This window comes from Lysinibacillus cavernae, from assembly GCF_009724685.1.
GTDB classification, from domain to species: domain Bacteria; phylum Bacillota; class Bacilli; order Bacillales_A; family Planococcaceae; genus Lysinibacillus; species Lysinibacillus cavernae.
The window spans coordinates 519,045-573,908 of sequence record NZ_WMEF01000003.1 but is presented as its reverse complement, the minus strand read 5'-3'; the positions used below and the strand labels follow the sequence as shown (position 1 = coordinate 573,908).

General features: G+C 35.3%; 80 protein-coding genes and 1 tRNA gene (2 of these 81 running past the window's edge). 66 read left to right on the top strand and 15 right to left on the bottom strand.

The window, feature by feature from the left end; translation table 11 throughout:
• The 11 genes from sdhB to GJU32_RS10530 all read left to right on the top strand — a co-directional run.
• On the top strand, nt 1–168 hold the 3' end of the coding sequence (gene sdhB / locus GJU32_RS10580; protein WP_155591900.1) for a succinate dehydrogenase iron-sulfur subunit. Its footprint begins 612 nt before the window's first position; 168 of the gene's 780 nt are visible here — the last part of the coding sequence; its start codon lies beyond the left edge, outside the window; its stop codon occupies nt 166–168.
• Nucleotides 169–688: 520 nt separating this feature from the next.
• Complete coding sequence (locus GJU32_RS10575; RefSeq protein WP_155591899.1) at nt 689–1,144, top strand: acyl-CoA thioesterase; 456 nt, start codon at nt 689–691, stop codon at nt 1,142–1,144.
• Between the two features lie 273 nt (nt 1,145–1,417).
• On the top strand, nt 1,418–1,639 hold the full coding sequence (locus GJU32_RS10570) for a helix-turn-helix domain-containing protein (RefSeq protein ID WP_004226437.1): 222 nt from the start codon (nt 1,418–1,420) through the stop codon (nt 1,637–1,639).
• Between the two features lie 74 nt (nt 1,640–1,713).
• Complete coding sequence (locus tag GJU32_RS10565) at nt 1,714–2,166, top strand: MarR family winged helix-turn-helix transcriptional regulator (RefSeq protein WP_155591898.1); 453 nt, start codon at nt 1,714–1,716, stop codon at nt 2,164–2,166.
• A 10-nt stretch (nt 2,167–2,176) separates the two neighbouring features.
• Nucleotides 2,177–2,974 carry a glutamate racemase gene (gene racE / locus GJU32_RS10560; protein WP_155591897.1) on the top strand — a complete coding sequence of 266 codons (798 nt, stop codon included), beginning with the start codon at nt 2,177–2,179 and terminating at the stop codon, nt 2,972–2,974.
• A gap of 132 nt (nt 2,975–3,106) precedes the next feature.
• Entirely contained in the window at nt 3,107–3,856 is a 750-nt protein-coding gene (rph, locus tag GJU32_RS10555) for a ribonuclease PH (protein WP_155591896.1), read from the top strand.
• 1 nt (nt 3,857) lies between these two features.
• Nucleotides 3,858–4,451, top strand: coding sequence for an XTP/dITP diphosphatase (locus GJU32_RS10550; protein WP_155591895.1), 594 nt, complete (start codon nt 3,858–3,860; stop codon nt 4,449–4,451).
• A gap of 12 nt (nt 4,452–4,463) precedes the next feature.
• Nucleotides 4,464–4,967: a metallophosphoesterase gene (locus tag GJU32_RS10545; protein WP_155591894.1), complete on the top strand. Its 504-nt coding sequence runs from the start codon at nt 4,464–4,466 to the stop codon at nt 4,965–4,967.
• A 133-nt stretch (nt 4,968–5,100) separates the two neighbouring features.
• On the top strand, nt 5,101–6,561 hold the full coding sequence (locus GJU32_RS10540) for a protein adenylyltransferase SelO (protein ID WP_155591893.1): 1,461 nt from the start codon (nt 5,101–5,103) through the stop codon (nt 6,559–6,561).
• A gap of 203 nt (nt 6,562–6,764) precedes the next feature.
• Complete coding sequence (locus GJU32_RS10535; RefSeq protein WP_196426650.1) at nt 6,765–6,938, top strand: DUF2639 domain-containing protein; 174 nt, start codon at nt 6,765–6,767, stop codon at nt 6,936–6,938.
• Nucleotides 6,939–7,007: 69 nt separating this feature from the next.
• Nucleotides 7,008–7,682: a YqjF family protein gene (locus tag GJU32_RS10530; protein ID WP_230875010.1), complete on the top strand. Its 675-nt coding sequence runs from the start codon at nt 7,008–7,010 to the stop codon at nt 7,680–7,682.
• Between the two features lie 19 nt (nt 7,683–7,701).
• Here GJU32_RS10530 and GJU32_RS10525 read toward each other — a convergent pair whose 3' ends face one another.
• A complete protein-coding gene (locus tag GJU32_RS10525; RefSeq protein WP_155591890.1) occupies nt 7,702–8,352 on the bottom strand; it encodes a hypothetical protein in 651 nt (216 codons plus the stop codon).
• Nucleotides 8,353–8,448: 96 nt separating this feature from the next.
• Nucleotides 8,449–9,195 (bottom strand): SDR family NAD(P)-dependent oxidoreductase, encoded by a 747-nt coding sequence (locus GJU32_RS10520; protein WP_155591889.1) that lies wholly within the window; start codon nt 9,193–9,195, stop codon nt 8,449–8,451.
• A gap of 219 nt (nt 9,196–9,414) precedes the next feature.
• Here GJU32_RS10520 and GJU32_RS10515 point away from each other — a divergent pair.
• Nucleotides 9,415–9,488: transfer RNA gene (locus tag GJU32_RS10515), tRNA-Arg, on the top strand.
• 138 nt (nt 9,489–9,626) lie between these two features.
• Here GJU32_RS10515 and GJU32_RS10510 read toward each other — a convergent pair.
• From GJU32_RS10510 to GJU32_RS10485, 6 genes are all read right to left on the bottom strand, one after another.
• Nucleotides 9,627–10,805, bottom strand: a complete 1,179-nt coding sequence (locus tag GJU32_RS10510; protein WP_155591888.1) for a tyrosine-type recombinase/integrase — start codon at nt 10,803–10,805, stop codon at nt 9,627–9,629.
• A gap of 32 nt (nt 10,806–10,837) precedes the next feature.
• The gene (locus GJU32_RS10505; RefSeq protein WP_155591887.1) at nt 10,838–11,323 is read right to left on the bottom strand and encodes an ImmA/IrrE family metallo-endopeptidase; all 486 of its coding nucleotides are present in this window, start codon (nt 11,321–11,323) and stop codon (nt 10,838–10,840) included.
• Between the two features lie 80 nt (nt 11,324–11,403).
• Entirely contained in the window at nt 11,404–12,099 is a 696-nt protein-coding gene (locus tag GJU32_RS10500) for an acetylglutamate semialdehyde dehydrogenase (protein WP_155591886.1), read from the bottom strand.
• Nucleotides 12,096–12,383, bottom strand: a complete 288-nt coding sequence (locus GJU32_RS10495) for a hypothetical protein (protein ID WP_155591885.1) — start codon at nt 12,381–12,383, stop codon at nt 12,096–12,098. Before GJU32_RS10495 ends, GJU32_RS10500 begins: the two co-directional genes overlap by 4 nt.
• The gene (locus GJU32_RS10490; protein WP_155591884.1) at nt 12,352–13,524 is read right to left on the bottom strand and encodes a hypothetical protein; all 1,173 of its coding nucleotides are present in this window, start codon (nt 13,522–13,524) and stop codon (nt 12,352–12,354) included. Before GJU32_RS10490 ends, GJU32_RS10495 begins: the two co-directional genes overlap by 32 nt.
• 356 nt (nt 13,525–13,880) lie before the next feature.
• Nucleotides 13,881–14,291, bottom strand: coding sequence for a helix-turn-helix domain-containing protein (locus GJU32_RS10485; RefSeq protein ID WP_230875009.1), 411 nt, complete (start codon nt 14,289–14,291; stop codon nt 13,881–13,883).
• Nucleotides 14,292–14,428: 137 nt separating this feature from the next.
• Between GJU32_RS10485 and GJU32_RS10480 the strand changes: the two genes are divergently transcribed.
• The 6 genes from GJU32_RS10480 (at nt 14,429) to GJU32_RS10455 (ending at nt 17,520) form a co-directional block, all read left to right on the top strand.
• Nucleotides 14,429–14,617, top strand: a complete 189-nt coding sequence (locus tag GJU32_RS10480) for a helix-turn-helix domain-containing protein (RefSeq protein WP_155591882.1) — start codon at nt 14,429–14,431, stop codon at nt 14,615–14,617.
• Nucleotides 14,618–14,766: 149 nt separating this feature from the next.
• Nucleotides 14,767–15,090, top strand: coding sequence for a DUF771 domain-containing protein (locus GJU32_RS10475; protein WP_155591881.1), 324 nt, complete (start codon nt 14,767–14,769; stop codon nt 15,088–15,090).
• A 160-nt stretch (nt 15,091–15,250) separates the two neighbouring features.
• Nucleotides 15,251–15,532 carry a helix-turn-helix domain-containing protein gene (locus GJU32_RS10470; RefSeq protein ID WP_155591880.1) on the top strand — a complete coding sequence of 94 codons (282 nt, stop codon included), beginning with the start codon at nt 15,251–15,253 and terminating at the stop codon, nt 15,530–15,532.
• A 16-nt stretch (nt 15,533–15,548) separates the two neighbouring features.
• Entirely contained in the window at nt 15,549–15,686 is a 138-nt protein-coding gene (locus tag GJU32_RS10465) for a hypothetical protein (protein ID WP_155591879.1), read from the top strand.
• A gap of 71 nt (nt 15,687–15,757) precedes the next feature.
• Nucleotides 15,758–16,396, top strand: coding sequence for an ORF6N domain-containing protein (locus tag GJU32_RS10460; RefSeq protein WP_196426649.1), 639 nt, complete (start codon nt 15,758–15,760; stop codon nt 16,394–16,396).
• An 11-nt stretch (nt 16,397–16,407) separates the two neighbouring features.
• Nucleotides 16,408–17,520, top strand: coding sequence for a hypothetical protein (locus GJU32_RS10455; protein ID WP_155591877.1), 1,113 nt, complete (start codon nt 16,408–16,410; stop codon nt 17,518–17,520).
• Between the two features lie 55 nt (nt 17,521–17,575).
• Here GJU32_RS10455 and GJU32_RS10450 read toward each other — a convergent pair whose 3' ends face one another.
• Nucleotides 17,576–18,307, bottom strand: a complete 732-nt coding sequence (locus tag GJU32_RS10450) for a hypothetical protein (RefSeq protein WP_155591876.1) — start codon at nt 18,305–18,307, stop codon at nt 17,576–17,578.
• A 105-nt stretch (nt 18,308–18,412) separates the two neighbouring features.
• On the opposite strand from GJU32_RS10450, the gene GJU32_RS10445 reads away from it, so the two are divergent.
• From GJU32_RS10445 to GJU32_RS10255, 39 genes are all read left to right on the top strand, one after another.
• Nucleotides 18,413–18,640, top strand: a complete 228-nt coding sequence (locus GJU32_RS10445; protein WP_155591875.1) for a hypothetical protein — start codon at nt 18,413–18,415, stop codon at nt 18,638–18,640.
• A 16-nt stretch (nt 18,641–18,656) separates the two neighbouring features.
• On the top strand, nt 18,657–19,064 hold the full coding sequence (locus GJU32_RS10440) for a hypothetical protein (RefSeq protein WP_155591874.1): 408 nt from the start codon (nt 18,657–18,659) through the stop codon (nt 19,062–19,064).
• Nucleotides 19,052–19,303 carry a hypothetical protein gene (locus GJU32_RS10435; RefSeq protein ID WP_196426648.1) on the top strand — a complete coding sequence of 84 codons (252 nt, stop codon included), beginning with the start codon at nt 19,052–19,054 and terminating at the stop codon, nt 19,301–19,303. The genes GJU32_RS10440 and GJU32_RS10435 overlap by 13 nt, the downstream gene beginning before the upstream one ends.
• Nucleotides 19,304–19,382: 79 nt before the next feature.
• On the top strand, nt 19,383–19,562 hold the full coding sequence (locus GJU32_RS10430) for a hypothetical protein (protein ID WP_155591872.1): 180 nt from the start codon (nt 19,383–19,385) through the stop codon (nt 19,560–19,562).
• Between the two features lie 157 nt (nt 19,563–19,719).
• The gene (locus GJU32_RS10425; protein ID WP_155591871.1) at nt 19,720–20,568 is read left to right on the top strand and encodes an HNH endonuclease; all 849 of its coding nucleotides are present in this window, start codon (nt 19,720–19,722) and stop codon (nt 20,566–20,568) included.
• A gap of 330 nt (nt 20,569–20,898) precedes the next feature.
• Nucleotides 20,899–21,345 carry an ArpU family phage packaging/lysis transcriptional regulator gene (locus tag GJU32_RS10420; protein WP_230875008.1) on the top strand — a complete coding sequence of 149 codons (447 nt, stop codon included), beginning with the start codon at nt 20,899–20,901 and terminating at the stop codon, nt 21,343–21,345.
• 9 nt (nt 21,346–21,354) lie between these two features.
• On the top strand, nt 21,355–21,888 hold the full coding sequence (locus GJU32_RS10415) for a tyrosine-type recombinase/integrase (RefSeq protein WP_155591936.1): 534 nt from the start codon (nt 21,355–21,357) through the stop codon (nt 21,886–21,888).
• 304 nt (nt 21,889–22,192) lie between these two features.
• Nucleotides 22,193–22,426, top strand: a complete 234-nt coding sequence (locus GJU32_RS10410) for a colicin E3/pyocin S6 family cytotoxin (protein WP_155591869.1) — start codon at nt 22,193–22,195, stop codon at nt 22,424–22,426.
• Entirely contained in the window at nt 22,419–22,742 is a 324-nt protein-coding gene (locus GJU32_RS10405) for a hypothetical protein (RefSeq protein WP_155591868.1), read from the top strand. Before GJU32_RS10410 ends, GJU32_RS10405 begins: the two co-directional genes overlap by 8 nt.
• A 12-nt stretch (nt 22,743–22,754) precedes the next feature.
• Nucleotides 22,755–24,044, top strand: coding sequence for an ImmA/IrrE family metallo-endopeptidase (locus GJU32_RS10400; RefSeq protein ID WP_155591867.1), 1,290 nt, complete (start codon nt 22,755–22,757; stop codon nt 24,042–24,044).
• A gap of 295 nt (nt 24,045–24,339) precedes the next feature.
• Nucleotides 24,340–24,576 carry an HNH endonuclease gene (locus tag GJU32_RS10395; RefSeq protein ID WP_230875007.1) on the top strand — a complete coding sequence of 79 codons (237 nt, stop codon included), beginning with the start codon at nt 24,340–24,342 and terminating at the stop codon, nt 24,574–24,576.
• A gap of 99 nt (nt 24,577–24,675) precedes the next feature.
• On the top strand, nt 24,676–25,086 hold the full coding sequence (locus GJU32_RS10390; protein ID WP_155591866.1) for a hypothetical protein: 411 nt from the start codon (nt 24,676–24,678) through the stop codon (nt 25,084–25,086).
• A 2-nt stretch (nt 25,087–25,088) separates the two neighbouring features.
• Nucleotides 25,089–26,768: a terminase large subunit gene (locus tag GJU32_RS10385; RefSeq protein ID WP_155591865.1), complete on the top strand. Its 1,680-nt coding sequence runs from the start codon at nt 25,089–25,091 to the stop codon at nt 26,766–26,768.
• Between the two features lie 18 nt (nt 26,769–26,786).
• Complete coding sequence (locus tag GJU32_RS10380) at nt 26,787–27,986, top strand: phage portal protein (RefSeq protein WP_155591864.1); 1,200 nt, start codon at nt 26,787–26,789, stop codon at nt 27,984–27,986.
• Entirely contained in the window at nt 27,973–28,551 is a 579-nt protein-coding gene (locus tag GJU32_RS10375) for an HK97 family phage prohead protease (RefSeq protein WP_155591863.1), read from the top strand. The genes GJU32_RS10380 and GJU32_RS10375 overlap by 14 nt, the downstream gene beginning before the upstream one ends.
• A gap of 27 nt (nt 28,552–28,578) precedes the next feature.
• Nucleotides 28,579–29,742 (top strand): phage major capsid protein, encoded by a 1,164-nt coding sequence (locus GJU32_RS10370; RefSeq protein WP_155591862.1) that lies wholly within the window; start codon nt 28,579–28,581, stop codon nt 29,740–29,742.
• 45 nt (nt 29,743–29,787) lie between these two features.
• The gene (locus tag GJU32_RS10365) at nt 29,788–30,081 is read left to right on the top strand and encodes a hypothetical protein (protein ID WP_155591861.1); all 294 of its coding nucleotides are present in this window, start codon (nt 29,788–29,790) and stop codon (nt 30,079–30,081) included.
• Nucleotides 30,071–30,370, top strand: coding sequence for a head-tail connector protein (locus GJU32_RS10360; protein WP_155591860.1), 300 nt, complete (start codon nt 30,071–30,073; stop codon nt 30,368–30,370). Before GJU32_RS10365 ends, GJU32_RS10360 begins: the two co-directional genes overlap by 11 nt.
• The gene (locus tag GJU32_RS10355) at nt 30,360–30,686 is read left to right on the top strand and encodes a phage head closure protein (RefSeq protein WP_155591859.1); all 327 of its coding nucleotides are present in this window, start codon (nt 30,360–30,362) and stop codon (nt 30,684–30,686) included. The genes GJU32_RS10360 and GJU32_RS10355 overlap by 11 nt, the downstream gene beginning before the upstream one ends.
• Nucleotides 30,683–31,111 (top strand): HK97 gp10 family phage protein, encoded by a 429-nt coding sequence (locus tag GJU32_RS10350; RefSeq protein ID WP_155591858.1) that lies wholly within the window; start codon nt 30,683–30,685, stop codon nt 31,109–31,111. The genes GJU32_RS10355 and GJU32_RS10350 overlap by 4 nt, the downstream gene beginning before the upstream one ends.
• The gene (locus tag GJU32_RS10345) at nt 31,108–31,599 is read left to right on the top strand and encodes a phage tail terminator family protein (protein WP_155591857.1); all 492 of its coding nucleotides are present in this window, start codon (nt 31,108–31,110) and stop codon (nt 31,597–31,599) included. Before GJU32_RS10350 ends, GJU32_RS10345 begins: the two co-directional genes overlap by 4 nt.
• A gap of 3 nt (nt 31,600–31,602) precedes the next feature.
• Nucleotides 31,603–32,661, top strand: a complete 1,059-nt coding sequence (locus tag GJU32_RS10340; RefSeq protein WP_155591856.1) for a phage tail sheath C-terminal domain-containing protein — start codon at nt 31,603–31,605, stop codon at nt 32,659–32,661.
• 13 nt (nt 32,662–32,674) lie between these two features.
• Entirely contained in the window at nt 32,675–33,109 is a 435-nt protein-coding gene (locus GJU32_RS10335) for a phage tail tube protein (protein ID WP_025114164.1), read from the top strand.
• Between the two features lie 27 nt (nt 33,110–33,136).
• The gene (locus GJU32_RS10330; protein ID WP_196426647.1) at nt 33,137–33,529 is read left to right on the top strand and encodes a phage tail assembly chaperone; all 393 of its coding nucleotides are present in this window, start codon (nt 33,137–33,139) and stop codon (nt 33,527–33,529) included.
• Nucleotides 33,530–33,737: 208 nt separating this feature from the next.
• The gene (locus GJU32_RS10325; protein ID WP_155591855.1) at nt 33,738–35,765 is read left to right on the top strand and encodes a phage tail tape measure protein; all 2,028 of its coding nucleotides are present in this window, start codon (nt 33,738–33,740) and stop codon (nt 35,763–35,765) included.
• Between the two features lie 12 nt (nt 35,766–35,777).
• Nucleotides 35,778–36,200, top strand: a complete 423-nt coding sequence (locus tag GJU32_RS10320) for a hypothetical protein (RefSeq protein WP_155591854.1) — start codon at nt 35,778–35,780, stop codon at nt 36,198–36,200.
• Complete coding sequence (locus tag GJU32_RS10315) at nt 36,200–37,177, top strand: XkdQ/YqbQ family protein (protein WP_155591853.1); 978 nt, start codon at nt 36,200–36,202, stop codon at nt 37,175–37,177. The genes GJU32_RS10320 and GJU32_RS10315 overlap by 1 nt, the downstream gene beginning before the upstream one ends.
• Nucleotides 37,178–37,537 (top strand): DUF2577 domain-containing protein, encoded by a 360-nt coding sequence (locus GJU32_RS10310; protein WP_155591852.1) that lies wholly within the window; start codon nt 37,178–37,180, stop codon nt 37,535–37,537. It abuts the gene before it with no gap.
• The gene (locus GJU32_RS10305) at nt 37,537–37,983 is read left to right on the top strand and encodes a DUF2634 domain-containing protein (RefSeq protein WP_155591851.1); all 447 of its coding nucleotides are present in this window, start codon (nt 37,537–37,539) and stop codon (nt 37,981–37,983) included. Before GJU32_RS10310 ends, GJU32_RS10305 begins: the two co-directional genes overlap by 1 nt.
• Nucleotides 37,984–39,024, top strand: a complete 1,041-nt coding sequence (locus tag GJU32_RS10300) for a baseplate J/gp47 family protein (protein WP_155591850.1) — start codon at nt 37,984–37,986, stop codon at nt 39,022–39,024.
• Nucleotides 39,021–39,368, top strand: coding sequence for a phage tail fiber protein (locus tag GJU32_RS10295; protein WP_155591849.1), 348 nt, complete (start codon nt 39,021–39,023; stop codon nt 39,366–39,368). Before GJU32_RS10300 ends, GJU32_RS10295 begins: the two co-directional genes overlap by 4 nt.
• Nucleotides 39,369–39,378: 10 nt before the next feature.
• Nucleotides 39,379–40,194: a putative phage tail protein gene (locus GJU32_RS10290; RefSeq protein WP_155591848.1), complete on the top strand. Its 816-nt coding sequence runs from the start codon at nt 39,379–39,381 to the stop codon at nt 40,192–40,194.
• The gene (locus tag GJU32_RS10285; RefSeq protein WP_155591847.1) at nt 40,194–40,532 is read left to right on the top strand and encodes a hypothetical protein; all 339 of its coding nucleotides are present in this window, start codon (nt 40,194–40,196) and stop codon (nt 40,530–40,532) included. The genes GJU32_RS10290 and GJU32_RS10285 overlap by 1 nt, the downstream gene beginning before the upstream one ends.
• Nucleotides 40,533–41,369, top strand: coding sequence for a glycine-rich domain-containing protein (locus tag GJU32_RS10280; protein ID WP_155591846.1), 837 nt, complete (start codon nt 40,533–40,535; stop codon nt 41,367–41,369).
• A gap of 13 nt (nt 41,370–41,382) precedes the next feature.
• Complete coding sequence (locus tag GJU32_RS10275) at nt 41,383–41,673, top strand: hypothetical protein (RefSeq protein WP_155591845.1); 291 nt, start codon at nt 41,383–41,385, stop codon at nt 41,671–41,673.
• Nucleotides 41,673–41,834: a hypothetical protein gene (locus GJU32_RS10270; protein WP_155591844.1), complete on the top strand. Its 162-nt coding sequence runs from the start codon at nt 41,673–41,675 to the stop codon at nt 41,832–41,834. Before GJU32_RS10275 ends, GJU32_RS10270 begins: the two co-directional genes overlap by 1 nt.
• 86 nt (nt 41,835–41,920) lie before the next feature.
• Entirely contained in the window at nt 41,921–42,250 is a 330-nt protein-coding gene (locus GJU32_RS10265) for a hypothetical protein (protein WP_155591843.1), read from the top strand.
• A 159-nt stretch (nt 42,251–42,409) separates the two neighbouring features.
• Nucleotides 42,410–42,814 carry a phage holin family protein gene (locus GJU32_RS10260; protein ID WP_155591842.1) on the top strand — a complete coding sequence of 135 codons (405 nt, stop codon included), beginning with the start codon at nt 42,410–42,412 and terminating at the stop codon, nt 42,812–42,814.
• Complete coding sequence (locus GJU32_RS10255; RefSeq protein WP_155591841.1) at nt 42,811–43,518, top strand: peptidoglycan recognition protein family protein; 708 nt, start codon at nt 42,811–42,813, stop codon at nt 43,516–43,518. The genes GJU32_RS10260 and GJU32_RS10255 overlap by 4 nt, the downstream gene beginning before the upstream one ends.
• A 68-nt stretch (nt 43,519–43,586) precedes the next feature.
• Here the strand turns inward: GJU32_RS10255 and GJU32_RS10250 are convergent, their stop codons facing one another.
• From GJU32_RS10250 to GJU32_RS10240, 3 genes are all read right to left on the bottom strand, one after another.
• Nucleotides 43,587–44,141 (bottom strand): hypothetical protein, encoded by a 555-nt coding sequence (locus GJU32_RS10250; protein ID WP_155591840.1) that lies wholly within the window; start codon nt 44,139–44,141, stop codon nt 43,587–43,589.
• Nucleotides 44,142–44,197: 56 nt separating this feature from the next.
• Nucleotides 44,198–44,665 (bottom strand): PH domain-containing protein, encoded by a 468-nt coding sequence (locus GJU32_RS10245; protein ID WP_196426646.1) that lies wholly within the window; start codon nt 44,663–44,665, stop codon nt 44,198–44,200.
• 159 nt (nt 44,666–44,824) lie between these two features.
• Complete coding sequence (locus tag GJU32_RS10240) at nt 44,825–45,337, bottom strand: hypothetical protein (RefSeq protein WP_155591838.1); 513 nt, start codon at nt 45,335–45,337, stop codon at nt 44,825–44,827.
• Between the two features lie 887 nt (nt 45,338–46,224).
• On the opposite strand from GJU32_RS10240, the gene GJU32_RS10230 reads away from it, so the two are divergent.
• The 4 genes from GJU32_RS10230 (at nt 46,225) to GJU32_RS10215 (ending at nt 48,644) form a co-directional block, all read left to right on the top strand.
• Complete coding sequence (locus GJU32_RS10230; protein ID WP_155591837.1) at nt 46,225–46,437, top strand: hypothetical protein; 213 nt, start codon at nt 46,225–46,227, stop codon at nt 46,435–46,437.
• Nucleotides 46,438–46,820: 383 nt separating this feature from the next.
• Nucleotides 46,821–47,513, top strand: coding sequence for a hypothetical protein (locus GJU32_RS10225; protein WP_155591836.1), 693 nt, complete (start codon nt 46,821–46,823; stop codon nt 47,511–47,513).
• Between the two features lie 46 nt (nt 47,514–47,559).
• On the top strand, nt 47,560–48,453 hold the full coding sequence (locus GJU32_RS10220; RefSeq protein WP_155591835.1) for a S8 family peptidase: 894 nt from the start codon (nt 47,560–47,562) through the stop codon (nt 48,451–48,453).
• Nucleotides 48,454–48,467: 14 nt separating this feature from the next.
• On the top strand, nt 48,468–48,644 hold the full coding sequence (locus GJU32_RS10215) for a hypothetical protein (RefSeq protein ID WP_155591834.1): 177 nt from the start codon (nt 48,468–48,470) through the stop codon (nt 48,642–48,644).
• A gap of 348 nt (nt 48,645–48,992) precedes the next feature.
• Here the strand turns inward: GJU32_RS10215 and GJU32_RS10210 are convergent, their stop codons facing one another.
• Nucleotides 48,993–49,484 (bottom strand): hypothetical protein, encoded by a 492-nt coding sequence (locus tag GJU32_RS10210; protein ID WP_230875006.1) that lies wholly within the window; start codon nt 49,482–49,484, stop codon nt 48,993–48,995.
• Nucleotides 49,485–49,584: 100 nt separating this feature from the next.
• Between GJU32_RS10210 and GJU32_RS10205 the strand changes: the two genes are divergently transcribed.
• On the top strand, nt 49,585–49,677 hold the full coding sequence (locus GJU32_RS10205) for an IS3 family transposase (RefSeq protein ID WP_420798379.1): 93 nt from the start codon (nt 49,585–49,587) through the stop codon (nt 49,675–49,677).
• A gap of 215 nt (nt 49,678–49,892) precedes the next feature.
• Here GJU32_RS10205 and GJU32_RS10200 read toward each other — a convergent pair whose 3' ends face one another.
• Entirely contained in the window at nt 49,893–50,075 is a 183-nt protein-coding gene (locus GJU32_RS10200; protein ID WP_155591832.1) for a hypothetical protein, read from the bottom strand.
• Nucleotides 50,076–50,743: 668 nt separating this feature from the next.
• Nucleotides 50,744–50,839: a putative holin-like toxin gene (locus tag GJU32_RS23370; RefSeq protein WP_230875005.1), complete on the bottom strand. Its 96-nt coding sequence runs from the start codon at nt 50,837–50,839 to the stop codon at nt 50,744–50,746.
• 717 nt (nt 50,840–51,556) lie between these two features.
• On the opposite strand from GJU32_RS23370, the gene GJU32_RS10195 reads away from it, so the two are divergent.
• From GJU32_RS10195 to GJU32_RS10180, 4 genes are all read left to right on the top strand, one after another.
• On the top strand, nt 51,557–52,531 hold the full coding sequence (locus tag GJU32_RS10195; protein WP_155591831.1) for a tRNA dihydrouridine synthase: 975 nt from the start codon (nt 51,557–51,559) through the stop codon (nt 52,529–52,531).
• A 126-nt stretch (nt 52,532–52,657) separates the two neighbouring features.
• Nucleotides 52,658–53,005 (top strand): VOC family protein, encoded by a 348-nt coding sequence (locus GJU32_RS10190; protein WP_155591933.1) that lies wholly within the window; start codon nt 52,658–52,660, stop codon nt 53,003–53,005.
• 506 nt (nt 53,006–53,511) lie between these two features.
• Nucleotides 53,512–53,988, top strand: a complete 477-nt coding sequence (locus GJU32_RS10185) for a sigma-70 family RNA polymerase sigma factor (protein ID WP_155591830.1) — start codon at nt 53,512–53,514, stop codon at nt 53,986–53,988.
• Nucleotides 53,989–53,990: 2 nt separating this feature from the next.
• On the top strand, nt 53,991–54,864 hold the 5' portion of the coding sequence (locus tag GJU32_RS10180) for an anti-sigma factor (RefSeq protein WP_155591829.1). 107 nt of this gene lie beyond the right edge of the window; the window shows 874 of its 981 coding nt (coding positions 1–874); it begins with the start codon at nt 53,991–53,993; its stop codon lies beyond the right edge, outside the window.

The following is a 54,864-nucleotide window of genomic DNA, read 5'->3' as shown; positions in this document are numbered from 1 at the left end:
AATGCTATTATGGGTGATGGTGGCCTTGCGAACTGTGGTAACTCTCAAAACTGTGTAGCTGCATGTCCAAAAGGAATTCCTTTAACAACATCAATTGCTTCACTAAACCGTGCAACTACAGTGCAAATGTTCCGTAACTTCTTCGGTTCTGACCACTTCGTAGACTAATATACGGACAAGTTGAACGCCAAAACTCTCTTACACTTTGTGTAAGAGGGTTTTTTTATTAAGGGTCAGCAAATGATTTTTGTACTGAAAGCAAGACGCTCAATGAGATAGCGGAACACCGCGTAAAAGCCCTACGTCCAGTAGCAATGGCGGTGTGTCCAACATAAAGCCCAAAGCCTCCGACAGCTGTCACAGATTTTATAGAGGTCTGCACGACGTAGGTCAGTTAACCGTTGTCACATTCTATTCGTCAGCTGAAATAAATTTGAATGCCATTACGACATGGTGTAATTAATTATTATAGAAGCGATCTGTCAATAGCATGTCATTCAAAGTTGTATACAAATTAAAGGGAAGAAATAATTGCGTTAAAAGGTGGGAATCGTTGTTTTTTCTATGATAATATAGCATTTTCTTTTATAATGAATATGTATTCATTTCGTTTGCCGTCATCAAAACGAGTGATAATAACTCGATTTATGATAGGACTGGCAAATATACTACTAGGGATGGTGTTGACATGAAGGCTAATTATATCGAGAATTTTCAAGAGTGGGAGAAGGATTTTTCCTTTTATAGTGAGGTACGCGTACGATTTTCAGAGACAGACATGTACGGTCATATGAATAATACAGTTAGCTTTACATATTTTGAGCAAGCAAGAATTGATTATTTCCGGCATTTAGGTATTTTAATGCCTTCAGCGGGAGATGAAAATATGAAGTCTATACCGATAGTAGCAGATTTACAATGTGATTATGTGAAACAGGTTTTCTTTGATGATGTATTACGAATTTACACAAAGATAGCGAGAGTTGGAAATTCATCGATAGACATTCATTATTTAACGAAAAATCAAAAAGATGAAATTTGCTTCACTGGGCGCGGTACAATTGTGCAAATGGATCCTCTAACAGGCAAGAGTGTACCGATTTCTGATGAGGAGAGAGCTCGATTAGTTAGTTTAGTTATTTAGCTCGCATTAAGGGATTGTTTTTTATCTAAATTAATTCTTTGTCAGATTTACAATTGTGCTTTGTACAATTGTCGCCCACAAAAAGGCTATATGAGCATTCATCTCCCCACCTATAGAGGTGAGTGTATTGATGAAGGTAGATAAAATGGGGAATGTGTCTAAGCAATTTCTGAAATTTTTAAGGAAACATGGAATAATCATGCAAATAGCCGTCACCGCTTCAAGTCCCTTAACATAAGTTACAATACGTGCGGGGGAGGAGGGTGTAACTGAATGAATGGCTCTCATCATCGTTCTCTTTTAACAAACCGAGAACGTGAAATATTTGCGCTTTTATTAGCTGAAAAAACAACGAGAGATATTGCAGAGCAGCTTGGTATTAGTGAAAAAACAGTGCGAAATCACATATCCAATACAATTCAAAAGCTAGGTGTAACGAATCGATCTCAGGCGTTAATTGAGCTGTTACGCTTGGAAGAATTTAAATTAGACTAATGGACACTTGCTATTTCGTGAAAAAAACGACAAAATAGAACTATTCAACGTATTTTTAGGAGTGAAATAGTTATATGTCGGACGAAGTAACAAAGCACTCACCTGAAACCGTTGCAACGGTTGAAAAGGAATTACGCTATATAGCGGCCATCGTAAAGCAAAAGGGAAGAGAAATTGTTTCCGACTATGCGATTACGCCGCCACAATTTGTTGCATTACAGTGGTTAGAAGAGCTTGGTGATATTACAATTGGCGAATTATCAAACCGTTTATATTTAGCTTTTAGCACGACAACAGATTTAGTTGACCGAATGGAGAAAAATGAATTAGTCAAGCGTGTGCGTGATGAAAATGATCGCCGTGTCGTTGTTGTTCATCTTCTCGAAAAGGGCGAACGTATTATTCAAAAGGTTATAGAAAAAAGACAGCAATATTTGCAGGAGATGCTTGTTGGTTTTAATCAACAAGAAGTCGCTCAATTATCAAGCTATTTAGAAAAACTACATGTACACATGAAACAGGATTGAGGCGGAAAGTATGAATGCCCCGATAGGCGTTATTGACTCAGGAGTAGGCGGTTTAACCGTAGCAAAAGAAATTATGAAGCGATTGCCAAACGAAACGATCTATTATATTGGCGATACAGCAAGATGTCCGTATGGACCAAGAAGTCGTCAGGAAGTACGGAATTTCACTTGGCAAATGGCAAAATCACTCGAAAAAATGAATATTAAGATGCTCGTTATTGCTTGTAATACAGCGACTGCAGTAGCACTCGAAAGTTTACAAAGAAATATGCCTTTTCCGGTACTAGGCGTTATTAATGCTGGCGCACGTGCAGCTGTAAAGAAAACGAAGCGACATGAAGTCGTTGTGCTTGCAACAGAAGGAACAATTAAAAGTGGGGCGTATGAAGAAGCCTTATTGTCACTCAATACGTCAACGCATATTATTCCACTAGCTTGTCCAACATTCGTACCACTTGTAGAAAGTGGCGAATACAAAGGTGACTTTGCAAATAAGTTAATAACAGAAGGCTTAAAGCCGTTGAAAAACCGACAATTTGATACGGTTATTTTAGGGTGTACACATTATCCTATTTTACAAAAACAAATTGAAGCTGTTGTTGGAGAAGAAGTGAATGTTTTATCTTCTGCGGAGGAAACAGCAAAGGATGTTCAAGAAATGTTAGCGTATAACGGCACTTTAGCAAATCCAAATGCGGTGCCTGCTCATAAATTTTTTGCAACTGGTTCTGTTCCAATTTTCCGTTCGATTGCTGAGAATTGGCTAGAACAAGGTACTCTCGACATAAAACGTATAACATTAAAATAAAAAATCAGCTTAGCAACAGGCTAGGCTGATTTTTGCCGTTTTTAGCATTATACATAAGCGACTGAGTACTTTTTTGAAGGAACAAATTATGATAAGATGAGGGCGCGAAAGTTTTTAGGAGGAACGAAATATATGACAAGATTTGATGGAAGAAATGTAGACGAGTTACGACCTGTAATTATGGATAGTGAGTATTTATTACACCCAGAAGGCTCCGTATTAATTCAAGTAGGGAATACAAAAGTAATTTGCACAGCAACAATTGAAGATAAGGTACCTGGCTTTTTACGTGGGCAAGGGAAAGGGTGGATCACAGCCGAATATTCGATGCTTCCTCGTGCAACTGCTCAACGCACACCACGTGAATCCTCACGAGGGAAAGTCAATGGGCGTACGATGGAAATTCAACGTTTAATTGGGCGCGCATTACGTGCTGTAGTCGATTTAGAAGCACTTGGAGAACGCACTGTATGGATTGACTGCGATGTCATTCAAGCAGACGGTGGAACTCGTACAGCATCTATTACAGGGGCATTTGTTGCTATGACACAAGCAATTGCTAAATTTGCAGAAGAAAAGCCATTCGAAAAATTCCCAGTAACAGATTTTTTAGCAGCAACAAGTGTTGGTATCGTAGAAGAACAAGGTGCTATTCTAGATTTAAATTATGTAGAAGATGTGGCTGCTGCTGTTGATATGAATATTGTGATGACAGGTACTGGACGATTCGTTGAATTACAGGGTACTGGCGAGGAAGCTACCTTTTCTCGTGAAGAACTGAATGAATTGTTAGCATTAGGTGAAAAAGGTATTCAGCAATTAGTTGAGCTCCAAAAATCAACACTTAGTGAACTGGCAAACAAGGTCGGAGGGAATCAATAATATGAAACAAGTAGTAATCGCAACAAAAAATAAAGGAAAAGCAAAAGATTTTGAAGCATTATTTGGCCCACTCGGTTATGAAGTAGTGACAATGTTTGAAGTGGCACCAGAAATGGAAATAGAAGAGACAGGTACAACATTTGAAGAAAATGCGATCATAAAGGCAGAAGCGTTAGCGAAGGAGCTTGGCACAATTGTGATTGCCGATGATAGTGGTTTAGCAGTAGATGCATTAAATGGTGAGCCAGGCGTGTATTCTGCTCGCTATGCTGGTGATCATGATGATGAAGCAAATATGGTAAAGCTGTTAGAAAATTTACATGGTGTGGAAGATGACAAACGAACAGCCCGTTTTTGCTGCTGTATTGCAATAGCAGGCCCAGATTTTGCAACGACAACGGTATTTGGCACATGTGAAGGCGTGATTGCCCATGAAAAACGTGGAACGAATGGATTTGGCTATGATCCAATCTTTTTCGTACCAAGCTTAAATCGTATGATGGCTGAGCTTTTACCAGAGGAAAAAGGGTCTATTTCTCACCGCGGCAATGCTATTCGCAAGTTAAAGGAACAATTACCAAATCTTATAAAATAAGAGGTGATATCCATGAAAATACTTGTAATGAGCGATACACATGGTGATAGCCATGTAATTGATAAGGTTAGGGAATTTTACCCTGAAATAGACGTTCTGATACATTGTGGAGATAGTGAACTTTCTTTCTCACATGAGGCGTTAGAAGGCATAAAAAAAGTACGTGGGAACTGTGATCGTGAAAAAGCTTTTCCAGAAGAAGAATTTTTCACTGTCAATAATGTAAATATTTTTGTAACACATGGTCATTTATTTAATGTGAAAAGCTCCATCTTGTCATTATCCTATCGTGCAAAAGAATTAGGTGCACAAATAGTTTGTTTCGGTCATTCTCATATTCTTGGTGCTGAAGTGATTGATGACATTTTATTTTTAAATCCTGGAAGCTTATTAAAACCACGTGGACGTAAGGAGAAAAGCTTTGCTGTTGTAGAACTAAATACGACCTTTTTTAAAGTTGAGTTCTTGACAGATGATAACCAAAGTATTGCTACGCATACATTCCACCGAAGTTAATATAACAAAAAAATCCGCACTACTTCCAATGGTTGCGGATTTTTATGTTGACTACGGATAATGGTAAAATTGCCTATGAATGATTAATGCTGAAATAGTAAAAATAATTGGAAAAGGCACTAAAGGAGAAAACATGGAAAAGACAATTGGCTGGCATTTTGATAATAGTTATGTTCGACTACCAAGTATTTATTATTCCGAACTTTCGTTACATCCTGTTCACTTACCAAAGCTAGTGCTGCTAAATGAAGACGTTGCAACGTCACTCGGATTAGACATTCAAGCTTTACAAGGGGAAGAAGCGGTAGCAGTATTTGCAGGTAATAAAGTTCCAAAAGGTGGTGAACCGATTGCACAAGCCTATGCAGGGCACCAATTTGGTCATTTCAATATGCTAGGTGATGGTAGGGCTCTGTTATATGGGGAACAAATAACACCTCTCAATGAACGATATGATATCGCCTTAAAAGGATCAGGAAGAACGCCTTATTCTCGTGGTGGAGATGGTAGAGCGGCATTGGGACCCATGCTAAGGGAGTACATTATTAGTGAAGCAATGTTTGCGCTAGGAATTCCCACTTCAAGAAGTTTAGCGGTAGTGACGACTGGTGAATCGATTTACCGTGAAACCGAACAACCAGGTGCTATTGTTACACGAGTTGCAAGCAGTCATTTACGAGTGGGTACTTTTCAATATGCAGCACACTGGGGAACAGATGAGGAGCTACAACGCTTAGCTGATTATGCATTAGAACGTCATTTCCCAAATGATTATGGGGAGCAAAATCGTTATCTTCATTTGCTACAAGAAGTAATCAAGCAACAAGCTTCACTCATAGCGAAGTGGCAGTTAGTTGGCTTTATTCATGGTGTTATGAACACAGATAATATGACCATTAGTGGTGAAACTATTGATTATGGCCCTTGCGCATTCATGGACACTTATGATCCAGCAACTGTGTTCAGTTCTATTGATCGTCAAGGCCGTTATGCATACGGCAATCAACCAAATATCGGGGGCTGGAATTTAACACGCTTGGCTGAAGCATTACTCCCTTTAATTCACGAAGATCAAGAAACAGCCATTCAACTGGCGCAAGACGTACTACAACAATATCCTCAGCTGTATGTTCAAAACTGGTTGAGGGGGATGCGTGCAAAGCTTGGCATTTTTAATGAGGAGCAAGAAGACAAGGACCTTATTGAAGAGCTTCTCCAGCTCATGCAACAATACAAAGCAGATTATACCAATACATTTATCGCCTTAACTTTTGGGCAATTTGATGAATCCTCGTTATTTAATTCATCGGCGTTTAAAGACTGGTATCAAAAATGGCTTGCACGATTAGCAAGACAGCAGCAAACGAAAGACATGTCACAGCAATTAATGCGTCAATATAATCCTGCTGTTATCCCACGCAATCACAGGGTAGAAGAAGCATTGGAGGCAGCTGTTGAACAAGGGGATTATAATGTTATAAACAAATTATTAAAAGTCCTTGCTCAGCCATACGCCCACACGAAAGAGCAACAGGAATATGCTTCATTACCTGAACCATGCAGTCAACCATATCGTACTTTTTGTGGCACATAAGTAAAACGAGGGGCATGGATCCTCTCGTTTTTTTATCTTGTTCCAGGGGATGTTCAAACGCCCGCTGAAATAAGGGAATACCATTAATAACGCCACGTTCTGTGGCGATGACAGTGTGACCCAAAGCCTAGGCGTATTTGATATGTAAAGGCACCTTACAGAATCCTTACGCATACTCTATGTATGAATAAAGGAAAAGGAGAATGGGTTCGGTGCATAAATATTCAAAAGGTTGGTTTCTGAAAAAGTTACGAGCACATGGGATACTCGTACATCCTCAATTTAAAAGTCATTTAGGGTTGTTGAAAGAATCTGAATTACGTAATTTATATTATCGATATGTCGAAGTAGAAACAGTCGAATCAGATCAAAAATAGCCTATTTTGTTTGAATAACTCCTTTCTAGGAAAACATGATAGTTAGAAAGGAGTTTTACTATGTGGATGATGACACAAACATGGCAAGATGTACTTTTTTTACATTGGCCAGTATCACCCCAAGAATTAGAAAAGCATATACCTAAAGAACTGAAGCTCGATCTCTATCAATCTGATGCTTGGCTTAGTGCCGTCCTTTTTAAAGTAAATGGACAGCGATTACGGCTACTACCGCCATTCCCAGGGATGCGTTCCTATTTACAATTGAATGTCCGAACTTATGTTGAATATAATGGCATGAAAGGAATCTATTTTTTTCATTTGGATGTGACGAATTATCCTTTTTCAAAATTAACGGCAATCGGTAGTTTACCCTATCGTTATTCAAAAATAGTAGGTAAACAAAGAGCTAATCATTTTTCATACACCAGCTATTACAAAGCATTTGATGAGAGATTGAGGGTTTCTTATATAGTAGGAGATAGCACTAATACTAACTTTGACCAATGGTTAGTAGAACGGTATCATTCTTGGGCAAAATGGAAAGACACCCTATTTCGTATTGATATCCATCATTCACCATGGGAGTTGCATCAGGCCAGAGTAACGATCCCAAGCAATACACTAGCCGCTTTTATGAAAGGATCCTTTCAAGAAACGCAGCCAATTGCACATTATGCAAAGAACAAAGTGGCGAGAGTTTTTCCGCCAGTAATTGAACGTAAAAAACAAAACTTATCATAAATACATGGGGATTATCACATTAAAAGAGGTAACAAAATTGCATAACTATTGCGCTGGCAATCATATCTGACATTGCAAGTGCTTCTGCTACAATTTCATCAAATACATCTACATCTGCTTGATAATCATTTTGTATCATGGTCACGGCTTCGTTTTTGGTCAATGCTAAATGGGTGTAAAACATTTTTTGTATCGCTTCTCTATTTATACAAGGATTGATCGTATGCAAAAATAGAACAATATCATCCGCATTACGATACCATTCCTTCTCTTTTGCTTCTGCTGTTGTAGCATCTCCTTTAGCAGCTGCAGTCACTAATTGAGCTGCAAGAACCAAATGTTCTTTAATTAAGGCTGCATAACGATCTGCTATAGAATCGCCGTAGAAGGGGCGTAGACAATTTCCTAAATCAGTTGCATTTCGTAACAAACGCTGCTGCACAAAAGGTAAATCTGGCAAATTAAACACAATGCTACTAATCGTCATCCGTGTCCAATTCACATGCTCCATCCAAAGTAAGCGATTCATGGCCATAAAATCTGCTTCCGCTTTACTGATACAGCGACGGTAATCATTTGACTGTAAAAAGTGGCGAATCGGTGCCGTATATAGAGCATAGGGACCCTGATACAGCTGGCTTAAAGAATAACTATTCGAATAAGGGTACAAGACTTCACTCCTTCTTGTTCTTTCTCTTAAAGTAGCATACTCCATGGCACATCTGAGTATGAAAGAACAACTTAAGAAATGGGGGTGACAAAAAAATTACTCTTCATACATCATTTTCTTTGTCATACCACCATCAACCGTAAGATTAATCCCTGTTACAAAATTATTTAGCGGATTTGTTAAATAGAGACACGCCTGTGCTATATCTTCAGGTACACCAACTCTCCCTGACAAATGCTGTGCATGATCAATTGGTCGAAGTGACTCAAAATTGCCTGTTTCAATCCATCCAGGTGAAATACAATTCACAGTTATTTGATCACTGCCAAATGAACGCGCTAAAGCATGTGTTAATGCCACAATGCCACCTTTTGTAGCCGCATAAGCTTCTGAGTTAGGCTCAGACATTTCAGCCCGTGTAGAAGCTAGCGAAACAATCGAACCTCCTTTAGCATTGTACCTCATCACTTTTGCAGCCTCTCTTGCACAGAAAAAGGCACTCGTTAAATTCGTTTGAAGTAAATCATTCCATTCCTCAAACGTAACATCGTAAGGAGATGTATGCTGAAACTTCCCAGCATTATTAATTAAAATATGAATAGTCCCATATTGTTCGACGGTTCGTTGCATTAAATGAACAATATCCTGCTCCTTTGTCACATCCGTTTGAACAAACAATACAGAGTAATCTTGAGCAAGCATTTCCTGTTCTAATTGTTGACCTAAACCTTTATTCAAATCAGCAATCACCACTTTTGCGCCATGTTGTGCATACGCTAGCACAATGCCTTTGCCAATCCCTTGTGCACCACCTGTAACAATAACGACCAAATCCTTAAACATTTACGTACCTCCAAGTTTTTTATTGCCAATAGTTTAACAAATATTTTTTTTTCGTCCTACTGACAAGGCGTAAAAATGGTATAATCTATGTTGTGGCAACATATGATAAACAATATGAGGCAAACCTTGCCTACTTAGTAAAATTAATGTTGACATTATGCTTTAAAATACATATAATAAGTATTGTCCTTCCTATGGAATACATAGAAACGACATCATGTCTCAGTAGCTCAGCAGGATAGAGCAACGGCCTTCTAAGCCGTCGGTCGGGGGTTCGAATCCCTCCTGGGACGTCAATAGGTAGTTTTAGAAAGAGAAACTACAGTATGAAAAACACCTTAAATCCTTTAATATCAAGGATTTAAGGTGTTTTTAGTATTTTTTAGAAGTCGTTAAAAAGAGATAAAAAATAAAAGTTTTCTACACATTTTCTACACATCTACACGCTCTATATTAGTGGAAGGCATTAACATCATCTTTTTAAATACATCTGCTGTTTTTCTGGAATCACGTTCACGCAATTCTTTTAGCACATGGGTATATGTAGAAGAAGTAATTTCAATACTTGAATGACCTAGACGTTCAGACACATAAATCAAATTTACTTCTTCGAAAAGTAAAATACTCGCATGTGTGTGGCGTAATCCATGAGCAGTAATAAGTGGTGTTATTTTAAGATGTTTCAATGCTGCCCGTAGTACATCATTTAATCGATCATTTGTGACAACTAAAATATCGGATGTGTCTTCAAAGAACACTAGTTGATGTTGATTATCTGAATGTGATGTTCGATATTCGAAAAATTTCTTAAACAATAGCATAGTCTCTGTATCAATGGTTATTGTACGCTCAGAACTTTCATTTTTTAAGTCACCAAAGCCACCGCCTTCTTTGTATTTCCATTGCCGTTCTACACGAATGAAATTCTCTTTAAAGTTAAAATCTGTTTCGATCAGGCCAACTAATTCACCATAACGCATACCAGAAGTTAAGGCGAGAAGTAGTAATAAATTCTCGATACCATTATCCACGTCTTGTAAATTTTTTATGTTTTTCTCAACATGATCTTTTAAGTAATATAAGAGCCTTTCAGTATCAGTAAGGTTTAGAAATTTTTCAGACCCTTTTTTTGAAGAGGCTCCAGTAAGAGTAATATTTCGAGTGAAATCATTCTTTATTAGTCCTTCGTCAATTGCTTCCAACAAACATGTTCGTACGTAACCATTTAACTTACGATTTGTATCTCTTGCAAATTTTGTCCCCAAATCATTCATAAATTCTTGATATTTACGCTTAGTAATCTGCTGTATGGGCATCTCGCCAAAGTATTCATATAATTTATTGTAAGTGGTTGTGTAGGCTCTCATCGTAATATCAGAGATATTCGTTTTATATGTTTTAACCCAATCCATAAAATACTTAGTGAAAGGAATATCTTCTTGAATTGAAGGGGAGCCATTTTTCCCAATGTTAGCTTCAATAGCAGCTGCTGCAACTGTTGCTTCCTTTTTGGTACTGAAACCACCTTTCCGTATAGGTTTGTACTTTCCATCAACCATTCTACTAACACAATACTGCCACGTCTTTCCACGTTTTGTGATACTCGCCATAATAGACACCCCCAATTACATTGTTATTAAGGTCATAGAAAAGTTCTATTCCTATTTGGCATATTCATTTTTTTATTAAAATATTGAGTAAGTCGTTTTTCAGCAAAGTCGTATTCAACATTGAATAGTTGTTGAACATTCTCAATAGTGAGCGCATCAGAATCCACTTCATCCAGCATGAAAGAGGGAATACAGGCGTGATACATAAAATTGTTTGCCTTGTTCTCTAAGTATTCTATCAAAGATTTTGGCATGCGTTCTTGCTGTCCATTATGTAATAAAACATGCCCTAATTCATGGCAGAAATCTTGCCAAAGCTGTTCTGTTGTTAATTGTTCATTTAGAAAAATATATACATGAGATTCATCAAAAAGTGCTTGGCTTGATTTGTTCCAATAAAATATCTGTATATTCAACAAGGTAGCTATTTTTTGAAATTGAAGTTGTGAAGATTTTGAAATATTCATTTTGGAGTACAAATTTTTTATAAAATTTTCTGTATGTGTAGTGTAGTTCATCGTATTATCCTCAAGTTACATTTTGGAACATATGTTCTTTTTTATTATATAATAAAACACCACTTTTTAGAAGTAGTGTTTTATTCTGTTGCATTAAAAGGATTAGGGCCTTCTAATTCATGTGAACTAATATCTTTAAAATAAGAAGTGTCATTATCAAGCTCTTCAATTTTTTGTTCAATAATACGAGCAAAACTAGTACCTTGTCTTAATAATTCAAAGTCACTAAGTGCAAAAGATAATATTCGACATTTCCCACTTGAAGTAAGATGAATTTTTCGTATTAAGCCAGAAGAACTTCCCCACTTTTTACCTGCTATACCATGATACGAAAATATTATTCCTATGTTCTTATTAGAAGTTTTTAAAAGACTGTAGAATTTACCAGTCCAAGTTACACCAACAGTTTTATTATAGTTTTTGCATTCACATAACAAGTATTTTTCAATCGATATGTATCCAGATGTGTTAAAATCAATACCTTTTTTATTTAGTTTGACAAGCAAATCTATCTCATTAGTACTCGTCCGCACATTTTTGTCTATATCAAAAATATAAGACTTTTTAAAGATATATTCTACTAGATCTTCTAATGATTTTCCTTTTAATTCTGTAGAGGAATCTTGTGATTCATTAATCTTTTTGAAATTATCTAATAAAATAGAGTATTGCTTTAAGTCAGTTTGATTAAATTTTAAACATTCAAGTACATCTTCATTTTCCTCTTCACAGATTCTGAGATATTCACTGAAAGCAAAGGCACTTTTAGAACTCATTCGCAAACCACCTTATAAACAATTAAAACATCACTAAAAACATTAATAGGATTTGAATAACCACATTTACTACATTCGAATTCATCAGGAACGTCACCAACAGAATTATAAAGATGTTCTTCCGAACATGAAGGGCAATTTATTACAAATGCATGTTCAATATAATGTAATTTTTCTATATCCTTTAATAATTTATATGCATTTTGTAGATTAAAACCACCTCGTCTTGCAATCAAACCTGGATAAATTACTTCATTCTTTTTGAAGCGCTGAAGTGTCTTCAATAGCTTCTCCTGATTCGAATGCGGTAGGTCTCTCATTTTCGTATTTTTCTTTATATTCGATAAGGTATTTGGTAACATAATTCATCCTCTCCATTTCAGTACTGCTTGAATTGTAATACTGAAGTAAGTCGATTCTTTTTTCTTTATAATTAAACGAAAACTTAACTTTTGTAGCTTTACTACTTTGTTCATCACTCCAGCGAAGTGAAATCCAAGGGCTATCAGAGTCTTCTTCAATTTCATCTATAAAATCATTTAATAATTTCTGAATCTCTTTAGTATTATCGCATGACATAAACAATTTTTGATTATCATTTATTATTTGCTTCAAATCACCTAGCAAAGGTAAAACTGCAGAATCATTTCTACCTGTATCTAAAACAACTTTTGATCCAGTTCGATACTTTAGTTCTTTAGCAACTACATTTACTTGTTCTTCATCTAAATTAGATATAAACTCTACGATAGAAACTAAATCTAATGGAAGGGGAGTGAGACCAAAATGAATTTGAAACCACTCAATTACCTTATGAATTTGTTGTACGTAGTAGTATTCGTTCCCTCTTCGTAAATATCCTTTTATAGCGTCTAGTCTAATTTCAATAATATTTAAATCGGAATAATAAACAGCGATAACAGGATATTTAATTGTAATTCTGCTAGAACTCTCGGCAGTAGTATGACCAGAAACCGCATTGCTAAACTTTAAAAAGTAGGTATTCTCATCATATTTTTTAAAAGATGGCATTAAATTAGTTTCATAAGTCCAATCAGTTACATAGTCTTCAGTGAAGGTAGATGAAGTACTATCTAGTATCTTGCCTTTTCGTATTAATGCATCGATTTTACCTAAAATTGGCTGTTCTATGGTATATAATGTGGCGTATTTAATTGCTAATTCATAATCCAATTCTTGAATGATTTGAATGGTTTTTTGTTCAAATTTTTCAAGAGCTAAATTAAAAATTTCTTCGAACGACTGGGATTTTTGTACATAAATTAAATCATAATTAAAAATGGTATCTTCATACGTAATCACTTCATCTTTTAATTTCTCTAATAATTTTTTCTGGATGGCTTGAACATAATTCTCTTTTACCGTAGTTTTAATTAAATCAGAGTAATTTATTTTTCTCGTCATAAAACCTCTCCTAATAGTTTACTGATAAATCAATTTTAGTATTACATACCAAATCCGAAATCGTTTTAATATAAAATAATCCAAACATTATTAAAGACATGCACTGTACGCATGCCTAACTCTATATTAGTTAGTTTTTTTAAAATTTCCGGAATTAAATAATGAGTTTAACCATAACTTTAAAAAGTTCTTAAGATACCATCTTAGAAAAGAAGGATAATCCTTTTTGTTAAATTAGAGGTTAAATTGTCTTGAGTAAATATTACTAGTAAGTTAATAAAAAAAATAATAAATCCATTAATGTTTTATATTTACAATAACAGGGTGTTATTTAGGACATGAAAATATTTCATGTCCTATTTTTTCTTATAATCGTGTTTAATAATTTCCCAAATTTCACGAAGGCGTTCTACAGCTTCCGCGTCAGATTTAGGTAGCTCTTTATAAAATATGTTTAAATCAGGGTTGTTTGCAAAAGCTTGAAAATCAGCCTCTTCTTGGTCTTTATTTGAAAATGTAGTAACCTCAGTTCGGCCCAATAAATAGTCGGTACTAACTTCAAACAAATCGGCAATTAAATTCACTGTATCTAAGGGTGGAGTTTTAGTTCCATTTTCATATGCAGTATATGTAGTTCTAGCCACTCCAACTTTATCTGCAGTATAACTCTGTGTCCAAATAGGATTGGATTTTTTCTTCTGTTCACGACAGGCTTTTAAACGTTCTGAAAAAACATTCATGGCAACCCATCCTTTCATATAGTTCATTCTAAATGTTTCTATTAGTAACTTCTATAATTGTTCCTTAAAGTAAAACTTATTTTCATTATAATGTTGACTTGTTCCTTAAAGTGACATATATTGTGTATATAAGTGTTCCTTAAAAGAACTATTGGAGGTTGGAAATGAGAACTTGGTTGAAAGATATTCGATTGAAAAATAAAGTTACTCAAGAAAAGGCTGCGGAAAATTCTAATATATCCAGAAGTTACTACACCCAAATTGAATTAGGAATTAAAACACCAAATGTTGAAACTGCAAAAAAAATTGCCACTGCATTAGATTTTGATTGGTTATATTTTTTTAAAGATTGATGTTCCTTTAAGGAACATATCGTTAGTGAGAGATATTCCTGATGAAACATGTATTAAAGTTCCTCAGAGAAAAAGCTACTTAAAGAAAAAGAAAGAATGTACACATTTTGAATACGGCTATTGAAAAATTAAATTAGGGGGTGTTTATTATGCAACAACAACTAAATGTTAAATTAACGATTCAAATTCCTGAAGATCAGGTTTTGATAAGCAAAGTTGAATTGGAAGAACTAAAAAAAAGCCAGTTATCTGGTAGATACTGGACTATGAAAGACTTAGAAGCACACACAGGGAGAAAAAAAGAGTGGCTTCAAGAGAACATTCTATATGTACCAAGGTTTAAGCAAAAACTTGATGCTCGAAATGGAGGCTTTGTTTACTATTCAAAAGGTAAAGGATCACCGTGGGCATTCCAAGCAACAAAAATGGCTAATTTTCTGGATGATAATTTTCATTTAATTTGGGGAGGGTAACGTCCCTTTGACGCTACCCTAAGCAGATGAATTTTAAGTCGAGGGGAAATAGGAAAAATACGAGAGGCAATATGTAAATATTTCTATCTTCTTATTAGCAATTTTAACAGTTGATAGCTTAATTGAGTATTCCAGATTGGCATAAGAAGGTGGTGAGATAGTGAAATTAGGAGCACTTTTACAGGCATGTCGAATAGGCAGTGGTATGTCACAAGAAGATTTGGCTGCTCAAATGAATAGAAGTCAAACTTGTATTTCTAAGTATGAGAATGAACGGAAAACACCCGACATTTATACATTTATCGAATGGTTTAAACAAACGAATACTCAGGAGGTCGGCAATATCTTTATACAACAAATGATGAGTGGTATTGACTTAGCAACCGTTGTTCAATCATTACTACCAATCGTTGGAGGTTTTGTATGGTTGTTCTTTTTATAACAAGGAGGAGATCTAATTGAGGATTAACGTAAAACATTGGAAATCATTGAAACCAGTGGAGCGGTACATGGCTATATACAGAGCCGCACGTCAAAATGACGCTACCCTTAAAAATCAGCATAAAAAAGGCTTACAAGCACTGGCATGCAAGTAAGCGGTTGAAAAAATATATTACTGAAACTATATCAAAAATTTAGTGAATCGGCAAGAAAGGGGATGCATCTTATGCTTCCAGAAATTATTGTACATGACAGTGTACGTGTTTTAACAAGTGCTCAATTAGCTAAATCGTTTAAAACGGATAGCAAGACCATCAATCGTAATTTTCAACGAAATCAGGATCAGTTTGAACTTGGTGTTCATTACTTTGCGCTAACAGGTGAAGATTTAAAAGCCTTTAAAGGTGCACGTCAAAATGACGCAACCCTTAAATATGTTTCAGTTCTTCATATTTGGACTGAAAAGGGAGCTTTTTTACATTCTCAATTTTCTAAAAGTAAGCAGGCTAAAGACGCTTACCGAGCGTTAATAGATAGTTATTACACAATGTTGGACAAACCACCAATAGAGCAATCACAAGCTTTAGCAATTAGTCTAGCTGATTTTCAAAATTTAGAAAGTAGGTTGATATCTTTGGAAAATCAAATGCGTGAAGTGACATTACACTCAGGAGAACAACTTCGCTTACGAAAAGCCGTGAATGAGCGAGTTTATCAATTAGCTGAACAAACAGGAGCGAGACGTGTATTATTCCGAGCTTTGTATTCTGCAATCAAAGAACGGTATCAAGTAGGTTCTTATCGTGATGTTAGACAACATGAATTGCAAGACGCGTTGAACTTCGTTTCAAGCTGGGGAGCATAGGAGGAACATATATGTTTACAACAGGTAATAATACAGTCGATTTAATGGGACAAATGCACTTAGAAGGTAACGTTATACCACATATGTGGTATGAAAATTTTCGCCTAGATAGTGGCAAACCTGATCTAAACGCCATAATCATTCTTGCTGAAATTGTTTATTGGTATCGTCCAAGTTATGAGAAAGATGAGGTAACTGGACGCCTCATCAACATTAAAAAGAAGTTTAAATCAGATTTATTACAACTTTCGTATGATCGCTTTGCTGAGCAATTCAGTTTTAGTAAAAAACAAGTCAAAGAAGCAATGGATCGACTAGAGGATAGGGGCATTATTAAGCGTGATTTTAGGACAATAAATGCTAATAGAACTCGATTATCGAATGTTCTTTTTATCGACCTAAATGTACCTCTTTTGGAGAGATTCACCTTTAGTTCTGGTAATGAGGTACTACCGCAGAAGGTAGGAGGGTATTCCCCTCAAAGTATGGAGGGTGGTGACTTGGAGGTTGGGAGGGTCCAACCTTCTAGGGTGAGAGGTGGTGCCCCGCAGGTGGGGACATATACAAAGATTACTACAGAGATTACAAATACAGAGATTACAAATACAGAGATTACAAATACAGAGATTACTAATAAAAAGAATAGTAGTCGCAAACGAGTTTACGACGAATCCTCTGTGCATTATCAATTGGCTTATAGACTCTATCAAAAAATACTGTTTGATGATCCAAGCTTTAAACAACCAAATATGAATACCTGGGCTGATTGTATTCGCTTAATGATGGAGCAGGATGATAGAACAGCTGAACAAATCGAATATCTTATTGATTGGTCACAAGCGAATTCATTTTGGAAATCAAATATTCTTTCAACCAAAAAATTGCGTGAAAAGGCTACAACGTTAATACGTCAAATCAAAGCAGAGAATGCAAAAGAAAACAAAGCCAAACCACCTTCGCCAATTAAATATCGACAAGGACGTACCGAAGTTGTACCAGAGTGGTTCCATAAGCGAAATGAGGACAGAGCCGAAACTATAGAAGTCAATCAAGAAATTGATTTTGAAGCAGAGCGTCAAAAAATACTTGAAACTTTAGGTAGGATAGAAAAAAATGCACAGTAAGATGAGGTTGTAGAATAATAAAAAAATCCCCTCTACCAAAGGGGAAAATACTTTATTAATTACTTTGACTTAAAAATTTAATATATTCTCTATAATTTACCCAAATTAATAAGAGGATTAGTATGAAAAAAACACTAAAGAATGCTAACGGAAACGAAATCAAATTTTTTAAAGTAAAGCTATAAATAAAAGTCATACTAAAACTAATGATAAGTATACGAAATATAATTATTAATTTGGTAATAGGGCATAAATTATATATTTTTTTTAGGGGAAAATGATAGTTCAGTTCATAAGTTATGTTTTTATTATTCCAGTTGTCTACAATTCGATAGTTTGAATCTCTTTCCACCAATAAGGAAGACTCATTTTTCATTTTGAGTATTTTCCATTTCTCGTTATCGTCTAAAAGGATAAAAAATTCATTATGTAATGATACTTTTCTATCTACCCAAATAATTGCGTTAAATAGCAAGATAAATGCGAATGTCACGATTAACCAAACTATTCCAAAAGCAATAATAGTGGTAGTTATGGAAGGTGAAATATCGCTAATAGCACTAGGATTGTAAACAGCTATATAAATACTGCCAATAGATAATATGAAAAATGTATAAACGCCATAGTTTGAAAAGTCTATTTTGAATTTTTTCCAATCAGTCATTAGTAGTTTCTCAATTTCTAATAAATTCCTATTATCAATTATATTTTTTATTGCAATAACTACTAAGGAAAATAATGTTATTATACTGATTTCTCCAAGAAATTTGGATATTAATGTCTCCATTTGAAAACTCCTTTACGTAAATTTATAGTTAAATTTTAACATAATTAAAGCTGAGATAATTCAAAAAATAAATGTTACTTGAGCAAAGAAGAAAGGGGAATAGTGATGGGAAGAACACAACAATATTTTATCAATGGCAAGTTGTATGAACTACCTATATACAAAGCAGGGGATAGAGTGCAATTACTTGAAGCATCTACTATTAAGGGGACTGTAAAAGAAATTAAAAATGATGGCTTGTATGTTCATGTGATATGGGACAAGTTTCAACATCCAAGTATTAAAGGTATAGGCGTGAATTGGCTGGTTTCCAACTTACAAGCAGCTAAATGAAAGAGAGGGAAAATTTATGTATAACAGGATGGGATTATTAAAGCAACAAAATGCATTGCATCATCAGTACTGTGTAACATGTGTAAATCGAAAAGACCGTAAAGCAAAAAGCTGTAAAAAGTGTGACATCTTCATCAAGTTTAATGAAATCGGTAGATGCCTTTTAAATCTAAATAAGTCTCCTAACGATCAAGTGTCACTGAAGAAGACAAAAGATGATGTTTTATTAGAATCAATGACTGAATACGGAATGATTCTTACGATAGATCGGTACTTGGACTTACAAGAAATGGGCCTAAAAAATTCTGACATAGCAGAGCACTACGGTATTACAGATCAGGAGCTTAATGAATGGAAAGTATGGCAGGGACTAACTGGGAAACGTGGTCCTATGTCCAAAAAGGATTCAGCATGCGGCAGTTAAGTATCTTTGATTGTCAGGAAGAGGATAGGCATGAATGTATTCAAAAACATGATCTAGTGAAACTAATTCTTTTAGATAAATCGATAGATTGGGAGATTCATAATTATCGAAAATACTATTGTGAAAAATGGATTGGAAAAATAGGAACAGTTCTAGAAATAAAGAAAAACACAGTTGAGGTTCAATTTTTAGAGGAAATCATTTTATGTGATGTTCGTGAGTTAGAATGGATAGCGTAGGGTACGGCTGCAACCGTAGCCCTACATTTAAACCTTCGTGCTTTATACACTATAGTAATTATAGCAGGGAGGGGCTTATATGGGCAATACAGTTAATTTAGGGGCATTAGGTGATGGAGTATACATCGTTCAACAAGGGGCAATTGTAGAGGTTCTAGAGCCTAAGGAGTATGGACAAGATTCAATCCAGTGGCAGCATGGTAAAGTGTTTGAGGTAAGCGAGAGTAAGCGCAGACGTGTTGGGGCAGTGAAAAAATGAAAGGTTTTGTGTAGATAACGGGTTAGAAAGTTAGCTAAATCTAAAAAAGTTAGATTCGCAAAAAGGGTACTTAAAAACTGTTGAGTAAATGAAGAAAGTAGATTATCAAATATCGGTTCACTAAAGTATAATTAAGGAAAAAACGTTGGTGATAAAAGTGTCAAAAATAGATCATGAAACATTAAGTTATAACCACGGCTTATATCAAGCAAACTTATTGATGCAGATATTTTACTATAATGATAACGATTATAGTTTCCTAGATGTATGGGAGGACAATAAGGAAGATATATTAAATACAGTACCATTGAATAAACCAAGTAAATGGACATTATTACATTATTGGATTGATACAAGTTTTCATGTTGAAGATGACATTAAAGAAATTTTTAAATTCACAGCTGGCAGTAAAGAGTATTTTGAAATGTTAAAGGATTACTTAATCGACACTGGTCTACTTCCAAATTTAGAAGAACCCAATTTTGGGGACAGTTGCGACCAAGAAGATCAATGTTATGATTCAACATGTAAGTGTTGGAAATTAATTAGTGCATGGGAAGATCACTTCCTTATGAATGCAGATAATGTAAAAAAGTCAATTGTTCATGCGACGTTTCAAATAATGTTTAATAATCGAAGATTTATGCATGATTTCAACGTAATGGTTGCTAAGCTTATTGAAAAGGACATAGACTTTATAATAGAAAAAAAACCAGAATATATAAGTTTGAAGAAGAAACGAGTTAAAAGAGCAACATACTGGCCCATTTGGTTAAAACAAGCATTACTTTATCGTGATAAAGGAACGTGTGTTTTGTGTAGAAAAGATGTAACATCACAATATCATATTGCTAGTGATTTAGAGATTGATCATATAGTTCCGTTAGATTTATACGGAACCAATGATTCAACTAATTTTCAGTTGTTATGTAAAAGTTGTAATGCTTCTAAACAAGCAGGAAGTACATCAACCAATTTGATTAATGTTCCTTTCTGGAATATCTAACGAGCATGAGATTCCTAAAAAAACAGCCTTTACGGAAAATACCGGAGGCACTAACTGACAGGTGAATGACCTGTTTTGTTGGTGCCTCTTTTTATTTTATTAAAGGGGTGGATGACATGAGAACAATACAAACAGAGTTAACACAAAGGGGTTAAGCAAAGAAGTTGAGGGGCAAATCTCAAAAGGATGCTAACCTAAAAAACAGATGAGTCAAAGAGAATCTGAAGGTTTAATGTGAGTTAAACGCAACACTTATAAACGAGTAAAGGGTGCATTTAGACAAAAAAGATGATAAGAGATTCATACTGTTACTGGGAAGGAGCGAAAAGATTGAAAACAAGGCACATACAACTTGTAGATGAAAAATTAACACGCAAAGCAGTTGAAGAAAAGATAGAAAAGTATCGTGTGTATTTGCTCACTGTTCCGGCCGATTATTTATTTAAAATAACAGCAAGTTATTCATTAGCACCAGGCAATTCAGACCAATTTAATAGTAAAACAGAAAGTGCGGCCATTAAACGTGTTGAATTTGAACTTGCACGTGAGAAATATTTTAATTGGATGCATAAAGGTTTAATGTCATTGAAAGAGGATGAAAGGCAAATAATTGTTCGTCGGTATCTCCAACTAGAAACTGAATATGATATTGATATTTGGATGGATTTAAGCATTGGTAAGACAAAGTATTATAAAAAGAAATGGCAAGCTTTGCTACGTCTTGCATTTGCCTTAAAAATAGAAGTTTATCAGCAGGATAGAAATGAGGTGAGCTAGTATTTGAAAGTGGAACCTATAAGAGATCGTGAATTGTTAGCAAGAATAAAACGATATTTAAGTGATACAAACAAAAGGAATCATTTGATGTTTCTGACAGGGATACATTGTGGATTTCGTATTAGTGATATTTTGAAACTGCAAGTAAAACATGTTAAGGGTTGGGATATTCGATTATTTGAGGAAAAGACGAAGAAATATCGTTCTGTAAGGATGACTAAAGAATTGAAGCGAGAAATGCGAGACTATATTCATGGGAAATCGGATGAAGAATATTTGTTCAAATCACGCAAGGGAATCAACCAACCAATATCGAGAAAAAGAGCCTATGAAATATTGCGTGAGTTAGCGGACGACTTTGAGCTTGAACAGATTGGCACGCACACATTACGCAAAACATACGGCTATATGCATTATAAAAAATTCAATAATGTAGCAACGATTATGACAGCTCTCAATCATACAAATCAACGTGAAACAATGATTTATTTAGGCATAGAACAAGAAGAATTAGATAAGCAGCAAGGTAAAATAGATTGGTAACTGCACTGATAATATATTGGTGTAGTTTTTTTTATTTATTTTCTATGTGTAGGTACCTATTTTTTTATAAACAGGACATTTTTATGTTTTGTCACATTGAGTAAAGGGACAAGGAGAAAATGTAGGTAGGCAAAGGGCTGGAAGAGAATAAGCGAAAAGGACAATACATAGGAAAAGACACCTTCAACTTAGGAATTATGTCTAGTAAATAATATACAGTAAGTATGTTATTTCCAAAAATACATAATATAGTTTTCTTAATACAAGTAAACATTTATAATATAAAAGAAAGGAGTTGATATTAATGGTACATAAAGTAATTCCTAAACCATCTTTTTTAGATACCTGTATTTATGTAAAAACATTAGGAAATCATAAATTATGGCGTTCAATAGATGCAAAAAGATATTATACTTGGGATACACTACATGGTGAAATTGAAGTTTTTAATAAAAGAGGAAAACATATTGGAGCTGCGGATGTTCTCACTGGAGAATTTACAAAACCAGCTGTGAGGGGGAGAAAAATAGATGTCTAAAAATAAATTTATAGATGCTTGTCTAACAGGAGATGTATTATTAGAAGATATTGAAGATTATATTGATGAATGGCATGAGAGTGATAGTGATGAAGAGATTTACGAATTTTTAGGAATGTCATTAGAGGAGTATGGATTATACGTAGAGAACGATTATATTCTTAAAACAATCATTCATTGTAGGGAGAAGAATATCCCTATTCATGAATTTATCAATCAATCCAGTGCAGAAAAATTGGTTGCTCGATCATCTTCCCCAGAAGAATCTACGGCAATTAAAGAATGGTTAAGACGTAAAAATAAACTTAATTCTTAGGGTGAATAAATTGTGCATATTCCAAGAGAACGAAAAATAGCCAAACGATTAATTGATAAATATGGCCTTACTCCACCAATTGACATAGAAAGTTTTATAAGGTCCTATGCCAATGTAGAAGAGGATGATCTACCTGAAAACGTAGATGCAATTTGCATGATGAATGTAGAGCAATCCACAATAATTATAGATAGGTTTCAATCAAGTAATAGAAAGAGGTTTACTTTAGCACATGAATTAGGACACTTATGTATACCTTGGCACTGTGGGATGATATCTTGTCATACAGATATTAATGATAATATTAGTCATTCAGAGTATGAGAAAATGGAGAATGAGGCAAATAACTTTGCAGCTGAAATTCTAATGCCTACCGATTGGTTAGTAAATAAAATTTCCGAAAATCCTCAGGACATTTCCCTACTTATTTCTGAAGTAGCAACTGAAGCAAATGTATCGAGAAGTGCTGCATTTTTTAACATTTGGCCACTCCTTGATGATGGTTATGTTTTTAAGATATATAATAAATTTAGAGGATACACCACTTATAAAAAAACTAATACAGAATTTTTTATTTCCTATTTATGTGATGAAGGTATGGATGGAATCGAAGAATATTCTACTAACAAGGATACTTGTATTTTAGATGATTTTATAATTGATTGGTGGTATTTTGAAAATTCATTACCTCCTGAAAAAATACAAAAATATATCGATAATATTAATAAAAATGGACTCAAATGGATTGTTAATGATCTCCAAGAATTTGGACCAACTACATTATTAAATAATCTTAATAGGGTAGTTAATCAATTGCCTTCTGGCTACTTTAGTATGGTTCTTTTGAAAAATGGTAAATGTATAGATTTTAATCAACCAAAAAACTCAAAGATAGCTCAGCCATATTTCAATACAATTCCAGAAGCTAAACGATGGGTAAAGGATAATTGTAAAGATTATGGTGGTTTACAATTTGGAGAAATTTGTGTGATGTTTGGGAACTTTGATATAAGTTCTTCTATTGAAGTTAATGATAAACGGAATTCAAAATTAATATTCAATCAAATTTTAGAAGAATGCTACTATGATATAGATGAAAAAGAAAAAAATAGAAGATGTTTTAATGGAGTAATTGGTAGTTTAAATAGTAGTAATTCTAGTAAAGACTTTGATTCATTTTATTTGATGATGAAGCAAAGAATTAAATCTGATGGTAGATTTGATTTAATTATTAGACATTCTTTATATGAATCTTTTGTAAAGAATAAAATAAATGAAATTCTACTTAAAAAAAATAAATAATTAAATCGTTTAAAACAAGTGATTTTGGGAAAGTATTTATAATAAAGTGGACTTTTCGCGAACTTTTCGCGAACTAATTGAGAACGCATCATTAGTTTTCATTTGTTAAAGTGTAAATGTACCGTATCATCTTCACTCCCAAATTTAGTGATACTAGAAAGGAGCTGCACAAATTGTGTAGCTCTTTTACTTTTATAGGAGGCGAGCGGGCATAAGGGAACACACAGCGGAAGCAAAGAAGTTTTATAACAGTACTGCATGGAAGAAATGTAGAGCATCGTATATTAATTCTTTAGTGGATGATTTATGTGAGCACTGCCAGTTTAATCTCGGTTATATTGTTGACCACATAAAAGAAATCAATATCAATAACATCAACGATCCAATGTTTACTTTAAACCACGACAACTTTCAATACCTTTGCTTGGAGTGTCACAATAAAAAAACATTTGGTACACCAAAAGAAAAGATTCGTGAGGGATTTTCTTTTAATGAATTAGGTGAGCTAGTGTATAGCCCCCCTATAAAATAAAATCATGGGGATTTGTGGAGACCGAATGCCAACCTTAGATTTCCTCCGTTTGAGATTTTATATAACCCCCACCTATCAAAAAAACTAGGAGGTTTTGCGATGACAAGGCAAGTTTTGAAAACCGCCGTTCCAGAACAAGAAACTGAAATTATTCTGAAAGAAAAAACTATCAAAAAAGAAACAACTAAGTTAAAAAAAATATTTGCTGATCTAGTCGGTCATCAAAAAGAGGTTGCATTGCGCCTTATTGATGAACTGGCTTTTTTAATTGTAGAAATTCAAGAACTTCGTCAACACGTAAAGTTAAATGGATCAGTTGAAGAAATGCAACAAGGTGATTACTCCATTAATAGACGAAGCCCTTATTTCCAAAATTACTTAGACGCTGCAAAGACTTATACAGGTATCTATAAGCAATTGCTTGATATGTATCCTAAGCCTGAACAAAAGTTGAAAGTCACGGGTGAAATGGATGGGCTGCAAAAATTTTTATCCAAGCACAGTAAATAGCTATGCAGAATTATAGTGTCGAAACGCATAGAAATTACATCATTGAATACTATGACAAAATTATGTCAGGCGAAATCAATGCTTGTAAGCGTCTAAAACAACAGTACCAAATTATTTATAACTGGTTGGGAAATCCAGAAGAAGGATACGAGTTTGATATTCGGTTAGCAACCAAGCCCATTGAATTTATTGAGAATCTTTGTCGACAAGCGCAAGGTACAAAAATGGGGCAACCTTTAAAACTCGATCTATTCCAAAAAGCAAAGTTACAAGCAACATTCGGATTTGTCCATAAAGAAACACGGATGAGACAGATTACTGAAATCATGGATATTCGTGGCCGTAAAAATGGAAAAACGACTGAGAACTCAGCTTTGTCGCTTTACATGCTTGTTGGTGATGGTGAGGGGTCAGCCGAGGTTTACTTTATTGCAACAAAACTTGATCAAGCAAAAAAGGGTTTTAAAGAGTGTCATAAGATGGTTGCTCAAAGTCCAGACCTTTCTAAATATATTAGGAAGCGCAAAACAGACTTGTATTTTGAAGCGACATTTTCACATATTGAAGCATTGGCAAGTGATTCTAATAGCTTAGATGGTTTAAATGGTCATTTTATTACGGTTGATGAATTGGCAGCGATTAAAGACCGCAATATTTATGATGTTATGAAACAGTCAATGTCTTCACGTGAGCAGGGGCTTATTAGTTCTATTTCAACAAATGGATTTGTTCGTGATTCTATTTACGACTCGCAGTACGAATATGCCTGTAATGTACTTGATGGAAAAATTAAAGATATTCATTTTCTTGCATTTATATATGAGTTAGATCATCGTGATGAATGGCTTGATGAAAGTTGCTGGATCAAAGCGAACCCTGGACTGGGTACCATCAAAAAAACAGAAGAACTTCGTAAATTTGTTGATAAGGCCAAAGTTGACGCAGCATTTAAACCAACAGTACTTGTTAAAGACTTCAACTTAAAACAAACGGCATCAACAGCTTGGCTTCGTTGGGAGCAGCTTGAAAACACAGCGACATTTGAAATTGAAAAAATGGACTTTAACTATGGAATTGGCGGTTTTGATAAATCAGAAACAACAGATTTAACTTCTGCTGGTGTGCTATTAAGGAGAAGAGACGATGATGAAATTTATTTTGCTTGCATGTTTTGGCTACCTGAACAGTCCATTATGCAGAGAGCAAATGAAGATCAAATTCCATATGATCTATTTGAGCGTCTGGGTATTCTACGACCAAGCGGACAATACAAAATTGACATGAAAGATATTTTAAAATGGTTCGTTGAATTGAGAGAAGACTTTGATATTTATATTCCTTGGATAGGCTATGATTCTTGGCATGTTGATGATGCTACACTAGAGGACTTTGAATCACATTTTGGTAAGAACAGTATGATTAAGGTTCGTCAGGGTGCTGTCACATTATCCACACCAATGAAAGAACTCGAAGCAGATTTATCGAATCATATTATCAATTACAACAATAATCAACTTCTGAAAATGTGTTTAGCTAATACGGAAATTAAAGTAGATTTAAACGGTAATATTGCACCTGTAAAGTCGAGAGATACACGTAAACGCATTGATGGCACGATTGCTCTTTTAAACTCTTATACGGTGTATTTAGATCGTAAAAATGATTATTTAAACATGATTTAGAGGTGGTGATAGAAAAATATGGGCTTATTCGAGAAAATGTTTGGGAAAAAACCAATCTCGCAAAGTGAAACATCTACTACACGTTTTGAAATGATAGTCGATAATGGTGAAGGTTTTTATGCATGGAATGGCAATTTATATAAATCGGATATTATTCGTGCTGCTATTCGTCCAGCAGTCATTGCTATTGGAAAATTAATACCAAGGCACATTCGAGATAATTCAAGAGGGATGAAGGTATTTCCTGAAAATCATATCAAACGACTATTGAAGCGTCCTAACCCATTAATGACTATGCAAGTATTACAAGAAAAAATGGCTACACAATTGTATTTGAATAACAATGCATTTGCTTATATAAAGAGAGACATTGAAACGCTTTTACCTGTTGCTATTTATCCCTTACCATCATCCACTATTGAAGTTAAAGAAGGAATGTATGGAGATATTTTTTTGAAGTTCTATTTCCCTAACGGTAGTCAACAGCTGATAGCATACAGTGATATTATCCATTTGCGTAGGGATTTTAATGATAATGATTTCTTTTCTGATCCACCAGGAGCAGCGTTAACATCGTTAATGGAAGTTATCACTACAAGTGATCAAGGGATTATTAAGGCTATAAAAAATAGTGCAATTATTCGATGGATATTAAAATTCGCAACAGTGATGCGTGACGAAGATGTGAAGGCTGCTGTTGATAAGTTTAATGATCAATTTCTTACCGTACAAAACTCAGGTGGTGCAGCTGGTGCAGATGGTAAGTACGAATTGAAACAAGTAGATAATAAGGCTTTCGTACCTGACGATAAGCAAGCAATGAATACTGTACAACGCGTGTATTCATTTTTTAATACCAACGATAACATTGTCCAAGCAAAATATAATGAAGACGAATGGAATGCTTATTATGAGATGAATATTGAACCTGTAGCCATGCAATTTGCAGATGAGACAACAGAAAAGCTATTTCTTGATTATGAGAGAAACCGTGGCAACTGCATTATTTATGAAGCATCATCCCTTCAATATGCTAGTATGTCAACCAAATTGGCACTTGTACAGATGGTTGACCGTGGAGCGCTTACGCCTAATGATTGGTGTCGAATTCTCAACTTACCACCAGTTGAAGGAGGAGACAAACCTATTCGTCGCCTAGATACAGTTCAAGTCACTACTAAATCAGAGGGAGGTGATAACGATAATGAAGGAAACTAGGAATTTAACGACGAACGAAATAGATTTACGTGAAGAAAGTGAAGGTAAACGCACTATTAGTGGCTATGCGGTCAAGTGGGAAATGAAATCTCACACAATGGGTTACTGGAGAAGATTCAAAGAGCAATTCAAGCGAGGCTCTTTTACAGATTCATTAACAATTGATGACCAACTGGCCTTGTGGTCACATGACACATCAAAAGTATTAGGGCGTACTAAAAATGGCACATTACGCTTATACGAAGATGAAATAGGGTTACGATTCGAACTTGAATTACCTAATACAACGCTAGGAAATGACGCATATGAAACTATCAGACGTGGTGACGTTGAAGGTGTCTCCTTTGCATTCCAAATGCAGAAAGAAGAATGGGATGAAAATGATATTGATAATATCATTCGTACTATTTCGAAAGCAAAATTAATAGAAGTTTCACCAGTTGCTTTTCCAGCTTATCCAGATTCTGAAGTACAAGCGCGATCCCATGATCCTTACAAAGAACATTTTAAATCAAAACAACAAAGTAATCGTCGTCAACGATTGCTTCTTAAAACATTACTATAAAAACTTGAGAAAAGAGGTTTTACTAAAATGAATTTACAAGAATTGTTAAAACGAAAAGCTGAAATCCGTGAAATGCTAGCTGATGAAACACGCGATCTTAATCTTGATGATTTAGAAAAAGAACTTCGTGAAATCAATGAGAAAATCGAAGCACATGAACGTCGCTCGCAATTGCAACAACAAGCTACTGACATTGTAAACGGCAATCCTGAAAACCGAACTATTGATACTTTCAATAATAAGATTGATGAAAATGAAAACCAAGATACACATGAGGCTGAAAAGCGTGGTTTAGATTTATTAGAAAATCGAGCTATTACTGTTGCCAGTGGTGATTTAGTGTTACCAAAGCACACAGCTAAAGACATCAAAGGTACATTTAATCAAACTTCATCATTAATTGATCGTGTAACACATGTTCCATTAGAAGGTGGAGAGTCATATGAACGCCCTTATGAAAAAGGACATGGAACAGGTGACTACTCTTCAGAAAATGCAGAATACAATACAGCAGAGAGTGAGTTTGACTACGCTACTATCTCTAAAACAAAAATCACAGCGTACAGTGAGGAAACAGAAGAAGTTACGAAGCTTCCAGCAGCTAATTATAGCAATGTAATTACAGGAGGCATTAATAAAGCATTGCGAAGAAAAATCACCCGTGAAATATTAATCGGTACTGGTGCAGCTGGAAAGTTAGTAGGTATTTTTTCAGAAGCGGCATCAGCAATTTCTGCAGATACAGACATCGAAATTGCTAAAATTGATGCAAGCACTTTAGACAACATTATTTATGCTTATGGTGGAGATGAAGATGTTGAAGATGCAGCAGTTTTAATTCTCAACAAACATGATTTAAAAGCATTTGCAACACTCCGCACTACTGATGGTAAAAAAGTGTATGAAGTTAAAACGTCTGGTAATACAGGGACAATTGATGGTGTACCATTTATCATAAATAGCGCATGTGCATCAATTTCTTCATCAGCAACGGTAGCAGGTGTTTATGCAATGGCTTATGGTCCACTCTCAAATTATGAACTTGCAACTTTCTCACCTACAGAAATCAAACGTTCTACTGACTACAAATTCAAGCAAGGAATGATCGCACACAGAGGGTCAGTCTTTATCGGTGGTAATGTTGTTGCTCAAAATGGTTTCTTACGTGTGAAAAAAGCAGCAGCTATTTAATTAAAATAGTGATTAATTAAGTCAACTTACAAAGGAGGCTGTGATGTGAAAAAATATCATGTAATTAGAGCCTTTATCGACAAGACAAACAACGAGGGTTACAACATAGGAGACACGTTCGCATCAGATGATGTTGAACGTGTTTCTTTCTTAACAAAAAAAGGCTATTTGCTGGTATCTAAACAGTTGCTACAAGGGAACGCAAAAGTCGATGAAGCACTAATTGCAGAAGCGAAAGTTCTAAAGATTAAGGGCTATACAAAAATGGAAGAGGAAACTCTTCGTAAAGCTATCGACGTTATGAAGACGAAGAAAGAGAGTGAGAGTGATGGAGAATAAACTTACTCTATTAGAAAAAGTGAAATTTGCAATGCGATTAGATGAGGACGAACATGATGATGAATTAAACGATTTGATTGCAGCAGCTAAAAGGGAAATCATCGAAGTTGGTGCAAGTTCAGAGAAAGTTGTAGATGAAGACGATTTAATTCGCCGAGCTTGTATCTTGTATTGTAAGGCTCATTTCGGTTATGACGACAACAAAGAACGTTTCGCCAGCGCATTTGAAAAAATGCTTATAAAACTCTCATTATTAAGTTCTTTTAAGGGGGATAACAATGAACTATGATCTTGATAAGCGAATTGAAATCCTCACTAATCAAAAGACAAAAAATGAATTGAACGAAACTGTTTATGAATTTCTACCTGATAAAAAAATATGGGCAGCGATCATTCCGCAAACAGGCTCATTACAAAAGCAAGTTGCTGACACAATTTTAACGAATGTCACGCATAAAATCATCGTGCGATACCACGCTGGCAAAGACATCACAAAGGATATGCGGATCAGATACAAAGAACATGAATTTGAAATTAAATATATTCTTAATCCCTATTTTCGCAATGAGACACTTGAAATTTTTGTTCAGGAGGTGTTGAATTGAGCATTCAAATGAACGGTTTAACTGATTTTCAAAGAGATTTATTTAATGTCGCCACCAGGGAGGTGCCTAAAGAAGCACCAAAATTGATGCGTAAAATTGGCTCTAAAGCCAGGACAACAGTAGCAAAAAAAGCTCGAAGTCTTGTAAAAAAGAAAACAGGTATGTATCACAAGAAGTGGAAACGGGGAAAAGTCTTTATTGGTTATCGTGGAGAACTTGTTGTACGTGTTTACAATTCTTCACCACATGCACACCTGGTGGAAGATGGCCATTGGATGGTAGACCATGAAGGCAACAGAACAGGCGATTTTGTGCCAGGGAAAAAGCCACTTGATAAGGGTATGCGTGAATTTGAATCCTCAGGTGATGTAGAAAGCGAAACTGTAAAATGGCTAGATGAATTGTTGAGGAAGAATAAATTATGATTACTTTTAAGCAAATCAAGGCAGCAATTAATGAAAAATTATTGTCAAACTTTATTGATATTGATGTTTCTAGTAAATCAGTAAGCAAAGGATTTACGCGGCCATCTTTCAAAGTGGAATTAGATAATGTGAAACGTGAGGGCTATTTGACACAAGTTGAAAAGTCTTGCACGGTTCGCATTTTTTATTTTCCTTCTAACGATGATGACAATGCAGTTGAATTATTAGATGTTCAAGAAACATTAGGAGATCTATTCGACTTGAAATTCACTGTGGAAGATCGCCATTTGGATATAGTCGAACCTAATTTCGATGAAATAGATGGTGTGCTGCAGTTTGAATTTGATCTTCAATTCTTTGATGGCCGTGAATATGGCGAAGGCGGTTCAGGTAACAACATCGAAGATGAAATAAAAAATGGCAAAGACTTTTATGAAAAATATCCAATTGAGCTTATGGGTGAATTGGATGATGAGGAAGGGGATTAAACAATGGGCCTACCACAAATTATTATAGATTTTAATGGTAAAGCCGTTACAGCGATCAAGCGTAGCCAGCTAGGAATTGTTGCATTGATTCTAAAAGATGATGTGCAAACAGCTGATACAGTAACGTACAAAAGCATTGAAGACGTACCAACAGAGGCATGGGCACCTGAAAACTTAGATTACATTCAATTAACATTTAAGGGTACACCAAGCAAAATTATTATTGAACGATTGCCAACAACTGCAGCTGATTACAACACAGCTTTGACACGCTTAAATAATAAGCGATTCAATTACTTGGCCATTCCTGGTATTGAAGCTAAGGATACAACAACTTTTGAAACGTGGATTAAAACAAAGCGTGACATTAATAAGAAAACGTTCAAAGCAGTATTGCCAAACAGTGAGGCGGATCATGAAGGAATCATTAATTTCACTACAGCAGGAATTAAAGTCGGTGAAAAAGAGTACACAACGGCAGAGTATACCGCGCGTATCGCTGGCATCTTAGCAGGTTTACCATTTACTCGATCATCGACTTATTACGAATTGAATGAGATCGATGCTATCACAGAAATTGAAGATCCTGATAAGGCTGTTGATGATGGTGAACTGATCCTGATAAACGATGGTGAAAATATCAAAATTGGTCGAGGTATTAACAGCCTGACGACAATAACAGGCAAAAAGACAGAAGACTTTAAATCGATTCGTGTCATGGAAGTGCAGGATTTAATTAAAGATGATATTCGCACCACATTTGATAAGCATTACATCGGTAAACATAACAATATTTACGATAATCAAGTGTTGTTTATTCGTTCCATTAACGCTTATTATGACGGCTTGGAAGGTGAGGAAATACTTGATCCAAACTTTGATAATAAAGCTGAAATAAACGTACAAAAGCAACGTTTAGCGTGGGAAGGTGTTGGTCGAGACACGACAGATTGGGACGACCAAAAAGTAAAAGAAATGTCCTTTAAAAAGAACGTCTTTTTAGGTAGCAACATTAAGATTGTTGATGCTATCGAGGATTTAGATATGGATATTGCGATTTAAGGAGGATTGACACATGGGTAAATTAAAATCTAATCGCGTTATTAATGGCACTTATGGTAGTGTGTGGGTGAACAATGAAAAATGGCTCGACATTGAGGAATTTGAAGCTAAAGTTTCCATTGATTATGAAGACGTAAATATGGCCGAAGATCCAGCAACTCATAAAAAGATGCTTGGTTGGTCGGGTGAGGGAACATTAAAAGTCAAAAAGGTTTATAGCCGAGGTGCAAACTTACTCGCTGATGATGTAAAAAAAGGTATGGTGCCTGATGTAAACATTGTCGGGAAATTAGCTGATCCTGGAGCGTTTGGTTCAGAACGAGTAGCCATTAGCGAAGTAACATTTAATGAGTTTATGCTAATGCAATTTGCACAAAAAACGGCAGGGACAGAGGAATTGCCGTTTAACTTTGCTGATTATGATTTTATTGATCAAATTACAGCTTAAACCATAAAAATCGGAGGGAAATATAAAATGTCAAAAAAAGAAATCAAACGTTTAACACTTACTGACTTAATGAAAGAGAAAGAAAAGTACCAGGTGAAGGATGATGTCACGGAGACTGTACTTGTGGAACGATTAGGCGTTGAAGTAGTCTTGCGTAAACCTGAAAAATCTTTATGTGTAGATACCATGAAAATGGCCAGGGATGAAAATAATGATACAGACGCTGACGAGTATATGGTATATAACACAATGGTAGAGCCAAATTTAAAAGATCCTGAATTAAAAAAGGCGTATGGCTGCACGTTACCAACTGACATTGTATCTAAAATTTTTGAACCAGGTGAAATCTCTTTGCTGTCTGAAATTGGTTTCGAACTTGCGGGATATAAAAAAGGCGGAGTTAAAGCTATAAAAAACTAATTGAAAGTGATGATGATTTTTATTTTCTTCATCACTATATTCAAAAAGGTTTCAAGGCTGAATATTTATTGAATCTTGATTACGATACAAAGTTATTAATGACAGCAAGTTTGGACAAGGAATTAGAAGATAGGGATAAAAATTTGAAAGCTGGAGCGATTGCAACAATACCGTTCTAGCTTTTTTCTTTTGTAAAGGCGGTGAGGAAGTGGGAAGAAGGGTTATATCTGCAGTCTTGTCATTACAGGACCGTGATTTTTCGAGCAATTTAAGGCGAGCCAGTGATCGATCTGATGATTTTGGCCGAGGTATTACAAGAGTAGGCAACAAGCTAGAACGATTTGGCAAAGGTGCTGTTAATGTATTTAAAACGGTCGGGGCTGGGGCGGCTGCTTTAGGTGGCGCAGGGGTTGCGGCAGTAGGGGCAGGGGTAGCAAAGTCCATCTTTGACATGGATGAAGCTTTTTCAACTTTACAAGCCCAAACTGGGGCAACTGCAGAACAAATGGAAGTGTACGGAAGTGCTGCAAAAGATGTGTTCAAAAAAGGGTACGGTGAAAACATAGATGAAGTAACAAATTCTTTAGCTCGCGTAAAGCAAAATATGAAGAATATTGATAATGGTGAACTTAGTAAAGTTACTTCAAATGCAATGTTTTTAGCTAAAACATTTGACGGCGATGTGAATGAAGTCACTCGCGGCACAAATAACATGATGGAAGCGTTTGGTATTTCAGCGGATAAAGCATTTGACTTATTTACTGCAGGTGGCCAACGTGGATTGAACTTTAGTAATGAAATGTTCGATAATGTCGCGGAGTATTCATCCTTATTCGGAAATATGGGCTATAGTGCTGAGGAATATTTCGGCATCATGGAACGTGGCGCCCAGGCAGGTGTTTACAACTTAGATTATGTAAACGATGTAATGAAAGAGTTTCAGATCCGTGTAAAAGATGGGTCAAAGTCAACTGACGAAACATTCTCAGCCATGAGTAAATCGACTTTTGATTTATGGGAGTCCTTCAATAGGGGAGAAGCAAGCGTAGCTGATGTTGCTGGCGCTGTTACAAAAGAGTTGCAAGGTATGGATGACCAGGTAACAGCCAACCAATTAGCTGTTGCTTTATTCGGAACTAAATGGGAAGACCTTGAATCAGGAGCCATGTATGCAATGCTCGGATCAAAAGACGCTATGAAGGATTTCGAGGGGGCGACAGATGCAGCCTCATCCAAAGTAGAAGGAAGCCTCAAAAATAGATTAGTTTCGTCATGGCGAGAACTGCAGGTAGGCATAGCCGATGTTGTAAATGGTGCAGGAGCACAAGAATTTCTAGGATCAGTTGCACAGAAAGCTGATGAATTAGTCCCTAAAATTCAAGGCATAGTAGAAAAAGCTTTCGAGTTTGGCAATACGGTTCGTGAAAATTGGGGGCCTATTAAAGAGACTCTTATAGGTGTTGGAACAGCGGTAGGGGTTGTAGCTGCAGGAATGGGGACATTAAAAGTCATTTCAACAGTAACGACTATGGTTCAAGGCTTTAAAACAGCAATGGGCCTCGCAACAGCTGGACAATGGGCCATGAATACGGCCATGCTTGCCAGTCCTTTGACTTGGGTAGTCGTTGGGATAGCTGCAGTAGTTGCGGCAGGTGTCCTGTTATATCGAAATTGGGATACCGTCAAAGCAAAAGCAGGTGAATTGTGGGCCAAGACCACCGAAGTATTTGGTGGCATTTATGATTGGGCTGCTCAAAAGATTCAGCCAGTAACAGGGTTTTTCAAAGGACTCTATGATAAATTCGTGGACTTTAAAAATGCAATCAGTAACTTCCAGCCGCCTGAATGGGTTTCAAAAATAGGTGGTGCAATTGGGAAAGCTGCAGGTGCCGTTGGTAACTTCATTTCAGGTTCACATGCAGATGGTTTGAATCGTGTTCCTTATGATGGCTATATAGCAGAATTACACAAGGATGAAATGGTCATTCCAGCTCGACAATCTGAAAGGATTCGAGCAGCTGGCGGATCAATCGATAATGTGGATCAAATGGTGCAATCAACACCTGTTGCTGCAACAACGCCTACACCTGCAGGAGGAAGTACACCACAGCAAACAGCTTCAAATACTGGCGGTGTTCAGGTTATTATTCAAAACCTAAATGCTAAAGGGGTTACAGCAATGGAAGTAGCTAATGAGCTTGTGCCATTATTACAATTAAGATTGGCCAATTTATAGGGGGTTGAGTTGATGGATATTTTTCTAAGCACAATGGATCGAAAACAAATAATTCAACTTCCTATAGTGCCACCTGATTTTAAAATACCAAGCCCTGTGAGTAATGAAGTCTTTACAACAATTAATCAGGGTGACATTAAATTACTTGGACGTAGGGGCTTGAAATCACTTACGATTGATTCCTTTTTTCCTTCAAAGAAGTATGCATTTTCACGAAACAATAAATATTTCGGGTGGGAGTATTACGAAATAATTGAGAGCTGGATAGATAAAGAAATGCCAATTCGATTAATCATGTCCAACACGCCTATTAATATGCTAGTGACGATTGAAAACTTTGAACCAGGGCTACAAGACGGTTCGGGTGATGTTTATTATTCACTGGCCCTATCAGAATTTAAAGAGATTATTTTAGAAACAAAGAAGGTGAAATGATGGCACATGAACTATGGCTAATAAAAGGTGAAACCATGACGAATATTACGCCCTTGCTTGGCACATTAACCTGGCGTAGCAACATGGAGGAATTAGGGGAAGAAATTAATTTCAGCATTGCTTTCACTGATATGAATTACTTCCCTAAAAATCCATGTGACATTGGCGATATGGTGGCCCTTTACAATAACGGTAAAGAGATTACGCGAGCTATTATTGTGGACGAGTTGAAAAATGGCAGATCACCAATTGTTTATGTTGCCTTTGATTATGCCTTTTATCTAAATAAATCCTCAGCTGTATATCAATTTAAAAAATTATCTGCAGATGCTTGTATCAAGAAAATCGCTAAAGATTTCAATATCCAAGTGGGTAAGATTGTATCTATTCCTAAACCTATCGATCAAATATACAACGATAAAAAAGTAAGTGAAATTATAAAAGACATTCTTACTACTGCAGAACAATCATTAGGTGTGAAATACATCATGGAAATGCGCCAGGGCAAACTATACATCGAAAAGCAAGGTGATGTAGTGGTAACAGGCACATTTCAATTGTTTGAAGGTGGCCCAAAGTATGATATTCATTCGGCCCTTATGAATCCTTCAAAAAGGCGCAGCATTACAGAAATGGCTAATACAATTCAGGTTGTCGGAAACAACGACAAAGTGGTTTTAACCAAGTCAGATAGTAAAATGGCTGAGAAGTATGGCCGTATTACAAAAGTTGTGAAGCTAGATCAGAATGAAAAGAAAAGCGCTAAACAGATTGCAGAAAATGAATTAAAACAGTTTTCAAAAGTGATAGAGGAAAATAGCGTTGATTTGATGGGCCATGATGATTTTAGAGCTGGCCGATTGTTTAAATTAGAGGAACCAACCACAGGTATTAAAGGTACTTTTATAATTAAAGATGTATTGCACACGATTAGCAAAGGCATTCACACCATGAAGCCTACATTAGAGGTGAAGTAAATGGATGCAATAACAAATCTAGCAAAAATGTTTCATGAAAACAAAAATCCTAAGCAAGTTTCAATGTCTACAGGTATTGTTATTTCTCCACCGCCTAATGCTCAAATACGATTAAATGATACAGTCATACTAACTAATAGCCAATTGGTTTTCGCTGCTCATGTTCTCGAAGATTATGAACGTGAAATTGAGCTAGAGGGTGAAATTCGATTTACTGATAGCCCATTTCAAAAGTTTGAAGCTAAAGAAGTGAAATCCACAACAAAGGACACGCTTAAAGAAAATGACGAAGTGATTTTGTTACCTACTGCAGATGAACAACTTTATTTTGTCGTAGGTAAGGCGGTGAGGTTTGAATAATGTTACCAAAGATCGCGCAACTAGAATTTGATACACAGGAAGTTAAAACGGACTTGCCGCCACTAGGTAAGTCTTTTTTGTATGACTTTGATAAAGGTGATTTTGTATTTAGAAATGGAAAAATGGTTGAGACACATGGTCTCGAAACCTTAAAACAATGGATCTTAAAAGTACTTAAAACTGAGCGCTTTCGATTCCGCATTTACAAAGACATTCCTTATGGGGTGACGTTGGAGGATTTGATAGGTTCTAGCTTGCCTCGCGCCTTTATTGAAGCAGAAATAAAACGAGAAGTCTCAGCATCCTTGATGGAACATACACACATTCAAGAAATTCAGGAATGGCAGTTCAGCCATGACGGAAAGTGGATGCGAATAAAATTCAGAGTCGTCACAGTAGAGGGAGCATTCGAAATGGACGAGCCAATAAAGAAGGTGGCAACGTAGATGGAAGATGAAAAGATTATTCATGATCGGATGATTACCAATATAAGCGATGATTACGACAAGTCAAAAGGTAATTTTGTTTATGACATTACAAAGCCAGTGGCCGTAGAATTTGCAAAACAACAAGAAAAAATTGCTGCAGTACAGGAAAAGTTAGACGTTGAAAAATTAACAGGTGACGAGTTAACAAGAACAGTTTATCAGCGGACAGGTGTTAGCCGTAAACCTGCTACAATAGCGACAACAACCGTCATTGTTTCGGGTACAGCTGGCACACTTGTTAAAGTTGGTGAATTAGTTGGCACAGAATCAATATTATACACAGTCATCGAAGAAGCTGTTCTTAATGAAAGTGGGTTCGCTCATGTTCGTGTGCAATGTAATGAGTTCGGTCCAATAGGAAACGTGCCAGCTAACACAATCGTAAATTTCCCTGCATCTATCAATGGCCTTGTGAACGTGTACAATCCTTATCCTGTCGTAGATGGCTACGAGGAAGAAACAGATCATGATTTACGCGAGCGCTATTATGATAAGCTGCAGCGTCCGGGCAAAGCAGGCAACAAATATCATTATCGAGAATGGGCGTTAGAAGTAACAGGTGTTGGTGATGCAAAGATATTCCCTCGCTACAACGGCCCATTATCAATGAAAGTAGTCGTGATCGATGCGAACAAATTACCTGCTAGTGCCGAATTAGTGCAAAAAGTACATGACCATATATCAGAGCAAATGCCTTTTGGAGTTGAAGATTTAAGTGTTATGGCCGCCATCGGAGTACCAATAAATATTTCAGCTACTTTAAGTTTAGTGGACGGATACACCGAACCAATTGTTAAGAAGTATATAAAGGAAAATATGATTGAATATCTAAAAGAAATTGCTTTTAAAGTATCCTATGTAAGCTATGCAAAAACAGGCAGCGAAGTTATCGATAGTGAGGGTGTTTTAGATTATCAGGATCTATTAATTAATGGATCAACTGCTAATGTGGTTATTCCTGAAGATGGGGTGCCAGTAATGGGAGGTGTTAACGAATGAATCACATGACAGTCTATTTGAAAAATAAAGTTCTGACGGACAATTTAAGGACAACGCCAGTTTTTGTTGCCTTGTTCAATGGTGACGTTGAAGTAAATGCAGCAAGCTACTCACGACAACCTGCAGGTTTCACAGCGCCAACAGATGGCCAAACATCGAACAGCGCTGATATTTTGTTTCCTATTGCTGCAGAGACATGGGGAGATATTACGCACATTGGGATTCTTGATGCAAAAACAAGTGGCAATTTGCTATTTAAGTCGCAAGCAGAATTCACAAAAAACATCGATGTATCCAGCCAATACAAGATCCCTGAAAACTATTTAATTGTCCGTTTAAGGTAGGTGAGGACAAATGCATGCAATACCGCAGTCTGAGTGGGGGCAAGTATCTGTCTTTACCTGGGGTGAGCTATCAGCGCACCAATGGGAATGTTTTCGACTTGCGTTAATGATTACTGAAACAGAACTGCAGGGGCAAGGTGTTCCCATTGCTTCAACAGGTGCAACAAACGAGGTGATTACTGAGCAGCTATCGCAAGGGGTAAAGGTCGTTCAATCACCTATTATCATGCAGACAAGAGCTGAAATGATTACAAGTATAGTTGTTTCTACAAAAGATTATCTATCCGACATGATGAAGTATTTGCCGTTGTATGAGCGTAAATCAAACGTCTTTAGAACGATCCTCACGACTGATGATCGGGAGCTAAGAAATACAGAGCAACAGTTAGAAATTGTGAACCGTAATATTTTTATCGATACAGCTATAGAAGCATTGCCTATTTATGAACGTGATCTTGGCATTAAACCAAATAGCACATTACGCTATGACCAACGCAGAGAGCAAATATCATCACGAAATCGCGCAAGCTTTGACCAAACAACCGAAGAAACTATAAAGGCTGTAGCAGCTGCATATAGCAATGGCGAAGTAGAAATAAATACAACAAGTACGCCAGGCATATACGAAATCAAATTCATTGGAACAAAGGGCATTCCTGATAATCTGAGTGGCCTTATGCAAGCGATAGATATTATTGTGCCAGCTCATTTAGAGTTTGGCTATGCGTACACCTTCAATGTTTGGGACTTTGTGAAAAATCGTACCTGGGGAAGTGCAACTCATATGACATGGGATGATATACGAATATGGAATGAGGTGAGCTAATGGAACATACACCAAATTTGAATCTAAAGAAACCAGGGCTAACAGACAACATTTTGATCTCAGATATTAATGAAAATATGGATGTTTTGGATGCTGCAGTAAGTGATTTGCAAAAAGGTACAGCATCGATTCCTGATTTAGAAACAGAGGATAAAACAATTGGCGGTGCCATTAACGAGGTAAAGAATGAAGTGATTAACGTTAAGCAGGAGATTGAAAGCCATGTTATTAATCCAATGCCACATGTTTATACCAATAGCGATAATAACAAAAAATATCGTTTAGGATTTGGTGTAGATGCAGGTGGCTTTTATATCGTTCAACAGGAGGTAGAGTAGATGACAGAAATTGAAAAGACATATTTTCCTGATAAACTAACACAAGATGCAATAAAAAATATAGTAGATACAATCAAAACTACTACAGATACCACTAAAACAGGTGTAGATAGCTTGAATGTAAAACAAGATACTGTCTTGCAAAAAATACAAAACGGTGATTTAAAAAGAAACATCGATCTATTTAATACACCTGGCACTTATACATGGACATGTCCAGAAGGTGTGAAGGTAATTAGATTAACAATGTTTGGGGGTGGAGGTAGTGGCGCTGCAGTTGGATATGAGGTTATTTCCTACCCTTGGGGTGGTTGGGGAGGCGCATATGTAGCAGGTAAGCCAGTGAAAGTTGTACCAAATACTCAGTATACGATTATTGTTGGTAAGGGGGGAGAAGGTGTAACAGGTACCACTAATGGACAACAAGTAACAGGAAAAGCTGGGGGAGCTTCTTCAGCTTTTGGCATTGTTTGTAATGGAGGTTCAGGAGGTGCACCATTGAGAGCGTATCCTGATGGATTCGCTAAGGCTTTCGGCAATAATCCGATTTGTAATCCTGGAACCATACCATCGAGTGTTAATATGTATGCATTGGACGCATTTGTTACAGATCTCGTTAATACTCCTTATGGCATAGGAGGAGTAATGCTTAGAATTTCAAATAATGATTCTGCTGGAAATGTCTTGTACGCTCTAGGTGGTGGTGCTGGATTTGGTAATGGCGGTGATGCTAATTCTATAACCCAAAATACTATTGGTTATGGCGCAGGGTCAGGCGGTGTTACGAGAAAAACATCTGCCAATGGTGGCGATGGCATTGTCATTATAGAGTATTAAGGAGTGATAGAGAGTGAAGAAATTCGTACAAATTCAAAACACTAAAGCACATTGGATTTTTGAAGCTGAAAAACTGCCTCCTTATCCTAATCAGGAGAATTTTATAGAGATTACAGGCCGAGACGATATTCAGGAAGGTTGGGACTACAACAGCGAAACAGGCGAATTTAAAGCGCCAGTTATACCCGAACCAACGCCAATTGAGTCACCGCCAACCGTTGAAGAAATGCAGGCACAAACGCTTATCAATACAGAATACTTAATTGCCATGAATGAAATGGGCATCCAGGGAGGAAAATTATAATGAAGGTATATGACTTATGTAAATTTTTAATTGATCGCAACCGTTACAGCTATGATGATATGCTAAAGAAAGTAAATGTCTTCTACGCCAATAATCAACTGGCGGATGAAGAATATACTCAGCTATTAACAGATATGGATACACAGCAAACGCAAGCATAGACTTAGCGTTATTTTTTATGTCTAATAAAGAAGGAAAACATTACCTTTTGTCGAAATTGTAGTAGATGAAAGGTAGGGAGTTAAGTATGGATTATATTAAAATTGCAGCTGCTACAGAAAGAGATGTAAATAGCTATTTAAAAGACGGTTGGAAATTGATTGATACAACAAAATATTCATACGATGAAAGTGGGGACGAAACAAGAATTACTTATCATCTAGGATATCCTGTTGGAAATCATATTTCCGATTTGCTTTCTATTATTAGTTCTTATGAAGAAAGTGGTTTTAAAGAAAAGTTATTTTCAAAATGGGCTGAGGATTCAGGCATTAATTTAGATGACTATAGCGAAAATGGTGCTATCCTTGAAGCTATCACAAAATACGAGAAAGTAATGTTAAAAACAAGGAAGTAACGTATTTTGCCACAAATTCAGAAAAAAGTGGTATGGAGTTTTAATAAAAAATGAGCATTCTCAAATGAGGGTGCTTTTTATATTCCATAAAAGTTTGGGGAATTAAAGGATACGTCATAAGGCGTGTCCTTTTTATTATGCAAAGAGGGAAGTGTTCAAATGGAAAAATGGATTGCTCTAGTAAGTGGAACCATAGGCACAATCGTTTCATATTCAGTGGATGGTCTGGGAATGGCCGTTACCGTTCTTATCGGTTTCATGGCTATTGACTATGCAACTGGCATCATGAGTGGAGTTGTTAATCAAAACTTAAATAGTCGTACAGGCTTTAACGGCATCATACGGAAAATCTATTATCTAATGTTAGTTGGATCAGTTTATTTATTGTCCGTTGTGATCCCTGGTATCGAGTACGCAGGGGATGGGGCAGCCATTGCATTTTGTGTACTAGAATTTATTTCAATCACGGAAAACGGTACTAAAATGGGCTTGCCAATGCCTGACTTTGTAAAAAATATTTTAGCAATCGTTAAGGATAAAACAGGAGAGGGTGAGGTTAAATGAGCTACATATTCCAACAAACTCTTTTACCTTCAAATAAGTATTCATTAAAGGCTCCATATACCATGGCACCACAATTTATTACAGTACACAATACAGCCAATGATGCGCCTGCAGCTAATGAAATTGCCTACATGCTTGGCAATAACAATCAGGTCTCTTATCACGTTGCAGTAGATGATAAAGAGGTTATTCAGGCAATACCTTTTAATCGCTCAGCTTGGCATACGGGTGATGGTGGTGGCGACAAAGATCCTAACGCTTTAAAGAAAGGTAATCGCCTATCTATTGGAGTAGAGATTTGCTATAGCAAAAGTGGTGGTGTGCGTTATGGCGTTGCAGAGGAAAACGCTGTTCAATACATTGCAAAGCTTTTAAAACAGTTTGGATGGGGTATTGAGCGAGTGAAGAAACACCAGGATTGGTCAGGGAAATATTGCCCTCACCGCATTTTGGCAGAAGACCGCTGGAATAGCTTCTTGAAACGTATAGAGGAAGCTATGAAACCAAAAGAATCAGGACAAAAGGAGGGAAATGAGTTGGCACAAGAATTATTAAATGAAACTGGTCGTGCTTCATGTAAAGAAATGATTAAGCGAGGTGTAGAAGAAAAGTTATTTTCTAGCAAACATGAAAATGTAGATAAGTATACCGACAAAGAACTTATAAGTTATGCCATGGCATATACAAATCGAAAAACTAAGTAAAAGCAATGACCAGGCGCTCATATGAGTACCTGGTCATTATTAATTGGCAAATAACTAATATTTATGCGTTACTTTTTTCTTTTTCCTTTCTTTTTCAAGTGTTGCTCAATGTCCTTCAAATATTGATTAATAATTCTAGAACTTGAATTTATGTAACTTATTACATAATTATATTGATTGCTTTCATTATTTTCGATTGCTGCAATATTAAATTGTTCATGAACTAGAATGTTTCTTTTTTCAATAAAAGTGTTTAATAAACGAAAATCTGATTGGTCCATTTTGACCGAAGTCTCTCTTTTGAACTTTGAAATAATTTTCGTTACATTTACATTATGTAATTCTTGTATATTATCACTAGTGTTCAATATTTGGTAAATTATTTTTAGTGCACCTTCGATTGTGGACATTGTCTCAATAATTAAGGATGCCAATAATTGATTTATTCTAAATTTGAAATAATCACCAATTTCCATTTTTGTAAAGTCAGGAAGTAAATACTCTTTATCGAGTTCTTTTTCTCCATCTATAATATATTCTTGTATTTTTTCTGCATTTTGTTTAATAACCTTTAATTTTTTCTTCAAATCTTTTCTCATAGGTTTTATGTTAATTTTATTCATAGAATATTCCTTTCTCCTTTTGCCAAAAAACAAAATTTTATATTTTTGATCGTGTTTTATATCCCTAACAATTGCTTTTTCTTCGCGTCAAATTCTTCCTGAGTTATTAATTCGTCCTCTAATAGTTCCTTCAATTCTCGAATTTCATCAGCTACATCAAACATGTCCTTTTCCTGTTTACCTGTAGGTGCAGTTGACGTTTTAGCCATTGCTTTAAGGTTCTCAATCCCACTCTTAATTTCAAGTGCTATATGCGCTGGCACATCATCAATGATTGCTTTGTTTCCAGTAGATACGATCTCAATTGTTGAGTAAACGAGCTTATTAGAAATGTTGATACTGCTAATTGAAGCTAAAGGAATGCTTCTTTCATCGTTTGAAACAATGCCTTTGATTTCGTGTAATAAAATACGTTTGTCAGTAACATAAAGCTGTTTGATGCCTTTTATGGATGCACATACAGCGAGTAAAGTTTCACCTTGATCCGTTAAGCGATCATCGAACATTTGAATTTGTTTAGCCATTGCTTTCTTTTTACCAAATCCAGCGAATAATAGTTTCAGCGATAGTGTCCATGTCATGCACCCCTTACAGATATTTGTAAATTCATTCTATAGAAAATGCTGTAAATAGTACACATAAAAAGCTACTCCTTTGATTTGAGTAGCTTGTGTTTGAGATAATTATTGAATTTGTTTAAGAGCTTCATTCATTTGATCTTCATTAGATTTTACAGCTTCACTATCTACAGTATCGACACCACGATATGTATATTTCATGTTTTGGAGGTAATCAAAAGCGAAATCTTTTATTGCTCCTTCACTATCTTTCTCAACATAATAAGATTTAAAAATATTAGTTAACATACGTTTATGATTATCGATTTCACTTAGGTAGTTACCAGATTTATAGTCATCAACAATATACGTTGAAAATTCTTTAACCTCTGAGTCAGTTGCAGTATATTCCATTAACATTTTTTCAAGTGCATAAAATTTATCAGCAGCAGTGTCAGAATTTGAAGCTAATTTTGAGATTTCCTCCTGCCAATTAAACACCTCAGTATTTGTATCAGCTTGTTTAGTGTTGGTATCAGTTTGTTCAGTAGTTGAAGTATTCTCTTTAGGAGCAGTTTCTTCTCCACATGCAGTTAGTAAAAGTGCTGACAAAACACCAATATAAAAAATTTTTTTCATAGTTTAAAATCCTCCCTCAATAATTCTATTGTAGGAAATTATGGGAGAAATGTACATATAAAAATCATACAACTTATCTAGTTTCTATTAATAAGTATATACTCTATTAAGCTAATTATCTGTTATTTCAAAATGGATAATTTCCTATTGATAAAGAATGCGATTCCTAGTAGAGTAAGAGAAGTAATTTAAGTGCAAAAAAACAAGGATTAATTGTCGCAACACAAATGCTACACAATAACCCTATAAAACGTTGATATTATGCACTTTTACTATGCCCTCCGAGGGCATAATTATGGGTGAGTTACCTAATTAACTAAAAAAGCTTATGCATTATTTTCTACACATTTTCTACACAATAGTTTATATAAAGTCAGTCATACTAACGTTTCGGGAGTATAGGATACTTCCTCCTGGGACGTCAATTACAAATTAATGGTTGATTTTTAACCGAAATGAAAAGCGCTTGAAACCTTATCAATACTGGGTTTTGAGCGTTTTTTTGTTTTTATTGGTATTTTGAAAATCGCATAGAATAACATATAAAATTTAAATTAGGTAAACAAAATGTAAACATGGTGAACAAAGAAATTAAGATGAATAAACGTTAATCGCTATTGCTTCATCTCGTTCTTTCATTTCTTTTAATACGTGCGAATAGTTATCAAGTGTTGTTTGAATATCTGAATGTCCTAATCGTTTAGAGACAGAATGAATGTTAGCACCTTAATGGATTAAGACACTGGCATGTATATGTCGTAAACCATGGATGGAGATATGTTCGATTTCTAATGCATCTAGGGTTTTTCGTAATAAATCCGCATCTTATATTTGCAGAAATCGTTGGAATAGCTTCTTGGAAAGCATTTAGGGAGCTATGAAGCCAAATGAATCAGAACAAACAAATAGTAGAGAATGATGACATGATGAAATTTACAAACTCAACAACTAAGGCTGCATTACGTGATTATATAAAACAGGCAGTCGATAAAGGATTGATTGATAAGTTTTGGTTGGAGAAATTCGATAATGGAACTATGACAAACGGTGATTGTGAAGGTTTGAAGATTATTATTGCACAGCGTGTTAAAAAACTATGAAGTATAGTATTTAGCAATATTTATGCAATACAACGTTTTTGTATCCGACGTCAAGTGACGATATTGTGAAATATAATTAAATTACAATTGAAAATGAATGGTCACTATAATGGTATATGTGTCAATTATTTTGTGTTAAATCGGTGGAAATATTACTTTAGTATAATTGGGAAATATTTCAACCGCCAAAACATGGCGCTGTATTTGGCGGAATGTGGCGTGAAGTGTATAAAATTGAAAAAAGGCGCCAAAAAATTGGCGTGAAGCAACCATTGAACATACATTTATGGAAATGATAGGATATATTTAACTCGAGTATAGTTTTATTTATCTGTCGGCAGGATATTTTTTGTAAAAATAATAAACTTTAAGGAGAACTAACAATGAAAAATATAAAAAAAATAATTGTGTTTATTATTGCCTTAGCATTATTTTTTACTCAAGTTCCATTTTATGCAAAAGCATCTAGCAATGAAGAAGAATATAAACGAAGTTTAGAAAACATTATTAATGTGATAGAAGAGAATCTAGATATTTCATCTGAAGGTTTTAAAATTACAGAAAAAGATAATATCTTAAGTAATTTAGATCAATATGATATCCAAATGTTAAATAATCTTTCTAGAGAACAAGGTATAAATGTACCTATTACAAAGGAAACTTTAATCCAAGATTTAGAAATTCAATTCGATAATCTAAATGAGGATATTGAAGATGGTAAACTGATAGTATTAGATAACGGTACAATGATAGATTCTACTGATAAAAACTTTTATATTCAGGGTGGATCTACTTACGATGAATCTCACTGGTGGGGTAATCGACGATATATGAGTACAGCTGCTGCTAGGGAATATGTATACACGTTAAGAGATGCAGCTGGTGTGACAACTGGTCTTGCACTTGCTAGTGTTATTTTTGGAGCAGCTGGAGCAATACCTGCTTCTGTTAACGGTGTTACGGCACTATGGTGTAATCAATTAGCTAACCGTGTAGAATATCATAATGGAAACACAAATAGAGGGGTTAGAATCGATTTGTATTGGGTATTAGTTTTTGATGTCGAGCCTCAGTAAGTAAATATTAAATTTAATAATAGGAAATCTATAGTAGGTGCTTTAATTGAAAAAATTTTCCTCTAAAGTAATTTGGACGCTTTTAGTATTTTCAGGAATATCATTTGCAATTTATAGTGTTTTTTTAGCTGATTATGGGAAAAATAGCGAAGATGATACACCTTGGGAATTACAATTATTAGATTATGAAAAACTTCATAAAATCTCTAAAGGTAAATCACAAACAATTGCTATTATTGACACGGGTCTAAATTCTATATACAGTGGAAATTTAAAATTTGAAGAATCGTTAGTAGATGAAAATATTGAAGATACAAATGGTCATGGCACTATGATGTATTCCATAATTAAAGGTATTAGTGATAATATAAAAGGTATAAGTCCGGAAGCACAAATAATGGCAATTAAAGTGATGAATGATGATAATTCAGTTTCACCAACAATTATAAAGAATGCTATTGAATTGGCCATTCAAAAAGGTGCCTCTATTATTAATTTAAGTATTGCAAGCCATTTTGAGGATAAGGATATTACAGAAGCAATAAAATCAGCAGTTAATAAGGGTATTACAGTGGTAGCATCCTCAGGAGATTACGGTAATACAGAATTAATGTATCCCGCAATTTTAGATGAAGTAGTTTCAGTTGGGGCAATTGATGCTTCAGGAAATGTACTTGATTTAACAAGCGGCTCTAACGCAGCAACTATTAATGCGCCAGGTCATGAAATATCAACAATCAATTTGAACGAAACAATAATAAAAACTAGCGGTACATCTCAAGCAACAGCTATAATATCAGGCTATATTGCACTATTAAAAGATTATGCTTTTTTGAAAAATAAAAATCTGTCAAATGATACTATTATAACATTATTAGAATCTATTAATAGTCAAGAATTAACGTACTTACAAGCACTTGAAAAGATTGATTCATTGTAAAGGGGGCCAATTTTATGGTATTAAGACCATATTACTTAGCGATACTGGCAGCCGTTATAAGTACTGTTACAGCAAACTTATCTATATCTTCAAACTCTAAAACTATTATTACCCTTTTTGCTGCCTTCTTAATAGTTATTTCTATTCCTTGGAGTTATATGGAACATAAAAAGTCCAAAAGGGATTCTTGACCATAAAAAATATGTGTTAAGGAAAGGTTGTTACTAGGAATCATCCTTGGAAGAATTATTTTCAGTTAAAAAAATGACCAGTAGCTCAATTGAAAGTGAGTACCTGGTCATTTTTATTCGTTATTTACAAATTCTAAGAAAAGCCTAGCACATGTCATGTTCAAGTTTACTGCTATAATTACTAGTCTCAGAAATTGAGCGGCCTAACTGCGGAAATTGAAACGCCTTCTAACTAAACGTTAGGAGGTTTTTTTGCGTTGTTAAAAAAATCAACGATTATTAAATAGCCAATTATCCTATATATGCGATCTTTGCGCAAAATAAAACTAGAGGCGGTTAAATTCGTCTCTAGTCATTTTTTAATAGTAGTTTTCGTGATTTTACATCATAAATTTCGTAGCCCATATTAAACATATTTTCTTTTATAAACATATTCTCTTTTGTAACTGTCACCTTACAATAGTAAGGAATTGACTTACCGTAAGCATCCAGTTCAGGGATATCGTAAATGATATATTGTTCACCGGTTTCAATCATTTCAAAAGTTGCTGATGCAGAGCGTCCGAATGAATCAACCTCAATCGTACAATCTCCACTAATAACGTCATATTCTTTTTGAATAATAGATTTTAGACTTGGTAGGGTCACCGCTAAAATTAAAACACCTATTAAAAAAGCAAAGAGAGACTTAAACCCATCAAAAGATAGTAATTCTTTGTCTTGATACATAAAAATTAATAATACAGCTTGTGAGAGAACAAGCAATAATCCTATTGAGAGTACTATATAATACAATTCTTCACTTCCTATGTATAACTGTTGAATATTACCCTGTAGCAAATTTACAGTTTGCCTAACATATTTTATCGTTTTATTCTTATCAAGGTAAACAGGATTAATATTCCATTAAATATCATTATTCATCATTAATTTTAATAAGGTGGTCCGAGAAAGTGTAGAACAGTTTAAATCGGAACTTGAAATATATATAACGTATTACAACACGAAACGGATGAAGGCAAAATACGAATGAGGCCGGTACAATACCAAACCCATTTTATCCAAACTGCCTAAACGAAATAACCGTGTCTAACTTTTAGGGGTCACTTCACTCTAACTTTTGGGGTGGAGCACCTGGATGGTGATCTTGATTTTTTTGTATGGTAATACACGATGTGGAGATAATTAAAAAGACCACCCATAATAGAGTAGTCAAAATTGATAAATAAAACGCTAATTTGTCTTATATTATAATGAAGTTGACTTACCTTTTTTCTCATTAATAATAAGGTCTTCTTCATTTGGGCGAGGGAGTTCAGTATGTCCTTCACGCTCATTAGATTTTTTAATATTACCTTCTGCTCTTCTAGAAAATGTTTGTTTTGTTGGCTCGTCTGTTGCAAATTCTGTGATTTTTTTATCTCTTTTCATTTCCACACCTCCTAAAGATATTATTTAACTTATCCAATAAAATATTCCTTGTTCATTTCGACTTCACATTTAATATTTTTTCATTCAGACCATTTCGTTATGGGTGGTTTAAAAACGCAAGGTAAACAAAAGTAAACATTATTATCGTAAGCCATGTGGAAAACCCCTAAAATCCTTTGATTTCAGGGGTTTAAGGTATTTCTCCTTTTTTTGAGAATACGTTAGAAAAGAATGGAAAACTAAGAGTTTCTACACAGAAAAAGTATCACGAAGTCACTTCTTGACTGATATTATATTTAGCCTCCAAAAAAATAATTGTAACTATTCGTTATACAATTACTCTCCGTAATCGTAAAAATGATCACCATGTATTGGAATCTAGGCAAGATATTTATATCATCTTAAACGTGCTCAAATGGCCAAAGTATTAATGTGATCCCTCCGAATAAGTGATTGGTATTAAATCAAGTGGATGAACATATTGTAGTGTACATCATTTGAAATTTGTAAATAATATGGTATACTTGACGTAAATCATACAGATAATTAAAAGGACCGTACAGCGGTGCAACGCTTGTACAGTCCTTTAACAAAATAAATCGCTTCAAATGCGATTGGCACTGAGAGAGTAAATCATCCCTAACCCGCCAAGGTTTTAGTGGGGTGATTTACTTTTTTTTAGTAAAAGTAAATGACAATGAAAGAATCAACACAACTAATGAAGAAAAACTAATCATTATGGTCAATGTTTCGAATGTTGTCATCGACATCACCTCCTTTCCCTTTGCTAAAGCAAAGAAGAAGATGTGCCGACCGCCCTTGAAACCTTTATTTTGTATTCTTAATTATAACATTTTTGTTTATTTTAAACAAAAAACATAAGCCAATATTAATAAATATTATTTAATAAGGTAATGTTTATGAGTAAAATTGATAGTATTTCCATTCTAGCCCATATTGCTCAACATCATGATTTTACCTTTTATTAATACAATTGATGTTGAATGGAATTTGGTACGTATTTTTAAGGTTTGCCGTCAGTCGTGGGGAAGATGTCAATAAGCAGTTTAGATAGAGAAACGATTAGAAACACCTTAAACCTTTACTATCAAAGGTTTAAGGTGTTTTTATATTTGTAAGAAACGGTTAAAAAGTAAGGATAATTAAAGTTTTCTACACCTCTATGCCAAATTGTAGTTGTAGGCATTCACAGAAACGTTTGGTGAAAATCTAGTTGAAGAGGAACTTGTGTGAAGATAAATTAAAAAAGCTAGGTTATACTATAATAATGATTTAATTGCTTACTCTTACTGACATCTATTGATTGGCTGTATATACCACAAGCTATTAGTGAGGAGTTTAGCTATTTATTATAAAATAAACATGGCATAAATGTTACGGAAGTAGGGACATTTTTGCTTTTTAATTTTGGGATGAACCTTTGAAATTGTCTCGCATAATGAAAGGATTGGAATTTGAATATGACAAATAATTTTTGGCAGGATTTGCCTCGGCCATTTTTTGTACTTGCACCAATGGAAGATGTGACGGATGTAGTTTTTCGTCATGTCGTAAGTGAAGCGGGTAGACCGGATGTATTTTTTACGGAGTTTACAAACTCGGAAAGCTATTGTCATCCAGAGGGACAGAAAAGTGTGCGTGGGCGATTACTTTTTACAGAAGATGAACAGCCAATGGTGGCACATATATGGGGAGATAAGCCAGAATTTTTCCGCCAGATGAGTATTGGGATGGCAGAGCTAGGATTCAAAGGGATTGACATTAATATGGGTTGTCCTGTACCGAATGTGGCATCGAGAGGGAAGGGGAGTGGTCTAATCCTTCGTCCAGAAGTTGCAGCAGAAATTATACAAGCAGCAAAAGCGGGAGGGCTACCAGTTAGTGTGAAAACTAGACTTGGCTTCACAGAAATAAACGAGTGGCATGATTGGCTAACTCATATATTCAAACAGGATATTGCTAATCTTTCTATTCATTTACGCACAAGAAAAGAAATGAGCCAAGTAGATGCACACTGGGAGCTGATTCCGGAAATCAAAAAGTTACGTGACCAAGTGGCACCGAATACGCTACTAACAATCAATGGTGACATTCCTGATCGTCAAACTGGCCTAAAGCTCGTTGAACAATATGGTATAGATGGGGTTATGATTGGGCGAGGTATTTTTAAAAATCCGTTTGCATTTGAAAAAGAGCCAAAAGAGCATAGCAGTAAAGAATACCTTAAACTGCTTCGTTTACATCTTGATTTGTATGATAAATATTCAGGAGAATTAGAGTCACGTTCTATTACAGCGCTGCATCGCTTCTTCAAAATATATGTCAAAGGATTCCGCGGGGCAAGTGAATTAAGAAATCAGTTGATGAATACTAAGTCAACGGATGAAGTGCGTACATCGCTTAATAACTTTGAAGCAAATATGATAAACGACTAACGTTAGAAAGATATAAATGCAAAATAGTTTCAAGTTTTACGCTGTAAACAGACAGCAATAGGATAGTACTATATCTGTTAAAGCATTTGAAAGAATTTACAATGGGATAGGGAGGAGATTCTTATGATAATAAAGGGTTTTGGTGGTATCTTCTGGAGGACTAAAAATCTAGAGGCTATGAAAAAGTGGTATAATGAGGTCTTGAAAATTGAAATTGAAAATTGGAATGGCACTATTATTACACCACAATCAGACAATGAAACGATCTTTTCCTTCTTCTCTGAAAATGATAGCTATTTTCCAACTGAACAACAAGTAATGTTAAACTTTCAAGTTGAAAATTTGGATGAAAGTATTAAACATCTTGAAAAAATAGGTGTTCCCCTTGTGATGGAAAAGATGGAGAATGAATTTGGAAAGTTTATTTGGATTGAAGATCCAGAGGGGAGACGTATAGAGCTCTGGGAGAAGTAATAGGATAATAATAATGTAAAAGATAGCTTTCAATAAGAGTAGTGGTTAATTAAAGATCATTGCGTTGTATAGGCAGCTCTTATTACTTAATTGTTCTTTTAATGAAAAGCTCAAGTACCAAGCTATACCTCCTACTTATTAATTAGATAAAACGGCAAAAACCCATTGTAATAAAGGGTTTTTGCTGTTTTTTATTGCGTTATCTTTCAGTTACCATTTATCTTGATTTCGCTGGAGACACTCCGCTCTTTAGTGGTGAGATGAATGAACCCCGCTGAAAAAGTGGAACACCATCGAAAAGTGGCACGTACTGTGGCGAAGTCGGTGTGACCAACATCATATTGCCCAAAAGCTCGACGGTGCCATTAATTTTGAAGAGGAACTTTTCGAGCGAACTCGAAAAAATATGGAGTAATAATGCCTCTGCGTAAATGATAGTAAATTTTTTTATTATTTTGCAACCTTTTTTTGCCTTTAAACGAGGATAGAGTGAAAGGTGGGAAGAGATGGAACTTGAAACAATATATATCACCTATATGAATGATATATATCGCTATTTATATTCGCTTACGAAAAATCATAGTGCAGCTGAGGATTTGCTTCAGGATACATTTACAAAAGCGCATATCACCCTTCTTGGTCAAGAAATTCAAGATATCAAACCTTGGCTTTTTAAAGTAGCTTACTATACATATATCGATAGTACACGGAAAGAAATGCGGTATATTACTTCAGACAATGTTGACCAAATTCATTCAAATACACCGGAAAAAATTATTGTTGAACAAGATGCTTATGTGAAATTATTAAATCTACTAGAACAAATTAAACCGATCGAAAAACAGCTTATCTTGTTATGTGATGTGCATGACTGTACAAACGAACAAGCTGCGAATATTTTACATTTAAATTTGAATACAGTGAAAAGTCATTTAGCGCGAGGACGTAAAAAAATGCGCGCATTGATTATGAAGGAGGAATAATGTTGGATTCATATAAACAATTATTACAACAAGCAAAGGATAGTGAAAAAAGAGATGCACCTTCTACAAAGGTTATAAAAAAAGCCATTGTATCATCTCAGTGGAAACTTATTTTAACCACGTTGACCATTGCCCTTTTAATTGTGCCTACTTGTTATATGTTAACATTTTTGTACTATGCTTTCGGTACAAAATCTACAACCTTAATGGATGTGACAAGTCAAACTCTTTATGTAACAGAACCGAACACGACATTAGAAGAACTTGAATTTGATATGGATTTTTCGCTTTTTTCGATGGGATTATCATTTGAGCAATTCAAGCAGATAGGTGATGAGGTCTATCCCATTAAACATTATGATACACGCTTTATGTTGAATGATTTAGTTGAAAAGAAGATTACTTCTAAACTAGAAAAAACATATCCAAAACACCCAACTGTAACAAATCAGTGGCTAGTGCATCCAAAGAATCGAGCAGAGTTTAATACAACTGATGAGCGACAAGTGTTAAAAGGATTACCAAATGAAACAGTGGTAGAAGCTTATATTTCTTTCAATGATTTATATTCAGTTGATGAAGTTATACGGCAAATGCCAAAAGTAGATGTCACATGGGCAGCCATATATACGGGTGTAGAAGACACCATGTTGAGTGCTAATGGTAATGTTGTTTCGCCTATTGGCTATCCTGTACAACCAGACAATACAAATTGGTCGCCATTTAAAGATTCAGTTTCTCATGAACAAACTTTTTTATCCATCCTAAACTTTCTGGCTGATTATGAGAAGACGGCTACCGCTGTTTCCGCACATAAAAATCTGGACTTAAAAGAAAGAATAAACTATTTAGCGCAACACGACATGAAAACTTATG

Excerpts from the sequence above, each read along its gene's own strand:
- GJU32_RS10575 (WP_155591899.1), top strand. The coding sequence starts at position 689 with ATGAAGGCTAATTATATCGAGAATTTTCAAGAGTGGGAGAAGGATTTT.
- GJU32_RS10570 (WP_004226437.1), top strand. The coding sequence starts at position 1,418 with ATGAATGGCTCTCATCATCGTTCTCTTTTAACAAACCGAGAACGTGAA.
- GJU32_RS10565 (WP_155591898.1), top strand. The coding sequence starts at position 1,714 with ATGTCGGACGAAGTAACAAAGCACTCACCTGAAACCGTTGCAACGGTT.
- racE (WP_155591897.1), top strand. The coding sequence starts at position 2,177 with ATGAATGCCCCGATAGGCGTTATTGACTCAGGAGTAGGCGGTTTAACC.
- rph (WP_155591896.1), top strand. The coding sequence starts at position 3,107 with ATGACAAGATTTGATGGAAGAAATGTAGACGAGTTACGACCTGTAATT.
- GJU32_RS10550 (WP_155591895.1), top strand. The coding sequence starts at position 3,858 with ATGAAACAAGTAGTAATCGCAACAAAAAATAAAGGAAAAGCAAAAGAT.
- GJU32_RS10545 (WP_155591894.1), top strand. The coding sequence starts at position 4,464 with ATGAAAATACTTGTAATGAGCGATACACATGGTGATAGCCATGTAATT.
- GJU32_RS10540 (WP_155591893.1), top strand. The coding sequence starts at position 5,101 with ATGGAAAAGACAATTGGCTGGCATTTTGATAATAGTTATGTTCGACTA.
- GJU32_RS10535 (WP_196426650.1), top strand. The coding sequence starts at position 6,765 with ATGGGTTCGGTGCATAAATATTCAAAAGGTTGGTTTCTGAAAAAGTTA.
- GJU32_RS10530 (WP_230875010.1), top strand. The coding sequence starts at position 7,008 with ATGACACAAACATGGCAAGATGTACTTTTTTTACATTGGCCAGTATCA.
- GJU32_RS10520 (WP_155591889.1), bottom strand. The coding sequence starts at position 9,195 with ATGTTTAAGGATTTGGTCGTTATTGTTACAGGTGGTGCACAAGGGATT.
- GJU32_RS10510 (WP_155591888.1), bottom strand. The coding sequence starts at position 10,805 with ATGGCGAGTATCACAAAACGTGGAAAGACGTGGCAGTATTGTGTTAGT.
- GJU32_RS10505 (WP_155591887.1), bottom strand. The coding sequence starts at position 11,323 with ATGAACTACACTACACATACAGAAAATTTTATAAAAAATTTGTACTCC.
- GJU32_RS10500 (WP_155591886.1), bottom strand. The coding sequence starts at position 12,099 with ATGAGTTCTAAAAGTGCCTTTGCTTTCAGTGAATATCTCAGAATCTGT.
- GJU32_RS10490 (WP_155591884.1), bottom strand. The coding sequence starts at position 13,524 with ATGACGAGAAAAATAAATTACTCTGATTTAATTAAAACTACGGTAAAA.
- GJU32_RS10485 (WP_230875009.1), bottom strand. The coding sequence starts at position 14,291 with ATGAACTATATGAAAGGATGGGTTGCCATGAATGTTTTTTCAGAACGT.
- GJU32_RS10480 (WP_155591882.1), top strand. The coding sequence starts at position 14,429 with ATGAGAACTTGGTTGAAAGATATTCGATTGAAAAATAAAGTTACTCAA.
- GJU32_RS10475 (WP_155591881.1), top strand. The coding sequence starts at position 14,767 with ATGCAACAACAACTAAATGTTAAATTAACGATTCAAATTCCTGAAGAT.
- GJU32_RS10460 (WP_196426649.1), top strand. The coding sequence starts at position 15,758 with ATGCTTCCAGAAATTATTGTACATGACAGTGTACGTGTTTTAACAAGT.
- GJU32_RS10455 (WP_155591877.1), top strand. The coding sequence starts at position 16,408 with ATGTTTACAACAGGTAATAATACAGTCGATTTAATGGGACAAATGCAC.
- GJU32_RS10450 (WP_155591876.1), bottom strand. The coding sequence starts at position 18,307 with ATGGAGACATTAATATCCAAATTTCTTGGAGAAATCAGTATAATAACA.
- GJU32_RS10445 (WP_155591875.1), top strand. The coding sequence starts at position 18,413 with ATGGGAAGAACACAACAATATTTTATCAATGGCAAGTTGTATGAACTA.
- GJU32_RS10440 (WP_155591874.1), top strand. The coding sequence starts at position 18,657 with ATGTATAACAGGATGGGATTATTAAAGCAACAAAATGCATTGCATCAT.
- GJU32_RS10435 (WP_196426648.1), top strand. The coding sequence starts at position 19,052 with ATGCGGCAGTTAAGTATCTTTGATTGTCAGGAAGAGGATAGGCATGAA.
- GJU32_RS10430 (WP_155591872.1), top strand. The coding sequence starts at position 19,383 with ATGGGCAATACAGTTAATTTAGGGGCATTAGGTGATGGAGTATACATC.
- GJU32_RS10410 (WP_155591869.1), top strand. The coding sequence starts at position 22,193 with ATGGTACATAAAGTAATTCCTAAACCATCTTTTTTAGATACCTGTATT.
- GJU32_RS10405 (WP_155591868.1), top strand. The coding sequence starts at position 22,419 with ATGTCTAAAAATAAATTTATAGATGCTTGTCTAACAGGAGATGTATTA.
- GJU32_RS10390 (WP_155591866.1), top strand. The coding sequence starts at position 24,676 with ATGACAAGGCAAGTTTTGAAAACCGCCGTTCCAGAACAAGAAACTGAA.
- GJU32_RS10385 (WP_155591865.1), top strand. The coding sequence starts at position 25,089 with ATGCAGAATTATAGTGTCGAAACGCATAGAAATTACATCATTGAATAC.
- GJU32_RS10380 (WP_155591864.1), top strand. The coding sequence starts at position 26,787 with ATGGGCTTATTCGAGAAAATGTTTGGGAAAAAACCAATCTCGCAAAGT.
- GJU32_RS10375 (WP_155591863.1), top strand. The coding sequence starts at position 27,973 with ATGAAGGAAACTAGGAATTTAACGACGAACGAAATAGATTTACGTGAA.
- GJU32_RS10370 (WP_155591862.1), top strand. The coding sequence starts at position 28,579 with ATGAATTTACAAGAATTGTTAAAACGAAAAGCTGAAATCCGTGAAATG.
- GJU32_RS10360 (WP_155591860.1), top strand. The coding sequence starts at position 30,071 with ATGGAGAATAAACTTACTCTATTAGAAAAAGTGAAATTTGCAATGCGA.
- GJU32_RS10355 (WP_155591859.1), top strand. The coding sequence starts at position 30,360 with ATGAACTATGATCTTGATAAGCGAATTGAAATCCTCACTAATCAAAAG.
- GJU32_RS10345 (WP_155591857.1), top strand. The coding sequence starts at position 31,108 with ATGATTACTTTTAAGCAAATCAAGGCAGCAATTAATGAAAAATTATTG.
- GJU32_RS10340 (WP_155591856.1), top strand. The coding sequence starts at position 31,603 with ATGGGCCTACCACAAATTATTATAGATTTTAATGGTAAAGCCGTTACA.
- GJU32_RS10335 (WP_025114164.1), top strand. The coding sequence starts at position 32,675 with ATGGGTAAATTAAAATCTAATCGCGTTATTAATGGCACTTATGGTAGT.
- GJU32_RS10330 (WP_196426647.1), top strand. The coding sequence starts at position 33,137 with ATGTCAAAAAAAGAAATCAAACGTTTAACACTTACTGACTTAATGAAA.
- GJU32_RS10320 (WP_155591854.1), top strand. The coding sequence starts at position 35,778 with ATGGATATTTTTCTAAGCACAATGGATCGAAAACAAATAATTCAACTT.
- GJU32_RS10315 (WP_155591853.1), top strand. The coding sequence starts at position 36,200 with ATGGCACATGAACTATGGCTAATAAAAGGTGAAACCATGACGAATATT.
- GJU32_RS10310 (WP_155591852.1), top strand. The coding sequence starts at position 37,178 with ATGGATGCAATAACAAATCTAGCAAAAATGTTTCATGAAAACAAAAAT.
- GJU32_RS10305 (WP_155591851.1), top strand. The coding sequence starts at position 37,537 with ATGTTACCAAAGATCGCGCAACTAGAATTTGATACACAGGAAGTTAAA.
- GJU32_RS10300 (WP_155591850.1), top strand. The coding sequence starts at position 37,984 with ATGGAAGATGAAAAGATTATTCATGATCGGATGATTACCAATATAAGC.
- GJU32_RS10295 (WP_155591849.1), top strand. The coding sequence starts at position 39,021 with ATGAATCACATGACAGTCTATTTGAAAAATAAAGTTCTGACGGACAAT.
- GJU32_RS10290 (WP_155591848.1), top strand. The coding sequence starts at position 39,379 with ATGCATGCAATACCGCAGTCTGAGTGGGGGCAAGTATCTGTCTTTACC.
- GJU32_RS10285 (WP_155591847.1), top strand. The coding sequence starts at position 40,194 with ATGGAACATACACCAAATTTGAATCTAAAGAAACCAGGGCTAACAGAC.
- GJU32_RS10280 (WP_155591846.1), top strand. The coding sequence starts at position 40,533 with ATGACAGAAATTGAAAAGACATATTTTCCTGATAAACTAACACAAGAT.
- GJU32_RS10270 (WP_155591844.1), top strand. The coding sequence starts at position 41,673 with ATGAAGGTATATGACTTATGTAAATTTTTAATTGATCGCAACCGTTAC.
- GJU32_RS10265 (WP_155591843.1), top strand. The coding sequence starts at position 41,921 with ATGGATTATATTAAAATTGCAGCTGCTACAGAAAGAGATGTAAATAGC.
- GJU32_RS10260 (WP_155591842.1), top strand. The coding sequence starts at position 42,410 with ATGGAAAAATGGATTGCTCTAGTAAGTGGAACCATAGGCACAATCGTT.
- GJU32_RS10255 (WP_155591841.1), top strand. The coding sequence starts at position 42,811 with ATGAGCTACATATTCCAACAAACTCTTTTACCTTCAAATAAGTATTCA.
- GJU32_RS10250 (WP_155591840.1), bottom strand. The coding sequence starts at position 44,141 with ATGAATAAAATTAACATAAAACCTATGAGAAAAGATTTGAAGAAAAAA.
- GJU32_RS10245 (WP_196426646.1), bottom strand. The coding sequence starts at position 44,665 with ATGGCTAAACAAATTCAAATGTTCGATGATCGCTTAACGGATCAAGGT.
- GJU32_RS10240 (WP_155591838.1), bottom strand. The coding sequence starts at position 45,337 with ATGAAAAAAATTTTTTATATTGGTGTTTTGTCAGCACTTTTACTAACT.
- GJU32_RS10230 (WP_155591837.1), top strand. The coding sequence starts at position 46,225 with ATGAATCAGAACAAACAAATAGTAGAGAATGATGACATGATGAAATTT.
- GJU32_RS10225 (WP_155591836.1), top strand. The coding sequence starts at position 46,821 with ATGAAAAATATAAAAAAAATAATTGTGTTTATTATTGCCTTAGCATTA.
- GJU32_RS10215 (WP_155591834.1), top strand. The coding sequence starts at position 48,468 with ATGGTATTAAGACCATATTACTTAGCGATACTGGCAGCCGTTATAAGT.
- GJU32_RS10200 (WP_155591832.1), bottom strand. The coding sequence starts at position 50,075 with ATGAAAAGAGATAAAAAAATCACAGAATTTGCAACAGACGAGCCAACA.
- GJU32_RS23370 (WP_230875005.1), bottom strand. The coding sequence starts at position 50,839 with ATGACAACATTCGAAACATTGACCATAATGATTAGTTTTTCTTCATTA.
- GJU32_RS10195 (WP_155591831.1), top strand. The coding sequence starts at position 51,557 with ATGACAAATAATTTTTGGCAGGATTTGCCTCGGCCATTTTTTGTACTT.
- GJU32_RS10185 (WP_155591830.1), top strand. The coding sequence starts at position 53,512 with ATGGAACTTGAAACAATATATATCACCTATATGAATGATATATATCGC.